This window comes from Methanosarcina sp. UBA411 (genome assembly GCF_002495725.1).
Taxonomy (GTDB): domain Archaea; phylum Halobacteriota; class Methanosarcinia; order Methanosarcinales; family Methanosarcinaceae; genus Methanosarcina.
In genome coordinates this window covers 1-57,671 of the sequence record NZ_DAGK01000004.1, presented here as the reverse complement: position 1 = coordinate 57,671, position 57,671 = coordinate 1, and the positions used below count along the sequence as shown (strand labels likewise).

Here is a 57,671-nt window from a genome sequence, read left to right as displayed (position 1 = left end):
TTTCGTCAGTTCTTCAAGCATCGCTCCTGCCTCTTTAATCCATTCTTGTTTTAGTGCTTCCTCAGACGCCACAAAAATAAACTGGTTACCTTTATATAGATGATACCGAACCCTGAAACCCTCTGGTGTGACACGGATTGCGAAATCAACAAGGTTTTCATGAAGCCTGTGCCTGGGATCTGCAACCATCATATCTTTAAGAAAAGCGGCTTCTTCCTCTGGTTTATCCGTACTTATGGCTACAGTCCAGCGGTCCGGCTGACTGATGTTTGCTTTCCCGTAGCGTTCCCAGAGTTTTCCCAGTAATTCTGGAATATACTGCTCTTTTTTGATCGAAATTATTATCTCACGGGCAACCGGTTTTGCTTCAATATCTGCGACATCAGCTGTTGTAACTCTGGTACCCACATCCCTCAGGAGAATTGTCATCTGAAAGAGAGAATCTTCAGGTCTCAACACTACCTTTATTCTCCCTATTGCCGGGGCAAGCTTGAGACTTACAAGATTGTCCTCGATAATTTTTCTGTAAAATTCTTGCTCCGAAGCAATTGCGGACTCGACATCAAAGATCTCAAGCGAATCCATATTTCCCTCACTCCTCCACAAAGCCCGAAGCAAGCAAAGCTGCTCCTACTGCTCCTATCATATGTGAGTTCTCGGGCACAAGGACATTGATCTTGAGAAGCTCTCCGAGGGCTTTTGGAACTCCTGCAATTAGTGATGACCCACCTACAAGAATCAACGGCTCTTTAACATCCACTTCCTGCAACTGCTGCTCATATATCTGTTCTACCACACTATAACAAGCGGCTGCAGCCACATCTTCAGGAGTAGCTCCTTTTGCAAGAGAATTTACAAGGGATTGAGTTCCAAAGACTATACAGTAGCTGTTCATGGATACATTTTCGTGCATGCCTTTGACTGCCAGGGCTCCCAGTTCGGTAATATCTACACCAAGCCTCTTTGAGATCATCTCAAAGAAACGTCCTGACGCGCCTGCGCAGATTCCCCCCATTGTAAACATACCGGGAATCCCGTCCTGAACTGAGATTGCCTTGTTGTCCATACCGCCTATATCAATTACTGTTGCATTGCCTTTCTGCTTATTAGCAAGATAGACGGCTCCTTTTGAGTTGACAGTTATTTCTTCTTGGATAAGCTGAGCTTTTAAATGGTTCCCTATAAGGAAACGACCATATCCCGTTGTACCTATAGCTTGAATTTCTTCCCTGGCAACCCCGGCCTCTTCTAGGGCAATAGAGTAAGCTTCTTCAGCACTTTCAAGAACTTTTGTTGTGGGTACCCAGCCCTTACCTATTATCTTATTGTCCCTCATTATCACGGCTTTTGTGGTTGTTGACCCTGAATCTATTCCCGCAGTCAGTCCGGTCTGAACTTCTCTTGTAAGAAGGTGCCTGCGTCTGACAATTGTAGTAAGAGCTTCCAGGCGAGTGAGCAGCGTACCTGCACTGGTGCTTTCGGTAAATGAATAACTGATTACCGGAATGTTGGCGTGCTCATGAATGTACCTTCTGACCTCATTTCGTACAATAGCTCCTTCAGCACATCGGAAACAGGTAGTGATAAAAACCCCTTCAGCATTAGTTGTGCCTTCAACAACAGCCTTTGCCCTGGCCATCATAAGCCTAAGGTCTCCGCTCGCAACCTCAAGCCCGAAATCTTTGCCTATAGTATCTATGGATGCAACATCAATTTCAGGATAAATAAATTTTGCATTTACCTTAGCTGCGGCTTCTTCAAATTCGGGCTGAACTCCGGCATACTCAGAGCCGCAGGATACTAGTGCAATTTTGACAAGTGAAGATTCTTCAGCGCTCATTTCTTGTCCTCCTTTTCTGCCGATTCTTTCTCTTCCACCTTTTCGTCTTCAGGCTTTTCTTTAGGCAATGACTCCAGAAATGCTACGATTTCGTTTACGAAGTCGCGGGCTTCCTCGTCGGATTCCGGGTACTTTACCTCGAGTACAGGGACACCTTTTGAGCGGACAAGATACTTCGTCAGCTCATTTGTGCGGTTACAACCCACACAGCCAAAGTCAGTAGGCGGATTTTCAACTATAATTGCAGCTTCTGTTTGCTCTATAAGAGGACCTATCAGCGCCATCCTTCCTCTCACTCCAGCCGGTACTTCAATTGCAGCATATTTAAGACCCAATTTAGGATCTTCAGGAGTAATATTTATAGGAGGAGAATCAAGGCTGAGGCTTGTAACTTTTCCTCGGATCTGGCTCATCATGGTAAGGGGCTTGTGCCCGAAACGTTCAACCAGGTCGGCTAAAATAAGACTGTTAATAGGGTAAATGAAAACCTTTGCCAAGAAATTCACCTCGCAAGCTCTTCTTCAATAACTTTCTCCAGGTCCGAAGTTTTAAGCCTGCATTTTGTTTTGCTTTTTTCCGCTAAACATTTCTTTTCTTCCAGTTCGTCAAGTGCAGCCCCTATGGCAGGAAGCATCTCTACTTCTTCCCTCAAAAAATGGAACCCAGGCCGTGGACCTCCTCCCCTGCTTGCGCGGCAGCGCCTCTCATCTCCTGGAGGGAATCCCCTGTCTTTTACAAAAATATGATTTTTATCCAGCTGCCGGATTTTTTCGACCAGTGTCTCGACATCATCTTTGGCTCCTGATACGATAAGTCCAAAACAGGTCTCCTTTACCGTAACTGGAAACTCTGATTCGTAGATCTTCATAGCTGCGTCTGAAGGCAGCACTTTATCCGAACTGATTACAATGTACTTTGTAATCTCTTCTTTTTTCGTTTCCGTCATCTTTCGTCTCTCCTTAGCCTCGGGAGACTTCACATTTGATAAATTCATGTAAATCCGCTTAAAGATCTGGATTCATTAAAGCGGCCGCATTATTATGAGCTGATTATTATCTAACTTATTTGTTAGTAAGGTTTTAACCCGGCACCACCAAGACGACTTTCAGCTTGAGTAATTTGAGTAATTTATCATCGGGTGCTACACGGATACTTACTTATTACTGTGCACATGTATATTACTTCTTTTATATATTATCTTTCTTATGCGTGCTTCAGTATTTATTCAATTGTTTTCTGTTTATACTTTTAACTTTACTTGCGTACAGTTTCAGTTACGTATACCGTATCTCCTTCTTTGACTCCTAGGAGCTTTTCAGGATTAACTATCCGGCCGACAATATTAGTTGAGGAAAATCTTTCTCCTGTGGGGCCGAAAAGCTCGTCATCTCCAAGTCTCACTCCTATAATCCCCATTCTCTTTGCCGCCTGATTTGTGATCCCTATTTCTCCTCCGAGTACTTTGTCCGTGGGAGTATTTTCTGGAAGGATTTCCTTATACTTCACGACTTCCTTTTCTGTTTTAAAAAGATAAGTGTCGTCATATATCATGTAGACAGGTAGCTTCCCAACGGTTTTTGTCTTAAGTTCAAGGCCATGGCGGAAGAAGTCCACAGATTTCGGGGCTTTTTCAGGGTAAAGTTCAATCTCAATCAGTTTATCTCTGGATACTGCACATGCTGTTACTTTTGCTTCCCCAAGGATCTCCAGGGTTGTTGGCGGATCCTGACTGACGATTACGGCATCCTCTCCAGTGTATCCGTCTTTTATCAATTCAACACCTATGGAAGAAAGTACTGGCTCTACCTCTTCAAAGCTATGCCCCAGAAGCACTATCTGGGGTGGAAGACACTCAACCGAAAGTTTCTGTCCTTCTTCTACAAGCTTGATAAGCTCGATACCTTTCGTTACCTGCCCTACAATTGAATGTACAAGGCTTGAAGGCCGCTCCTCTCTTGAAATATATATTCTGCCCAAACCATACCCAACTGTTCGGACCGAAATTGCACCTTCTCGTCTCGGCTCGAAATTTTCATAAGGGGTAGTTTCTCCCTTTAGGCTATCATCTGAAATAAATGAGCTGGTAGTAACATCTACATTGAGAGTTCCTTCACGGGTCAGGGCATAGAAATTTTCTGCCCCTCTGGGAGCATTCCTGGAAAGCTCAACTTCAAAATAAGTAAATATTTTGTTCCCGTCTTCAAGCAGAATAGAAAGATCAGTTGTACATGTCTTTTCTGAGATTTGTTCCCATTCTATAATTGGCTCAATACCAAGGATTGTATCCTCTCTGGAAAGCCTGGATATGATTTTTCTTCCTGTCACAACTTCTGCAAAAACTCCGTCTTCAGGAGTCCCATATTCTGCAGTATGTCTTTTAAGTGAAAAAATAAGATGAGTATTATGGGGATCAAACCCTCCTGCTCCAAACATTACCTCAAACGCTTCAAAGCTTCCTGTCTCACGCGAAGGTTTAATTTCAGCTTCAAAGGGCCCGAAAGCCAGAGCTTCAGGACTTGCCCAATGGACAGATTTTCCCTCATACTCTTTAAAATGCTCAGTCCATAATTTTCCTGAAGGTGATTCAGGATTTTTTATTTCTATCCTGAATTCTCCCCTAGGAGTATTGATAGCGTATTCGGTGACTGTTTCTGTCTTTTCCTTAGCGGCCTCTTTCAGAATTCCAACCGCTGTACCTGCTATATAAGAGGCTCTGGAAACTTTAAGGGCATCCCCAAGGGTAGAGCCTGCAGATAAGGTATATTTTTCCCCATTCACCTCTACGCTGATCTCATTACTCGTAATCGGCACCTCATTTTAGTATTCTTCCATACTAAGAGGTGGGAGCATATTTATATTTCTTCTGCAGCTTGGATCCTTTCGTCTTCAGTGAGTTGAGATAGTATTTTCTTTGGCTCACCTATATCTACAATCTTCCCGTTACGCATAAGTGCGACACGGTCACAGATTTCATTTACAAAATCGACATCATGAGAAATTACAACAAATGTTTCTCCTATCTCCTCTCTGGCTTTCAGGATAGAGTTCGTCACAGATACTTTGGTAATCGGATCCATAGTCCCTGTTGGTTCGTCCATAATAACTATTCTCGGTTCCTTGATCAAGACCTGTGCAAGTGCAATCCTATGGCGCTCCCCTTCACTCAATTCATCGGTCATTTTCGGTAAAATAGCTTTTGCCTTGTTTTCTTCAAAACCGGCAGCTTTGAGAGTGATTATGGCTTTTCTAACTCCAAGTTCAAAAGGCAGATCAAGGCTAATAGACTCGGTAAGGTTATCTATTACGGAGCTGTGAGTGTAAAGGCCGTATTCCTGGTGCAAGAATCCCATATATTTGGTTGCTCTTCCTTTATTTTCCACTCCTAATTTTGTCATATCAACCCATTCGTCTCCCACACGAACTTCAACCTCTCCGGATGTGGGGGGTAAGATTCCCATTAGAATTTTTGAGGTTGTAGTCTTGCCCGCTCCACTCACTCCAACTAGCCCGAAGATTTCTCCTTCTTTTACATCAAAAGAGATACTGTCTACAGCTCTTACCACGCCTCGATCAACTGATATATAACGCTTTTCAAGGTTTCTTACCCTGATTATAGGTTCCCCTACTATGACATTCTTTTCCTGCTTCACGATGGAGGCACTCTGCATAAAGGTTGCAGAAACCTCAAGAGGATCCCCTTCCTTGACTACCTCCCCGTTTTCAAGCAGGATAGCTTTATTTGCCAGCTGTTCAATAACTTCAGGCCAGTGTGAAGTCAGGACCATGCTCATATTATAGTTCTTGACTGCTCTGATCATGGCATCATGAACCAGTTTCGCAGTCATGGGATCAAGGGTACCTGTGGGCTCGTCAGCTAACAGGAGCAAAGGACTTCTCACAAGCTGTCTTGCAAGCACAACCCTCTGTTTTTCTCCACCTGAAAGTTCTCTTGCAACATGCATCATGCGGTGACTCAGGTTTACTTCTTCCAGCAGTTCGACCGCTTTTCTCATAGAGTCTTTCCCAGTATATCCGATTTCGTTCAGGGAATTTATAACGTTTACAAGAACTCTTTCGTCTCCATAAAGGGCAAAGGTACGCTGAAGCATGATAGCTATACGTTTTGTAAGATCTTTCCTTACGGGGTCATAAAGGGAAAGTTTTACGAAATCAGCTTCGAAAGCTTCCAGCGCTTCTCCACAGACCGGGCACTTCTGGCCTGTTTTACTGGGGCGCTCTATGTATCCACATTTCGGGCAGCGGGCTAGATGATAAATTACTTCACCTGAAATGTTTTGAAAAGATTCTGTGCCGCGCAGTACATGCATTAGAATCGTTTTCCCAGACCCGCTTTTTCCCAAAATTCCAACGATTTCTCCTTCGTTGATATTTAAGTTTACGTTTTTTAGGGCCTTATGACCGTCGAAATCTACGGTTAGGTTTTTGACTTCAATAAATACTGGCATGGATTTTCCTCCGCAATTATGGGCTGCAATACTTTCTGGTGGCTCTTACCTGCCTGGGCATATCGCTCAAGAGTGAAAAGCAGTTACTATAAATGAATAATATAAGTACAAACAACAAATTTCATACATTTAACGAATTTCACACATTTGGGCAACAACTACATAAGAGTAAAGATTACATAAACATAACGCATTATTTTTTCACTGTTAACATTTAAAGCAGATTTAAAGTAAAGCCAACCTCATCTGATGAATCTGCTTAATCAGTACTTTCTCGTTCTGTTATACTGATTCGATTTGTTATATTAATTCGTCTTATTATACTGACCCATCGTGTTATATTGATCCGTTTATATAATAATTCTCTTTATTTCTCGGTTACAGCGCTTTTACCACATCCACCACTTTTATAATATTGTCGATTATCACGTCTGCTGCTTCTTTTAGCTCTTGGGGTCTTTTGTCACCCTGTTGTGTTGTCATTATTCCTATGTCTGCGGCCCTGAATGCCAGTATGTCATTGATCCCATCCCCTACCATAACTACTTTTTCATATTTTTGCTTTAGCTCCAGAACTATTTTTTCTTTCATCAGGGTGTTTGAAAAGGCAAAGACTCTTTCCTGGGGAATATCTATAAACTCAGCCAATTGCACGAGAGCGAATAAACTATCTCCAGACGCTATATACGTATCCACTTTCATGGAATGGAGAGTCTGGACAGTTTGTAATGTGGTACTGAATACATGCCCGCCTGTACTCAGTACGTACGGTACGCTTCTAGCCTCAGAGTCAACTATCAGGCCTGCTGCAAGGTAAAAAACATCTGGACAACGTGCTGTAACCGCTTCCAGCACGTCATGTACGTCGCCCATTCTTGGGGAGGTTCCCCTTATAATCTCACATGCGATCTCCGGGGTAAAAATTCCTTTTGAACAGCTTATACCTATTGAAACTCTGTACTCTCTTATAAACTCAAACAAAGGCATATCTTTTCTTGAGCGCAGGAGTATATCACTTTCGGCATTCAGAACTACAAGCCCACATCCATTCTTTTGTGCGACAATAGCAGTGCTCTCTATGTTTTCAAGGATATTCCCGGTACTTGCTTCCTTAGCAACCCTGTACATATGTAAAAGGGTTCCTGCGCTGTCAAAGACCACTGCAATTCTTTTGGACATATCAAGTGATAAGTTGTTTAATAAAAAAATCTTTGCGAAAATCTGAAAATAAACTATTTATAAAAATATGCGAAGAAATGCTAATTTCACAGGATTGAGGCCCCTGAGATCAGAACCCCAGCAAAGAATCCCAGGATCACTCCGGAATTCAGGAAGGGAAGCCCTGCCTGCGGTTTTCCTCTCATTACCAGGATGGAAAGGACTGCATGTCCTATAAGAGTCCCCAGGATAGCCCCAAGGATTGGATAGAAATTACCTTTCATGAAGACGTTTGCTGAGACTACCAGCAGGGTAGGCATAACCGCATCTCCGAGACCCATGAAAAACGCCTCATGTTTTTCTCCCTGTTTGAAGTCTTCCTTTAAGAATGAATAGTTAAGGTGTTTTGGAATTACAAACAGGATTGGAAGTTTCAGATCCATTATCCCCTCGGCCATAGTTACCATGTGCTTTGTTTTGTATACCGAGATAGCATCGTATATTGCAAGAAGTAGTAAAAGTACTATTACAGGGACAACTGAGAGGGAAATTCCTATCAGGGCACTGACCCCTGCTGCAATACAAACTCCAACAATGTCAACGATGTACCATTCTGGATATTTATAGAGCAACACTGTTACTCCTATTGATAACACAACTGAGGTAATAGCCTCAAACCCTGAAAGAGATGGGATGAGGGTAAATAAGGCGAAGATTACGTAATAGAGAGTGCTTATTATGGCCAGGTAAATAAAGAGGCTGATTACCCATTTCATATTCTTCTTCAGTGCCAGAAGGACAAACAGAGTGAAAACCAGGATCATTACAATATAATATATGGAATTAGACACCTGGGTCGGGTCTTCAAAAGCCTGCATTTCATTAACTTCCATTGGCGTGGACAAAAAAAGTGCAAGAATCTGCACTATAAGGATTAGTCCTCCCATGGAAATAATAGGTAAATAATCTTTAATTGATTGTTCGATGGAACTCAAGTGCTAAACTCCTTAATTCTTAACAGTATGCCTTTTCTATTCCTTTATATACTTGCTGTCTTTTCAGCTCCGATTCTTCTGGATTACTTATATAACTTTACCCGGAGAGAATATTCCTCTTTTGTATTTTTTCAAAGATAAAAATTTTCCTACACATGCTTTTTATATATAATACTGAATTCTTTTTCGTGGGGGCAATAACAAAAAGTAATGAAATGGGCTTATAGATAATAATTTGCGAAAAAAATTATATATTATATCTCTTTAAAAAATAAGCAAAATAGAAAAAAATAAAAATAGGAAATCGTAAAAAATAGAAAAGCAGTAAATATCTTAATGGAATATTCGCTTGACAATTTTGAAACAGGTTATATTACGAAAACTTGTGTATAAGGAGTAATTTTACAGGTATGTTAGAGGTATACGATGGAAACTAGAGATACAGTATTTCTTGTTGTGATGGTTCTGTCATCTTTTCTTCTATCCTTTGAATGGCTTAGAAGATTTGCATACAAATCTACAAATCCCCTGATTATTCTCTCGGTTATGGTCCTAGTTGGAACATTAGCTGTTATGCTTATCTCTATTAATAATAGGCTTCAGGAACTCGAAGACAAAATGGAAGCAAAAGATCGTACCCTCAAGGTCAACATGGAGAGTACGGAAACAAAGATTGAAGAACGAATGAATGAACTCTCAAGTAAAGTTGATAATGCAATATATGAATTTAATCGCAGAAAATATCACTAACTTTTTCTTTATTTTTATATTAAGACTACGTTTTCACTTTCTTATTTTCAATAATATGGATTAAATAATGAAATTCTTCTAATAGCTAAATGTTCTTTCTTTTTAGAAATTCTTGACAGTTTAGCAGTACTTCCTTTATAACTCAGAAATTTTCTATATAATCTGTTAATTAATATGAAATAGCAGTTATAATATTTTTTACCAGATCTTCTGGTCTTATTCGGCTTTAAATATAAATTTATTGGTATTTATCTATATCTTTACCTCAATATATACTATTTTTTCTAATTTTATTCGTGTTTCTTCAGACAATTTCGATTGCAGGTTCTTCAATCTAGTAAAGTATATATATTGGTTCTGCTGTATTAAGGAGGATGTCTGAAGCTTAACCATTATAAAATAATAAATCAGATATTCTGTATCGCAAGTTATTATTACTCAGACGTTAGTATTATTTGATTACTTGTGTAAGTAGGTAAAGAAGGAAAGCTATATGCACCTTAGTCTGGAACCTATTGGCATTATTACAAAGGTTGCAAATAAGTCGGAAATTTTGATTTATTCTGATTTTGAACAGGTCATACGAAATATCATGTCCAAAATAGGAGATGGAGCTGAGAAAGGACAGAAGCTCCTGGTCGTCCATAAAAATAACAACCAGAAGCAGATGGATGGTCATCAGGTTCAGGTCACAAAAGCGACTTTACTGGAAAGAAATGGTAATTTGCTGACAATATCCAAAATAGAAGCAAATGAAGATTCAGTAATTGATGTCCGACTTGATCTTACCGCTTGATTTTCTGAGGTGTCTGTAGAGACTATAAAGTCTATCGGATTCTCGTTTCTTTTTTCTTCTCTTACTGGATAGCTTTGATTGGCTTTCAGAAAGGGCTAATGAAGTTGATCTTAAAAAATTAGACTAAAAATCTACAACTTGGATTGGAATTCCATAAATTGGAATGAAATCATATTATATTTTTTACTTTACTTTTTTCTTCCTGAGTAACTTTATGTTTCAACAGTGTACATTCATCCATAGGTATCTCAGGATAACTCTGAATACGCGGTAAATATAAGACTTCAGTACCTGTGTACCTATAAAGCATATTGAGCAGTAAATAAATGTTAATATAAAGTATCTTTGATATTGACTCGCTGAAGCATTTTTGATATTGAGCTTCAGTAGAGCATTTTGATATCAATTTTCCACGTAACTGTTGAAGAATTTAATCTACAAAAGACTAAAAAGGAAAATAATAAAAGAGAAGGAAGGCAATGAAAGCGCTGAGGCTTTCTGGAAAATTTCAGATACTCGAGGGAAAATATGGGTACAGATATAGGAGACTTGCTCCAGAAAAGAAAAGTTGAACTTTCGGATCTTACAAATCAGGTAGTTGCAATTGATGCGTTTAACACGCTGCACCAGTTTTTGAGCATTATTCGCCAGCGGGATGGAAGTCCTCTGATCGATTCCGCAGGGAGAGTGACCTCCCATCTCTCAGGCCTGCTCTATAGAACAGCGAGCCTTGTAGAAGCCGGTGTCAAGCCTCTTTTTGTTTTTGACGGCAAGCCTCCTGATCTCAAGTCCGAAACCTTGGAACGAAGGAAAGAAATAAGGGAATCCTCTCGAGAAAAATGGGAGAATGCAAAAGCTGTAGGGGACCTTGAATCGGCTTATAAATATGCTCAGGCTTCTTCGAAGGTAAACCAGGAAATTGTTGAAGATTCTAAATATCTTCTCGGCATTATGGGAATTCCCTTTGTTCAGGCCCCCTGTGAAGGTGAAGCCCAGGCTGCACACATGGTTCTCAAAAAAGATGCTAACTGCGTTGCTTCGCAGGATTACGATTCTTTTCTTTTTGGGGCTCCAATTGTTGTCAGAAACCTGGCTATAACAGGAAAACGCAAGCTTCCGGGAAAGAGTATTTACGTTGATGTCGAACCCGAAAAAATCGAGCTAGATGAGACTCTCGAAGCTTTAGAAATAACTAGGGAGCAGCTCATAGATATCGCGATCTGTGTGGGCACGGATTATAACAAAGGTCTGGAAAAAGTAGGCCCTAAAACAGCCCTCAAACTAATTAAAAAGCATGGGGATATTTACGCCGTACTCCGTGAAAAAAAGGTCGAGATCGAAGCTGTGGACCGGATAAGAGATATTTTTCTCCATCCTGAAGTAACGGACGACTATGAAATAAGATGGGGGAAACCTGACTCTGAAAAACTACTCGAATTCCTCTGCGAAAGTCACGACTTCTCGGTTGACAGGGTGGAAAAAGCAGCAGAACGCCTTAAAGCCGCCTCAGGAGCCAGACAGAAGACTCTTGACCAATGGTTTTAAGAATTTAGGTTCAAAATTCTTCTTTCTCAATTTTTCCTTTATTACATCCATAATTTCGGAGACGCCCCAACCGCAGTTCCTCTGGGTTTCGCTTTTTTTCTTTTTTGGAAAAAGCCGAATAAGCGCTTCACTTACGGTTACGGCAGAGCAGAAGATATTGAAGGCTTAATTATCGTATTTTTAATTCTTTTTAGTCCGGCTGTTGCGGCATATGAATCGATTTCCAGGTTTTTCTTCCCACAGCCTTTGGAATTTCTTGAAGGTGTAATTGCAGCTTCTATTGTCGGGTTTATGGGAAAAAAGCTGGTTGTGCAAAGTTCCGAATTAAAGTAGGAACGAAATTCCGAATTAAAGTAGGAACTGAAATAGGAAGTGCAGCTTTTGTGGTTGATGGTTGTCATGCTCAGGCAGGCGGATTTACAAGTCTTGCTTTTTCGGGGCACTTGGTATCTGATTGGGTTATCCGCATGCGGATCCTCTACTCTGGCTTCCTATTACAAGTGTAATTCTCAGAATAGTATGGAGTGCCAGAAAATTAGTATTCCTCCATATGCTTGACGGCGTAGAACCAGATATTGCCGACGAAATCCGTCTATAGTCAATAAAATGGAAAAGGTAGGATGTAACTGAAGTAAGGGTTCGCTGGCTGGAACACAGGCTATATGTGGAAGTAAATATTGCAGTAGACCCGTTGCTCTTAGTTGAAGAAGGGCATGCAATTGCTGTGAGGTATGGCATAGAATGATTCACGACTTGAGCTATCTTTCAAACGTAGTCGTATGTGGCCCACTCGGATCAGCCGGAGAATCATTTCACAGGTTGCCCGAGCATGAACACAACAATTTTCCTTTTCGTTCTCACTGAATATGCAAGGCTTTCAAACTCGGGATATCTCTACACCGTGGTTTCTTGCCTTGGTAAGTATGACAGCCCCGCCAACGGAGTCGTCAAGCATTTTCTGGACCTCCGACTGAAGCTCCCTACCTTCGGATTTATTATCTACAAAAGAATATACTACAGGGCCAAAGGAACTTACACCGGCTCCGTAGCTCCGGCTGCGCAAGAAAGAAGCAATATTTTTCACAAACTGAGGCCAGATAAGGCTCTCCCTTTTGTTAAAACCAACAGTCTGGACATGGTTTACTGCGGCTCCGAAACTCACTATATCTTCTTCAATTACAGCAGGCATCATCTGCATGAGCACGACATGGGAAATTTCCCTGACTTCTTCTACAGGGAGGGGGCAGAATTTCTTGAAGGTCTCCACTTCATCCTGGTCATGCATCCCTTTTTCATTGGGGATTGCTACTACCATATCCCATTGAGGAAAATCCTCTCTGAAGAGCACTGGCCCTGGGGGTACCTGGCAGGCAGCTGATGGCATAAAACCACCTTTATCTTTGAATCGGTGTCCTCCATCAACTATAAATCCGCCTTTCTCAAAAGCAGTTACTCCTATACCCGAAGTTCCTCCTCTTTTTACTGCAAGTGCAAGTTCTCTAACGCTTTTTCCAAGCCCATATAGTTCATTGACAGCTGCTGCCGCAGCCAGGGAGGATTGAGTTCCTGATCCGAAACCTACATGAGCTGGGTACACTTCTTGTACGTTGATCCTTATCCCTTTCCCTTCAGGAAGCAGGGATTCCGCAGCTTTTTTCATCCGATCGGCAAAATCCTGCAGACCTTCGATACTGACTCCGTTGGCTTCTTCAGCCGTAATTTTTATATTGGGAGAGGAAAGGGTTAGTCCTGCTCCTCCATCGACTCTTCCGATTTCCGCATTCATATCAATAAGAGTCATATGAATTCGGCAAGGAGTGGTTATTTTGATCATTCCTGTTAAACTCCGAAACTACACTTAAAGCTTTATGACTTCCTAAATCCTGTGCTCTTTTTATTGTAGCTGCTGGTATTTAATCTTTTTAAAATTATCTTTTACTAAATTATATAAACATGGTATATATATAAAAAGTTAAATATAAAAAGAGTAGGAACAGAAAAAATTATTATATAAAGAAGTATCAGGGTTTCTGAAATTTCAGATCACTTTTTCCTTCTTTAATTATTGTTTTATAATCAACGATTCTCCTGTCATCTCTTCAGGCTTCTGGATCTTGAGGATTTCCAGAAGAGTTGGCGCAAGATCGCATAGTTTTCCATTCTTAAGTGCTTTAACTTCATCGTTTCCTGCATAAATGCATTTTACCGGATTTGAAGTATGTGCGGTATGCGGTTCTCTAGTTAGCGGGTTTTCCATCTGTTCGGCGTTCCCGTGATCCGCAGTTATGATTGCTACACCTCCTATTTCTTTCAGAGCCGCTTGAATTTTTCCCAAGCAGGTATCTACTGCCTCAACCGCTTCTACTGCGGCTTTAAAATCTCCGGTGTGTCCAACCATATCCATGTTTGCAAAATTAAGGATAATCACATCATACTTTCCCGATCGGATTCTCCTTATCAATTCATCCGTAACCTCATATGCACTCATTTCGGGTTTAAGATCATAGGTAGCAATCTTTGGTGATGGGATGAGGCAGCGGTCTTCTCCTTCATAACATTTTTCCTGCCCTCCGTTCAGGAAAAAGGTCACATGGGCATATTTTTCAGTTTCGGCAATCCTAAGCTGGGTCAGTCTCTGCTTGCTCAGGACTTCTCCAAGTACATTTTCCAGCTCTTCGGGAGGGTAAGCGATAGGCAAATCCAGGGTTTCATCGTACTGGGCCATACACACATAGTAAACTTTTGGGTGTTTTTCTCTGTGGAAGTAGTTGAAGTCTTCATCAACAAAAGCCCAGGTAAGCTGCCGTGCCCTATCTGGCCTGAAATTGAAGAAGATTACAGAATCATTATCCTGTATAACTGCCTCAGGCTTTCCTTCTGAATCCATGATCACAGTCGGTTTTACGAACTCATCAGTTTCTCCCCTCTCATAGGCTTCAGAAACTGCAGTCTCTGCATTAGGAGCTTTGTAAGGCGCAACTCCCATATTTAGGGCATCATAGGCAAGTTTTGTTCTATCCCAGCGCTTATCTCTGTCCATTGCATAATAACGCCCTGAGACGGTTGCGATCTTAGCACTCCCATTCTCCTTACAAAAAGCATCAAGCTCCTTTATGTCTTTGAGTGCGGCTTTAGGAGGTACATCTCTGCCGTCCAGAAAAGCATGTATATAAACTTTTTTCAACCCTTCCTGCTGTGCAAGCTTGATAAGAGCATAAATGTGGGTCATATAGCTGTGAACGCCTCCGTAGGAGACAAGTCCCATGAGATGAAGGCTTGAATTATTGGCTTTGGCGTTTGAAATCGCACTCAAAAATGCCGGATTCTTGAAGAAGTCTCCTTTCCTTATAGAGAGATTTATTCGAGTTAGGTCCTGGTACACAATTCGCCCTGCTCCTATATTCAGGTGCCCGACTTCGGAGTTTCCCATCTGGCCTTCCGGAAGGCCAACAGCTTCCCCTGAGGCTTCTAAGAAACACCAGGGATATTTTTCCTTAAGGTGGTCAAGGTTTGGAGTTCTGGCTGCAAGGATAGCGTTTCCTTCTCTTGCTTCTCTGTAGCCCCAGCCATCAAGAATAACGAGCATAAGAGGTCTTTTTGCCTGAGTCATATGAAGCAAATTCCACACCTGTTCATAAATAGCTTATTATGAAAATTCTTAATAGCCTGTGTAAAAATTTTATATTATATATTTATAGTGTATTGAAAATATATTAACTGTCCTTAATTATAAGTATTAACAATTACATATTCCCGAAATGTGAAAAATGGACTCTAAAAAAGATTGATTATCTTGATGTAATTCTTATTGGAAGTTCAGGCTAAATTTCCGGATAACGGGAAGGAGGATTTAATTTTATGAGTCAAAATATTAAAGATGTAATGAGCATTCGTGATATAAAAATAACGGATTTATCCGCAAACCCTGCTCCTCTGGGTTTGATGGGCTTCGGGATGACGACCGTGCTTTTGAATATACACAATGCGGGCTTCTTTCCGATGAACGCGATGATCCTTTCGATGGGTATCTTTTACGGTGGGTTAGCTCAGGTCATTGCCGGAATCGAAGAATGGAAGAAGGGAAATACTTTCGGAGCTACGGCCTTCACTTCATTCGGGTTTTTCTGGCTCTCCTTGGTAGGGAATATTCTGATTCCTAAGTCTCCAGACTATGCAGGGCTGGCTACAAGTTCAGTCGCTTTTGCTGCATACCTTTTCATGTGGGGAGTTTTCACCACTTTCATGTTTATAGCTACGCTCAAAGGCTCAAAGGCTCTTTCCGTTGTTTTCCTAGCTCTTGCAGTTCTGTTCTTCTTGCTTGCAGCAGGAAACTATCTGGGCAGTACCGGAATCCTTACGATAGCTGGCTATGAGGGAATCTTTACAGGACTTGCCGCGATATATACAGCTCTTGGTCAGGTACTAAACGAGGCGTATGGAAAGAAAATGGTTCCTTTGTAATAACGTTTTCTTTGTGATATTTGTAATTTTTTGGGCTTTATTGTCCCCATTTTTTTTAATCTTTTTTGCTTACCAAGACCTTCCTGAAAATCTTTTATTTACTTTACTTCACAAATTTTCCATAAATTTGTCCTTTTTCCTTAGGATCTGGTCTTTATTTTATAATTTGCCTCTTCATTTTTTCATTAGTAAACTTATATTACGTTTCTAACTACCTAACTATTGTATATAAGATTGGAAAATGTTTGTTATTAACATCACATTCAAGTTCACTATTTTCACCTTGGCCAAAAAAATGTCTAAATGAACAATCATTTTCAAAAAACGATAAATAACAAAGAATATTAATATTTATTTTTTAATATCCGTATATATTAAGGTTATCCCTATTATATATGCCAACAACTTTTTATGCATAACAGAAACATGATTTCCTCTCGGAAAAGTTGTTAGTTTAATCAGCTAGTATTCGTTCATTTCTTTAATACATAGACAACTCCTCATATCTTATATACATTATAAAATCTTATACTGGGTAAATAATATTTAAAAGTGCTCCAATATTATTTTTATGAGCTCCAATGTATTTTTCGGAAGTTTTGAACGTTTTCTCAGGTACAGACGAAAGAATGCCTTAAAATTTGGGAGAAAGAATGCTACACTAGAACTCTTAAAAAGTTCCGTGTTAGTTGCGTTTTCAGGCGCACTACGAATCCATATTGCTTTCCTTCTGCTTCAAATTCATTCGAATTTATTCACCTGCATTGCGGGAGGATTAGTAATTTACAGCGTATATACACTTGATAGGGCTCTTGGCTCTGAAGAGGATATTGTAAACAGGAAAGAATTAAATGGATCAAGAAAGGAAATAGGGCTTGCAGCCTCTATGCTTACCTTCGTGATAGGTAGCTATGTACTGGCAAAAGGAGGAATGCTTGCACTTGCATTCTTACCTTTGATAACCGGTTTCCTTTATAGTAAAGGGATTAAAATCGGAAAATTCACTTTGAAACTCAAAGGTGGACTTGGAGTTAAAAACTTTGTTGTAGGTCTAACCTGGGGAGCCTTCATTTCAGGGCTAGCAGGCAACACCTGCAGAAGCATGCTCCCTATATTTTTAGTTTTCACTTTCTTTGGAGTTAAGCTCTTTATCAATTCTGCTATCTATGACTTCAAAGATATTAAAGGAGATACTCTCGCAGGTCTCAAAACTCTTCCTGTGAGCCTTGGAGAACGAAATACACGTAATTTCCTTCTAGGACTGCACCTGTTCTCCCACCTGATTCTTGGTATTGCTCTAATTAACGGAATCTTAGCTTTTGAACCTTTAATCATTCTTTATAGTTTTATATGTGGGCTGGTCTGCATCCAGAATTATACCAGATATAATGGTGATGAGCCTCCTTTCCGGAAGCTCGAAAGAACAATTCTTGTGGATGGAGAATCAGCCTCAATTATCGGGTTGAGAGCAATTGCATGTGCTTTCCTGGCATAAATGTATACTTAGAAGGAAATTGTGCTGAAGTGCGAAGGCAATAATGCAGGAAAAATACTCAGAGAAAACGGTTTAATTCCCCAAAAATTTATCGGGAAAAACCCAAATCTCTGAATTCTCATTTCTCGGTATAATCTTAAGATTTATAAAAGAAATTCTTCAACGGGCTTTACAGATTCTTTATTTCAATTGAGTTTTCTCTATAATTCTTAAAAAGATCCTCCCCCCACTTGATTGAGGACGAATCCAAACCTATAAGGTCATTTCGAGGATCATAGGTTCCATTTTTGAAAAAGAGTGAAAGAGATAGGAAACGGTCTGTTACCACAAAGGCTATCTTTGCGTTGTCGTATACGTGGAGACTCGTTTGCTTGAGTTTAAGGAATTCTTCAATCTCAACACTGTACTCACTTTTTATTTTGAAAAACACATTGGGTGTAACAATGATGGAAATCGGAATATTCCTGCGGGCTAATTCCAGAAACATTAGGGGATGGTTTGGAAGAAAAATGGATGAAAACCCCACGAAGTGAGCAGAAGATTGAACATATTGCATAAATGCCTTATGTGTGTCGTAAATATGTTCCTGTTCATCCCTTACGACTCTGCACTCTTTAAGCTCCTGAATTCTATTTAATAATGCCTCAGGAATTGCAGAAAGGTCATGGTCTCTCCAGAAGATTTCGTTTGTTTCTATAGCTGTGAGGGTATCTAGTAAGGGCTTGTAATATATGGCTGAAACTTTTCCGAGGGGTGTCAACCGATACATTCCCTCTTGTCTGATTATCAAATTTGCATCTTCCATTTCTTTAAGGCGAGGCAGGATTTCAGGTGACCTTACATCAAAATAATCTTTAATTTCGGAAAGAGTTCTTGGATTCTCCTGAAGTAAAAATAGAATATCCTTCCTTTTTTCAGAAAAGGTAAGAATGCTTAAGAGTCCGCTAGATTTCACTTCTATCAACCCATTATTTTTCCGTATGTTTATGAAGTTAATCGAGGTTTAATGCCTGTAAACGTATCCTTTGATTTTGATGCACAATAGCTAAAATTTAAGTTTTAATTCTTCTTATTTTTTAGATTTATTTAGAGAAGTAATTATATCCAGATGATATAACATTGCTAGAATGCTATACGAATTCAATATATATTATCTTTTTCGAAAGTGTACTTATTTCTGCTAATTTTTCTCTCCTATTTCAAAATATACGTATCATTCTACCGAAAATGCAAATTGTCTTCTTAAATAATTTTTCTTAATATCAAAAGAAAATACATATGTCAATAGTATCAGATTATTTTACTAATATAAGCTCAGTATTTATCTCCGGGAAATTGGATAAAGTCGACAATTAAAAAAAACTTAATATTTATACTTAAAAATACAATAATTAATTTAAAAAAGTACTTAAGAATCAAAGGGTAAATGTATTCATATAATAAATAAATAAATAAATAAATAAATAAATAAATAAATAAATAAATAAATAAATAAATTTGACGTGTATCCTGGTTTTTACACATTCCCACTCATTAATATTAGCATTTATATCTAGATAGACAGTTAATTTTAATTTCGTGATCTGATTTGACAATTAATCAAAAATAGCTCAAGAAACCCCTGAGCTAATGACTCAGGGGTAATTCAATTGTTATTTGTCAATACCTGAAAATGGTTCTTAATGAAGGAAGTGACGCATACCTGTAAAAATCATGGCCACTCCTAGTCGATTTGCAGCAGCAATAACTTCGCCATCTCGAATTGATCCCCCTGGAGAGACTATGTAACGGATATTATTTTCTGCGGCATAAATTATACTATCATCAAAGGGGAAAAAGGCATCTGAAACCATTACACACTCTGACATAATTTTCTGGCAATAATCTTCAAAAGAAGTTGCAGGGTGTTCCCTTTCATAAATTATCTTTAGATTTTCAACAGCTTTTGTGGCTGCCAGTTTGCGAATCGAGTCGACCCTATTTGGCTGTCCTGCTCCCATAGCAAGTACCATGAAGAATCCTGGCTCGTATTCATGAGCAAGAATAACTGAATTGGATTTGGTTGCCTTACAGGCTTTAAGACAGAATTCCGAAAGAGAACGCTTTTCTTCAGGATAGAGAATGTCAGTAACTGACTCCCATTTTTCGTAGAGACCGATATCTCGACTTTGCTTGAGCATGCCTCCGATTACATACTTATATGTATAGTCTGTTCCGAAAGCTTCTTTGAGATCCGGCAATCTAAGGAGTCTAAGGTTCTCACTTTTGTTTTTCAGGTATTCAAGGGCATCAAGTTTGAAGTCAGGAGCGAGAATAATTTCTACAAACTTTCCATTCAGAAAAGTCGCAGCTTCAAGGTCAAAAATTTCATTAGTGCATATTATGCTTCCGTAAGCTGAAATAGGGTCTCCATCCCAGGCAGCCTGAAGAGCCTGCAGGAGTGTGCTTCCGGTTGCAAGTCCGCATGGATTATTGTGTTTTACAATTGCCACGGCAGGAGAAGCATTTCCGAGTTCTTTTACCGTCTGAAGGGCATTGTCGGCATCCACATAGTTGTTATATGAAAGTTCTTTTCCGTGCAGTTGGACGGCTTTTGCCAGAGTAGGGCCTTCTATTTTGGAATCTTTATAAAAATAGGCTTTCTGGTGCCAGTTTTCTCCATAGCGGAGTTTTATGCCGTCGGTAAAGTTCATGCGAAGCACGTTTTCTCCGAGCAGGGTTCTGCTCATGTAGGTGTCAATGGCTGCATCATAATCCGCAGTATGCCTGAAAGCTTTAACTGCAAGGGCAGCCCGGGTTGCCTCTGAAACTACCCCGCTTGAACGAAGTTCTTTGAGGACACGCCCGTAGTCTGATGGATCGGAGAGAACTGTAACAGAACGATAGTTTTTAGCTGCCGAACGAAGAAGGGTTGGGCCTCCGATATCTATGTTCTCAATGGCTTCTTCGAGTTCCACACCTTCCTTTGAGATCGTTACCTCAAAAGGATAGAGGTTTACAGCCACCATGTCAATAAGCGAGATGTCTTCTCTTTCAGCCTCAGCCATCTGTTCCTTGCTCTCTCGCAGGCATAAGAGTCCGCCGTGAATTCTTGGGTGGAGAGTTTTGACCCTTCCTCCCATCATTTCCGGAAAGCCCGTAACTTCCGAGACATCGGTAACTTCTACGCCGGCGTCGCGAAGAATTTTCGCTGTTCCGCCTGTTGAAATAATCTTCACGCCAAGTAATTCAAGCCCGCGTGCGAATTCTGCAATTCCTGTCTTGTCTGAGACGCTGAGCAGTGCCCTTTTTACCAAAAAATCACCAATATACTTGCTTTAAAAATTATTAGCTATAAAACTTATGGTCTACCTATTATTATATTAAAAAGAAGACTTTTTCCTGAAAAACTGGACTTCAGTTCTACAAACACAGTATTTCCATCAAGGTGATGCAGGAACTCTTCTGGGGATATAGTTCTTTAAGTTTTTGGTACTCTTTTTGCATAAATCTTGAAATGTATACTGTTATTTGCTTCTTTCGGGAAAATATCAGGTGAAATACTTATTTCTCTGGAGTCAAGATTCAGGTGAAATACTTATTCTTTGAGACTAAAATGGATAAATTGCATATAATATAGCATTTAAAATATCTTATTGCTTTATTTCAAAAAGTATTCTCGTAGGGTGGGGGAGTTCAATGGAAAGGAATTATGATATTATAGTTATCGGGACTGGTACTGCGGGCAGAACCTTTGCGGGTAAAGTTGCACATTCTGGATTAAGAATCGCTATTGTTGACTCAAGGGAATATGGAGGCACCTGTCCTCTAAGGGGATGTGATCCGAAAGAGGTGCTCACTGATCTTACTGAGGTCATTGACTCAAACAACCGGCTAATAGGAAAAGGTGTAGAGATAAACACTCCTTTAAAGCTCGACTGGACTTCACTGATCGAGTTTAAAAAGACATTTACGGAAGGATATTCCAGCAAAGCAGAGAAACTCCTGGTTGATATGGGAATTGATACCTATCATGGGAGGGCATATTTCGAAAATCAAAACACAGTCGTTGTCGGAGCGGACAAACTTAAAGGAGAGTATATTTTCCTTGCTACAGGTGCAAAACCCAGAAAACTCAATATTCCCGGTGAAGAGTATGTCACCACAAGTGAGGAATTAATGGAAACCAGAAAGCTTCCTGGAAGAATCATTTTCATTGGAGGAGGTTATATATCCATAGAGTTCGCACATGTTGTGCGGAGGACTGGAGCTGAAGTACTAATCCTGCAACGGAGTGAAAGGGTTTTGGGAGCTTTTGATTCTGATATGGTAAATATGCTTGTGAAAGCATCCGAAGCCGCAGGAATAAAGATCCTCACAAATAAACCGGTGATTTCTGTAGAAAAAGAAGACAATGGTTTTCTTGTAAGGGTTAAATCTAAATCCGGAACTGAATCTGAAACTCAGAGTTTCCGTGCGGATATGGTAGTACATGGAGCAGGTCGTGTAGCAGATACAGAGGATTTACGTCTTGAAAATGCCGGGGTTAAAACTGAAAAGGGAGCTATTGTGGTTGATAAGCACATGAAAACCTCAAACCCTCGGATCTACGCGGGTGGGGACTGTGCATTGGAGGGTGTACAGCTAACTCCTGTAGCAACCCTTCAGGGAGAAGTTGCTGCAATCAATGTCCTTGAGGAAGATAGTGTTGAGGCAGACTATACAGGCATTCCAAGTGCGGTTTTTACAATTCCTGTTCTGGCTTCTGTAGGAGTCAGTGTGGCTAGAGATAGTGATAAGTATAGAAAGTATAGAGTAATTTACCAGGACAGAAGCAACTGGAGCACTACCCGGAGAGCAGGAATCGAGTTTGCGGCTTCAAAAATAATTATCGATGAAACAAACGACCGCATAATGGGAGCGCATATTTTGGGGCCTAATGCCGGAGAAGCTATCAACATCTTCGCTGCAATAATGCGGCTTGGGCTTAAGGCATCGGATATAAAAAAACTGGTTTTCTCGTATCCTACTACATGTTCGGATATTCCTTATATGCTGTAACCTGGAGAAAGATGCAGAACTCAAACTTCTCAGGTACCTTAAAAAGAGAATATATTTCCTCAAGCTATTTCCCGATAAAACCGGGAAACAACAACTCAAACATGGAGTTATCATGCCTGAAAGAAAGCCAAAAAAACTTGACACACAGGATTTTGTTTCTGAATACAACATCCCAGACAATACGCACAATTTCGACAAGATCTGGGCTCTTCTAAAGAAAGAGTATCCTGATGTGAAGCCCTCTCTTAATTACAGCAATCCTCTTGAGTTGCTTGTGGCGACTGTTCTTTCAGCCCAGTCGACCGATATCCAGATTAATAGAGTGACTGAAAAACTGTTCAAAAAGTACAGGACCGCAGAAGACTATGCTAGTGCAGATCTCCGGGAACTTGAGAATGATTTATATTCTACAGGTTTTTACAAAGCCAAGGCAAAGAACATCAAAGCTGCTGCGCAGATGATTGCTGAGAAATACAATGGAGAAGTTCCAAAAACTATGGAAGAGCTGATCAGTTTGCCAGGTGTCGGGAGGAAGACGGCTAATATAGTCCTTGCCAGAGCATTTGGGATAATAGAGGGAATTGCTGTGGATACTCATGTAATGAGGGTTTCAAGAAGGCTGGGACTTACTAAGAACTCCGATCCTGATAAAATTGAAAAGGATCTTATTTCACTTGCTCGAAAGGAAGACCTTGATTCAATTTCTATGACCCTGATTTATCATGGAAGGAAGGTCTGCCAGGCAAGGAGACCAAAGTGCAAAATCTGTATTGTGAAGGACTTATGCCCTTCTAGTCTTATATTTATTGGCAGTAACTGAGATGTTTTTCCAAAAGTATGCAAGTCGTTTCTGCTTTTTACTTTTTGGAAGAAAAATGGTTTTAAGGGGGGAGAAATAGGCTTTATGTTCAGGCTTTTTTGTTGAATACTTTGCCCAGCCCTAAACTGATTATCAGTACTGCAAGTGTTCCAACAGCTATAGCTACTACTTCTCCACTCTTTCCCAGTCCTTCGATTGAATAGTCAGGCATTGGAGAACCTACTACAGGATCACTTTCTTCCAGTTCGGACATTTTTGATTCCTCAATTACACCTGCAGCAGCACTTTCCAGTCCGTCTGGGTCGGGGGATGCAAGGAAAGGAGCTAGAATCGAGAGCAGAAGTGCAATCACAATTCCTACGTATAAGAATTTTATGTTTGATTTTCCGCTCATGCATGGGCCTCCTTATGCTTCTCTGGTCTGGCAGTGAAATCATCCTCAAGGAGGTCGGGACGGGATCTTGCAATTGCTGTTATTACAACTGAAGTAATCAGGCCTTCGCCGATAAAACCAATTATCAGATGATATGTACCCATGGCAGCCAAGCCGGAAACCAGCGGGAAAGTACCTGCAATCCACATCTCAACTGCACAGGCTATTGCCGAAATAAAGAGTCCGAGCCAGGCGCCTCCGAAGGCTGCAATACTTGTACCTATGCTCTTACGAAGGGCAGCATAGGTATAATATCCGACAAACCCGGAGATAACACCCATATTCAGAATATTCGCTCCCATGGTAGTAACTCCCCCATCACCGAAGGCGAACCCCTGCACAAGCAGGACTAACGTAAGCACAAGAACCCCAGCCCACGGGCTTCCGAAGACTATGGCAACAAGGGCTGCTCCTACCATATGCCCGCTTGTTCCCATCCCTATGGGGATATTCATGGCCTGAATTGCAAAGATTCCTGCTGCAAGGGCGGCAAGAATCGGTACTTTCATCTCATTAAGCTCGTTTTTTGCCCATTTCATTGACATTATAATAAACGGAAGAGCAATAACCCAGTAGATTATTGCTTGGTCAAGCGGTATGAACGAATCAGGTATATGCATTTCATATTTCCCTCTTTTTACCCCGATCTCTTATTTCCTATTAATTCAAACAGGAATTCTTTTTATGTTGAAGAACATTCCTTAAATGAGGTACAGACCTACTTAATATGAAGCCCGAAAATTCTTTTTCAGGAATAACCTTAATTTCTTTATATCTCTTACAATGTTTCAGGTAACCGTTTTCAAAGAATTCTTTTGATAATATCACATTGTCTAGTATTACATATATACGTTTTGGTATTACTTTTTTCGACAATTTTTTTATTGGAACCTTCTCCAGTATCTGTATTTTTATTTTTTAGTCAAATTAAGTATCATCATATCTTCCATTAAGTCGAATCTCTTTTCACATCATTTTTTGACTGCATACCCTACTTATCTCGCTTTCAATTTTGTCACTACGAGATGGTAAATTCTCCAAAAAATTAACGTCCCAATTATGTAAGAATATCTTCTCAAAAATTAATAATTCGTAATAAAAAAATAACCAAAAATCTTAAATACTCATTGGTAATATCGATAAAGGGTCTCTGGCGAACAGACACAAAACTAAATTACCTCCTAATTCGCCTAAGTCACCTGAACTCCTTTTTTCCCCTGCCTGTGGTAACAAAGCAGGCAGGGGCTGGTGCAAAGTTTCAAATTCTAGGTTAAATTGAGGATTTTTACATAGGCATTTATTATCTAAATTAATCAAACTTTAACTAAACATTGAGATGGAATATTCTGATTTTACACATATTAGTGAAAGAATCAAGTATAATCAACGCGGCGTGAAAGAATCGAATCGATCAAACTTAAATAAATATTAAAGTAGCTTTGAGCTTTAGGCTCTGGTCTGTTATTTCAATCAAGTAACCTGGTTTGAGTTAAATAAACTAATTCGGCTCCGAGATTTTTTTTATTACATCCAGCATTCCATCCGGTTTAAAAGGCTTTACTATAAAACCCATGGCGCCTATCTTTATTGATTCGGTTATGAGGGCTTGTTGCCCAAGCGAGGAGCACATTACTACTTTTGCTTCAGGATCCACAGCAAGAAGTTTTTGCAATACCTCTTTTCCATCTATCTCTGGCATAATAATATCCATTAACACGATATCGGGCTTTATTTCTAGATATGTCTGAATTGCCTCTTCTCCATCACTTACTTCTGCAACCACCTCATGCCCGTGTTTTAAGAGAGTGTCTTTAATTACCATTCGCATAAATTCGGCATCGTCCACGATCATAACTCTGGCCATGCATTTCCCTCAATTTTTATTAGTAAACCTTTATACTTTTATTCGGAACTGTATTGTTGTTAATTTTCACTCACATTTCTCACGCTTCGTCGTCCTTCTTTCTGACATTTTTCAAGCGCTAATGTTCAAGCCTTTCAAAGAAATTTTCAATTTATCCCACTATCAGAGCTTTCGTTACAATCAATTCTGTCATACAGCTTTTCCAGATCTTTCTGCAACCTGTTAAGTTCTTTCTTCCAGATTTTCTTATTAAGTTCCATACAGGGGCCAATTTTCAAAGCTGCTAGTTTCACATAATTCAAGGAAATTTTTCTGTTGCTGCAGGGAAGGCCGAAAGCCAGATCAGTTTTTTTGATGCTGTATTTTTCGTGTATCAGGAATTCGTAAAGTTCATTAACCTTATCCGGCTTTTGTTCGGAACTTTCGGAAATGTTTGGGCCAAGATCAGTCAGAGTTCGAAGGTGGGACTGGACGCTACGACTTTCAGGACACAGTTTCTCTGAATTTACAAACTTGAGCAGTTCTCTGAACTCAAGGAAAACATTCGTCTGCTCAAAACCTGAGGGTAGAGTTTTTCCAAGGAAGATAAGGATATGGATGCACTCGTGAAAGAGGATTTTTGCTATTAAAAATTCAATCCTATCCTGAAGATTCCATAACCTTTCGACCAGTCTCCTTTCCCACAACTCATATGGATTTACCAGGACAAGGGATCTGTATATTATTTTCCTGCTTTCCCTGGAAACTATCTTTATCGGCTCGAAGGCTAACCCCGGCATCATCCCAAAAAATTGCACTCGAACCGCCAGATCCCAGCAGTGTTTCCATTCTCCGAAACGCAAGCATTTTACCCGATAATATTTTCCGTCAAAGTTGACCCTTTCGATTAGCCGATACAGATCCTCACTTTGTTCTTTGATAAGAGCTTTTATCACGGATTCCCGGTAAATGTTCAGATCAAGGTAGAGAAACCCTGGAGAAAAAAACGAGCAATCAGGAGCGGGATAAGAAACAGGATAAGTAAAAGGAGAAAAGTATTGAGCAATAGGAGGGGCTTGTGAAGATGTAGGGAATAATTTGTTCCATTCTCCATTTACCAGTAAGGTATTTTTTTCCTTTGGCGAAACCTTTTTTGTTCTTATTCTCTGCATCGTGAATCTGCCCCTCTTGCCCCTGTTTCCCCCAGAATCGAGAGTTCGGTTGTATTACTAAATTTGAATTTGGTAATACTTTGTATTGAAATATCTTATATAATAAATACTTTGTCCCATAAAATCAAAAATTAGTGTTACTTGTCTCCCGAAGTACAAAGTAACTCAAATTGCCTTAGTTCTTTTAGAATCCTCTGATTTTCGAGAATAGAGGAGCTTAAAGTTTTTAATTTTCAAACTAACCTTCTGCAGCTCTATTGGACTCAGATTTATTGGAAGTCTTATTTTCTTTTGAACAACTTTTTACCTGACTTGATGCCATTAAATTCCGTTTTGGTGTTATTTTTATGAATAAATTTATTAACTAGTATGCAGATTAATAAAAGATAGAAATTAATTTATCTTAACTAAATTATTCAAAGTATGAGCCAGAAGTTGGGAAAATCCTGTCTGGCCAGAAAGGAGTAAAATATGTCTGAGGAAATTGCGAGAACACCGGTTATTAGATTGAAAAATACACGCGTAAAATGCCTGAAGATTCGACGCCTGAAGTCAAAAACTGTTTGTCATAAAGAATCTAGCACTGAAGGATGAAACAACCAATAGAACCAAATTATGAAAATTTCTAAAGTTGGCTTTAAATCGATATCAAATTTTCAACATTTCCAAAAAAGTATCTAATACTCTAACTCTGGAAATTGAAGGGGTTCCTAAACCCACTGAAAATGGATGCAGGTTGAAGCCTTCCAAATCTTTAACTGTAAAAATCAGAAAAAATTTATTTAAAAGAAGGGTAGTCAAAGGCCTCTATATTATAATTGCGTGGGGTATTTTTATAGACTGCAAGAAAGTTATTGCAAGTTATTGGAATATCAGATCTTCCACATATACAAACGGGATAAATGGCTTTGATGAAGAGGAACGTGCTGTCTGGAAACAAATATTTGAAAATTCCTTTTCTTTGAGTGAGCGTTTAAACATACTGGATGTGGGTACAGGCGCTGGGTTTCTCGCCCTTCTCTTTGCTGAGATGGGGCATAAAGTAACAGGTATAGATCTCTCAACCAATATGCTCAAGAAAGCGAAGCATAATGCAGACAATATGGGACTTAAAATTGACTTTTTTCATGGAGATGCGGAAAACCTACCTTTTGAGGATAGTTCTTTCGATCTGGTCACGAATAAGTTCCTGCTGTGGACTCTTCAGAAGCCTTCCTGCGCTGTTACGGAATGGAAGCGAGTCCTTAAACCCGGAGGGATGGTTTTTGCCATAGATGGAGACTGGTTTGATCCCAGACCAGGCAGACGCGTTAATAGAATGATTTCTGAGTGGGCAGATAAGTTTTTAAAAAAGAACCAGCACAATTCGGTCTTCAAGGATTATTACGGACCAATCCGGAGCTCTCTGCCTCTCTATGAGAAAATAAGTCCTGAGAATGCCTCCCTTCTCTTTTCAGAAACTGGACTTGTAAATACCTCAGTCAATTCTCTTCTGGAGGTACAGGAATTTAAAAAAAGCAGGCAATCATTCCTACAAAGAGTCCTTGGGAATAACTCAATTTTTCTGGCCTCGGGACAGAAAACCTTAGAATAAGTTCTTCTTATCTAGATAACCTAAATCCCAAGACATCTTCATATCTTCTCTTCTCTCTGTCATCTGTAAGCCTGTTAATAACAATTTGAAGAGTTAATAAAGCGTGGAAGCAGTCCTTTCAGACATAAAGTTGGATATACAGGATGCAGCCTGCACTCAGGAGTAGAAAAAAGATATCCTGGGTTTGGATTTTTGTTCTGTAATACGCTTTTTCATGCCCGCTTCCATAGCCTCTGCAGAGCATGCTTATATAGGTCCTCTCTCCCTGCTCGTAGGAACGTATGAAGATTGAGCTAATGCTATTTCCCACCTGCTCGATGACCCATCTTCTTGGCGCATCTTTGCTCCATATATCAAAGAGTCTTGTTTGCTGTGCGATCCTTATCCTTTTCAGAACGGCCCAGAAAAGGAAGAGGTAACGCACCATCATGCTCAAAAGCAGGGTGAATTCTTTTGGGATGCCTATTCTATCTGCGGCTGCAACCATATCTCTGAGCCGTGTCGTTGAAGAAAACAGGACGACAGTTGTTATGCATACCAGAAATTTCGCAAGCAGTGTACTCCCAAAGGTAAGTCCCTCATAAGTTATACTGAGCCCGAAAGGCAGGTCAAGAGGGTATGGAGTATAAGTTTCCATAAAGGAAGGTCTGAGGAATGGCTGGATAAGGGCGATTGCGAGTCCGAATGGTAAAATCGCAAGAATTCGAAGGAAAAAGTATCTTAGGTCAAGTCCTGCAACAAGCACCAGTAGCAGCAAATAAATCTCTATGGCAAAAAGGCGGACAATATTTTTTTCATGAATCCGGGGGAGACTAACTACATAAATGATTATTACAAGTGTAAAAAGTAACTTTATCCGGGGATCAAGCCTGTGTATTGGACTGTTTTTATATGATTCTCGTTCGATATCCGTAAGCGTTACCATTAAAACTTCTCCTCTGAGACTCTTTCCGGATTTCACTCAATCCTAGCCTTTGGTTGTCCCACGCTTACGAGCCGCAGTATTTCATCTCTGGCTGCTTCGGCTGTTATTTGTATGTTTACATCGAGTCCTTTTTGCTGGAGCATTTCGAATACTTCAGCCACTCTCGGAAGTCTGAGGTGAGCTTTCCTCAGGAGTTCGGGATCGCTGAAGATCTCGTCTGGGCTCCCATCGGCTTCGAGTCTTCCGTGATGGAGAACAAAAACTCTTTCCGCAAAATAAGGGACAACATCCACATCATGGGTAGAAAGGAGCAGGGTGATTCCAAGTTCCCTGTTCATCTTCATAATTAGCTCAAGCACGCGAGCCGAACTGAGGGGATCGAGGCCGGCTGTGGGCTCATCAAGGACTATAACCTCAGGGCGCATTGCAAGGATGCCTGCAATTGCCACAAGTTTCTTCTGCCCTCCGCTCAGATGGTGTGGGGCTCTTTCCTCAAAGCCTGTTAGTCCGACCATCTCAAGTGCTTCTTTGACTCTCGTTTCAACCTCACTTCTGGCTAAACCCATATTAATCGGCCCGAAAGCGATATCTTCTTCAACACTCGGAGCAAGCACCTGGTCATCAGGGTCCTGGAAGACGATCCCTACGGTTTCCCTGCATGCCCGGACATTCTTTTTAGTTATTTTTTCCCCCTTTATTAGAATTTCTCCTGAAAGAGGGCGCAGGATTCCGTTAAGGTGCTTGAATAAAGTCGATTTTCCTGCTCCATTGGCCCCAAGAACTGCAACTCTCTCCCCTTTGAACACTTTGAGGTTGATTTTATCCAGGGCATTTGAATCAAGATGAGGATATCTATGGCAGAGATCTCTAACTTCCAGTATAGGAACACAGCTTCTTCTGGGTACCTGACCCGATTCAGAACCTGTTTCGGATTTCTGGCTCTTTTTGCCTGTTATTTCTTGCGGGAAAGTTGCTGTTTCCTCGGAGTTATGTGGGGAATTCAGAGTGCTCATACTGAAAACGTCCTGTATGAAAATCGTGTCTGCTGCTGAAAACTAACTTTTTTAAAAACAGTGTTACAACTAACGAAGTTATCTTTCTTATGTGTTATGGTTTGTACTTTTCTGCTTCTGAAATTATGAGAGATAATTATACAAATCTTCCCACCCTCTTTTACTGCAATGCAGCGTGTTGTTCTCCATGTGGATATGGACTATTTTTTTGCAGCCATTGAAGAGCGGGAAAACCCTGAGCTTCAGGGAAAAGCCGTTGTGGTCTGCATGCTGTCCGGAAGAAGTGAGCTCAGTGGAGCTGTAAGTACCTGCAATTATATCGCGCGGGAATCCGGGATCAGGGCAGGAATGTCGTGTTCAAAGGCAAAGAAACTGAACCCTGAAGCGGTTTTCCTGCCTGTCCGAAAGGATTTCTATACTTCGGTCTCGGATCGGGTTATGGAAATTCTCAGGAGTTATGCGGATGCTAGGGAAACAGGGGAGGCATTTGAACAGATAAGCATAGACGAAGCCTTCCTGGAAATTACCGAAAAAACAGGTGGAGATTTTAACCTTGCCTTTGAGATTGGAATCCAGATTAAGAATGAAATTAAGGATAAAGAGAAGCTGACCTGTTCGGTGGGGATAGGCCCAAATAAGCTTATTGCCAAGATGGCATCCTCTGTCCAGAAACCCTATGGGATTACGGTTATAAGTCCGGAAAAAGTCGAGAGCTTTCTCTGGCCCCTTAAAGTGTCCAAACTCTGGGGAATAGGGGACGTAACCGCAGGAAAACTGCAGGAATTGGGCATAGTCACAATAAAAGATCTTGCTGAACACAATGTTCTCGACTTGATCTCTACTTTCGGAAAAATGCGGGGTGTCTGGCTTAAACAAGCTGCATCAGGTATCGATAATTCTCCCCTAAAAGAAAGGGATGGCTCTGAACAGATAGGGAGGATCGCAACCCTTCCTGAGGATACCCTTGATATCAATCTTATTTCTCAATTACTTGACAGGCTGGCAGGAGATGTAATTTCAAAACTCGATTCAAGGGAGCTTTCCTTCAGGACTGTAACCGTTACGGTCATAAACTCAAAGTTCAGGATGTATACAAAAAGTCGTACATTAAACCACCCTGTCTATTCAAAAGAAGCTCTTCTCGAGGTGACTCGCGAAATCCTGGGCGAGTTCCTTTCGGAAAGCCGGAATGAGTTCAGACGTGTAGGGGTAAGGGTAGGAGAACTTCAAAAAAGGATGGGTCAGAAAAGCCTTTTTGATTATTGAGTTTTGCCTCTTTTGAAATTTCATGTTTACTTCTATTTGATCCCTTATTTTCTTTCTGCAAAGCACTCCCATTCTAACTCGCGTCAGCTGTAAAAGTTTAAATAAATTTTACAAGCGGGCAGACTTCGATACATGCTCCGCAGTGAATGCAGTTTTCTTTAATCCTTACCTTCTTTTCTTTCATCTCAATCGCGTTATGCTCACAATGGCCCACGCAAATTCCGCACCCCTGGCAGAGTAAAGCCCGTCTTACCGAGAACTCAACAATTCTCATAAGCTTTTTTAGTTCTTTTTCATTCTCGCTTCTTCCGTTAACATTCCCCGAGGCAAAAACCTGTGCTCGGGATTCTCTGAAAGTGACCGAGGCAGCCCCTTCTATAAAAGAAACCTTTCCGATAGGGGAAAGCATTCCGCATTCTTTCAGGGTTTCCATATCAATTGCCTGTCCGAAGCTTCCATCTGCAGACATTCCTCCTGCCTTGCAGGGCCTGTATCCTGTAGCCACTTCAAAATGAAGTTCTTTTGGAGCCTCCTGGGAGGGAAGAAGAGAAATTCCTTTTTTCTCAGCAAGTTCTTGGAGAATCCGAGGATATCGCTTGTAGCGCCATAAACCGTACTTTACCCACTCAGAAGAGAGTCCCATTTTCTCGGCATAGGCAAGGAGATGGGAGTTCAGCTTTTTTGCAAGTTCGGGGTGGCTTTCTTCGAGCTGGAAGAAGTCGGCAAGAGAGGAAGATGGGCAGAGCCAGCATCCCATTCTATCGTATCCTTTCTCATAAGCTGGATTATAGGGGGCTTTTGCCCTGAAAAGGTAAAGCCAGACATGAAGGGCTGTCCAGTCCTGTATTGGGGATGCTCCTACCTGGTTTCCTACCCAGGGATTTTTCCAGATTTTCTTGCTGATTGAACGGGCGTGAGATTCGTACTGCCGCTGCCCTATGAAACTCAGGCATCCGCCTTCGTAGTTTTCATCAATTAACCGGGTAATTGGTCCGAGCTTGCAGATTTTGCAGCACCAGCGGGTATCCATGGTAGGAGGGCCAAAAACACTTATCGAATCCCAGAAAGCGTCTCCTGCACTTGAGGTCCTGAGTTTTTTCCCGTAGTGCTCAACAACCTGTTTGACGTTCTCAAGGGTTTCAGGAAACTCAAGTCCTGTATCTGCAAACATAATTTCGTAATCATCAAGACTTTCACTAACTAGCTGGAGCACAGCAAGGCTATCCTTACCCCCGGAATATGATACGCTTACTTTAAGATTCATGCTCCCTACGACATTTTTAATGAAGGCGTGGGATTTTTCTATCATACCGTCCAGGATTTTTTCGTTGGCTTTTACGGCATCTTCCCAGGTCTGCCCTCCAGATTTCGTTTTTTGTGGCTCTGGCTCCCTGCTCCAGCGTGGTTTTACGGCATGCCCGCGTTTTTCCTCACACATTTCTTTCCCTGACATTCGAGCCCGTCCGCAGCAGATTACTTCCCCCGTAGGGTTCAGCACAACTACCTCATCTTCTTTTTTGATTTCGGGATCGGCATCAAGAACTCCAGGTGCCAGAACACTTGCACCCTTTTCCAGAATAAAAGGTACAACGGCTTGCTCAATAACAACCCATTTTTTCAGGGCTTTTCTATCCCTGCCCTGGAAAAGCCTTCTTGCCCCTTCGAGCCTGGGAAGCAGAACCCATTCACAGCTCTCTATCTCAAATCTAAGAGACGCGATCACTTTCCCGTCAACAATAATTTCGTCCATACGATCTTCATATGGAGCTTTATTTAGTACTACAAGGTGTCCGTCGGGTATAAGGGGCGCATTGAATTGTTTTTCAGAAACCGAATTTATGCGCTTTATATCATAATCAAAAGCCGGGCGGATATCCCCTGGAGGGGTGACCTCAACTTTTTTTGTACTTTTGCCGCATCCGCACTTTTTACCTAGCACAGGCACATTACAGGCCTCACACCAGTGCAGAAGCATTTTTCCAAGATATGCTGGTCTGGACATGTTATGCAGACTGAGAGAGGTTCACCTTTAAAAGGCTTTGGCTCAAGCTTTTTAAAAAAAGCTTGACCAAAAATTCATTTAAAGTCTTCTTCTTTTTCTCAGACTTTCGATATTTTTCCTGGTGAATTTTTGTGTAACGGCGCTTTTGTTAGTGTTGACTTCTCTCTTGGATGTAAATCGAATTTCAAAAAATTATTGAAAGGACATTATTAAAATAAGGTCTTTTAAAGTAGTTTATTCCTTTCGAAAAGTTGCTCAAAAACCTGGATAACTATAAAAAATTTCATGTCATTTAAGAAAAATTTATCTAAATTCTCATCTATGTAATAAAATACACACAGTTACTTCATTGATGTTCCTTAAAACTTCGACCTTTGTGTCAAAGTTAAGCAGGTTAATTGAATATTTTGTACTTCTAGTATTGAGTCAACAGCAAAATGTTGTACAAAATCGATTACAATTATTCGGAATCATTGAATCTTTGATAATTGACTCAACACTAGATATATAGAATTCTAATACCTATTATTATAAGGGGAGATTTTTATAATTAAATCAAAAGCAGATTACGATTTTTATGTTAAAGCGGATAAGTTAGCTTGTGGAAAAAATTATCGGAAGCCTAAATTAGTTGGCGATGATATATGGAAATTTCAGAGAATCCTAAGAAAGGCTGAGTATTACACTAATTGTAAAAAATCCTTAATTTCCAAATTATATTTAAAATATATACAGTACAGATATCACAAGATAAGTATTTGTCTAGGGTTTACTATCCCCCTAAATGTTTTTGGTCCAGGGTTATGCATAGCTCATAGAGGAACTATAGTTATAAACAAGAACGTCAGGGTCGGAGAAAATTGCAGGATACATGCCTGCACCAATATAGGATCTAACAGAGACGAGACTTCGGCTCCACAAATAGGAAATAATGTATACATCGGACCGGGCGCTAAAATTTTTGGAAATATTACAATTGCAGACGATATTGCAATTGGAGCAAATTCCGTTGTAAATAAATCATTTTACGAAAAAGGTATTTCAATTGCAGGCGTTCCTGCTAAAAAAATAAATAACAAAGGAACAAATGGAATCTTACTTTCAAATAAAGAGTCATTCAATTCCAATAATTCTAAAATTGCTACAAAGATGGAACAATCTCCATTGATCGTTCTCAAATAATTAATTTTCGTGATAGAAGTGTAGGTTTCATACACATTTATTCAATAGGTGTATATTTATTTTTTAAAAATTTTCAGTCATAGGTGAAATAAAACAAATTCATGTGCAACTCTGATGCGCTTCGTTCAATTAGCCCATATTATATGTCCACTCTCCCCAAAATTTCTTTTTTAAGATATATCTTAGTTATTTTTATTAAGGCTTTAAAGACGGTGAAGAAAGGAAAATCTGTATCTTTTTTAAATTTCAGAGATGAAATCTCATGTTAAATATAATATTATCTCCGTTTATTCATTGTTCATGGGGATTAAAATGAACCTCAAGCCAAATACTGAAAACCTAAAAATGAGCTGAATAGAGGACAAAATGCTAGAAGAGGCCACCAAAAAGATTAAAATTCTTTTAAATGTTTCAAAATGGACCATTATCCCAGTTTCATAAAAATTTCGACATCAGGGACGGGCTCGGTGTGCATTGCTCTAGAAAGTTACATTCCTTACAGAATTTCTCTTCCTTTCTCTCAGGCATGAATCCGGCCTTAATTTTCTCAACTTCCCTGCAGATTTTGAGGACTTCCCGCCTATCCGAGCTTCGAACAACTACCCTTCGGAGCAGGCCGAAACTTACATACTCCACAAAGGCAAAGGGAACTTCTTTTCCACTTTCGGCTTCAAGAAGAAGGACAAAAGCTGCGGCATGTATCCGGTCAGAAGCCCAGACTCCCTGTTCAGGGCAGCTTCCTGGCTTTAAGATTGACGGAACCTGCGCACCTTCAAAGTAAACCAATTTGGAGGGGACACCTTTAAGGTTGAGTCTTTCCGAGGAAAGAAACGGCTCGGTTTTAATAGGCGTGAGTGCCGCAAGAATAGGCTCTTTACCATATTCTTCAATTGCTCTTAGAAGGTTGGCTGCAATTTCGGGAATTTTAGCCCTTGCCCGCGCTTTTCCTTCCTCAAAAGTTTCTCTCGTAACCTCTGAAAGTTCTCTCGGAAACAAGAGCGGAAGGTCTGTACATATCCTTGTAAGGGAAATTTCAAGCTCTTTATGGAGGTTATCGTCATTTAACGAACACCCCTTCACAATTTCGGGATAAGTCAGGGAAAGTTCTTTCAGGATCATTCTTTCGAGCCTGGAGGTGTTTATTTCTGGAAATAATTCAAAGCCTCGGCTGGCAAAGTACACTCTTCTAGGGCAGTTGATATATAAAAGAAGATCTGAGACGTTTATCTCTTGATTCTGTAGCTCGGCTGACATCATATGTTATTTCTTTTACAAGTGTTATAAATTTTTGTGAGAATTTTCGCACTAGATTGTACAGAAGTCTTGCGACAATTGCCGAACTAATATTCGTTAGATATATATGGTACTGTTTCCTCTTAGAGTACGTAATTCATGACATCTAATGAATCCTCAGAAAATCTGCGCAACCGTCTTGCGGAAAAAATGGCTGGAGATATAACCCTTTCGGAAAAGCCGGGAGAGTCACTCAAAAAGTGGAGATCGAATTTCGAGATATCCCAGACCGATATTGCAAATTACCTTAAGGTTTCTCCCTCCGTTATCAGTGACTATGAAAGTGGAAGGCGAAAGTCTCCAGGGACACTAATTGTAAAAAAAATTGTAGAATCTCTTCTTGAGATTGACATAGATAGGGGAAGCAAAAAAATTCACGCTTACGAGTCAATACTTAATTCCGAAAGCAGTACGAAATCCATCTACTCAACATATGAGTATACGTTCCCGATACAGCTTGCAAAGCTTGTCAACCTTATAGAAGGAGACATCGTCTACAAAGGAGTGGAAAGGCCTCTTTACGGTTTCTCTGTGATTGACAGCCAGAGAGCAATCTTGGAACTTTCTTCCCATGAATTTCAGAAGCTCTACGGCTGGAGTACGGACAGAGCCATGATCTTTACGAAGGTCAGTACTGGGAAATCCCCTTTGGTGGCCATCAGGGTTACCAACCTTAAGCCTGGCGCCGTGGTACTTCATGGGCTTCGAAAAGAAGAGGTAGAACCTGTTGCGGTCAAGATGGCTGAAGTCGACCGTATTCCCCTGGTCGCAACTACGATGGATCTTGACCAGATTGTACAGTTAATGAGAAAATACAGTCAATACTATGCTAAGGAATGAACTCCCTTTATTCTGATACCCTGAAAAACTCAAAAACAGGTGGAAATAATGACTATTGGAATTGTATCTTACGGTGCTTACGTCCCCAGATACCGTATAAAAATTGAAGAAATCGCCCAGCTCTGGGGTGATAATGCAGAGTCTCTTAAAAATGGCCTTATGGTATATGAAAAATCCGTGCCTGATATCGATGAAGACGCAGCAACTATAGCTGTGGAAGCTGCAAGATATGCGATGGCTAGAAGCGGGGTTGATCCAAGCAGGATCGGGGCGGTATATACTGGCTCAGAGAGTCATCCCTATGCCGTAAAGCCAACAAGCACAATTGTCGCTCAGGCTATAGGAGCGACTCCAAACATGACTGCAGCAGACTTCGAATTCGCATGTAAGGCAGGGACAGCCGCAATTCAGGCCTGTATGGGACTGGTAGGTTCAGGGATGATCGACCTAGGTATGGCTATAGGAGCAGATGTTTCCCAGGGAGCCCCAGGTGATGCCCTTGAATATACTGCAGCTGCAGGTGGAGTTGCCTGTCTAATTGGGAGAAAAGAATCCGAGCTTGCCGCGATCATTGAAGACACTTATTCCTTTACAACTGACACCCCTGATTTCTGGAGAAGGGAAGGAATGCCCTATCCTGAGCACGGAGGTCGTTTTACAGGAGAGCCGGGCTACTTCAAGCACGTAACTAACGGCGCAAAAGGTCTTCTGGAAAAACTCGGGACAAAGCCTGAAGATTATGATTATGTGGTTTTCCATCAGCCAAACGGAAAATTCCCTACCAAAGCTGCAAAAACTTTGGGTTTCACCAAGGCCCAGATTGCTCCAGGGCTTGTAGTTCCAAAAATCGGGAACACATATTCAGGTTCCTGTCTAATGGGAATTGCTGCTACTCTGGACCAGGCAAAACCAGGGGACAGGATTTTTGCGACCGCTTTCGGTTCAGGCGCAGGGTCTGATGCTTTTAGCATAACAGTTACAGACAGGATCGAGGAAATCCGGAACAGGGCTCCGACGGTTTCCGAACTGATTAAAGATCCTATATATATTGACTATGCAAGATACGCCAAGCATAAAGGTAAGATCCGCCGGGCATGAAAACGGAGTGAACAATATGAGAGATGTAGCAATTATTGGAGTAAAGAATACCAAGTTCGGAGAACTCTGGGGACGGTCCCTGAGGGATATAGTAGTAGAAGCCGGGACAGGAGCAATCGAAGACGCAGGCGTTGGCGGAAAAGAAATCGATTCCCTTTACGTAGGAAACATGAGCGGAGGCCGATTTATTGATCAGGAACATATAGGGGCTCTTATCGCAGATTATTCTGGACTTTCCAAGAACCTGCATGTTCCGGCTACGCGAGTTGAAGCCGCCTGTGCATCGGGCGGGCTTGCCCTGCGACAGGCCATCATGGCTGTAGCTTCCGGTTATAACGATATCGTTGTTGCGGCAGGAGCAGAAAAAATGACTGATGTCGGCTCTGAGGAGGCGTCTTCAGCTCTTGCAGCAGCGGCTGATCGAGAATGGGAAGGAATGGCAGGGGCAACTTTTCCTGGGATTTATGCAATGATTGCAAGGTTGCACATGCACATGTATGGTACAACCGGCGAACAGCTTGCCGAGGTTGCCGTAAAGAACCATAAAAATGGCTCTTTTAATCCTATTGCTCAGTATAAAAACAGAATTACTGTAGACGATGTATTGAACTCTATAATGGTAGCCGATCCCTTACATATTTTTGACTGTTCCCCAATAACTGATGGTGCTTCAGCTCTTGTGCTTGCCCCAGCGGATATTGCGCACAAGTATACGGATACTCCCATTTATATCAGGGCAACCGCTCAGGCAAGTGACACAATTGCGCTTCATGACCGGCGGGATATTACAACCCTCGATGCAACCGTAATGGCTGGAAAACGGGCGTATTCAATGGCAAAATTGACGCCTAAAGACATCGATCTTGTAGAAGTGCATGACTGCTTCACCATTGCCGAGATTTGCGCAATTGAGGATCTCGGGTTTGCAGAAAAAGGAAAAGGCGGAATTGTCACAGCAAACGGTGAAACTGCAATAGGAGGCAGGATTCCTGTCAATACATCTGGCGGCCTCAAAGCTTGCGGACATCCGGTAGGAGCAACAGGCATAAAGCAGGCTGTAGAAATCGTAACCCAGTTGCGCGGGGAAGCAGGCCAGCGTCAGGTAGAAGGAGCAGAGTACGGTATGACCCACAATGTAGGAGGGTCAGGTGCTACGGCAGTAGTGCATATTTTCTCGAGGGAGAGGTGATATCCGATGTCTTCAGTTCCAAGATTCTGGAGAAGTCTCGGCAGCAGGTATAACCTTGAAGGTACCCACTGTAAAGAATGCGGGGAGTATTTCTATCCCCCACGTAATTTTTGCGTAAATTGCAGACGTGTAGGCCATATTGAGTCTTACAAGTTCAAAGGTACTGGCGAAATAATATCCTACACATTAATTCATACATCTGCGGAAGGTTTTGAAGACCAGGCTCCTTACACCCTTGCAATAATTCAGCTTGATGAAGGCCCCCGTCTGACTTCGCAGGTAATTGGTGACCCAGAAAAGATTCATATTGGAATGAGGGTAAGATCCGTATTCCGTAGACTCGGGGAAGACGGTGAACACGGTATGATCTACTATGGTACCAAATTCGTTCCTGCAGATGAATAAAAGATCCGAATCTTCCGGGTCCTATTTTTCAGACTATTTTTATGGGCTTTTAGCAAGGTAAGGATCTAGCATAATTTAGCCAAATTTAACCAGAATTAACTGGAGATGCCTGAAAACTATGATTGAAATTGAGGTCAAGGTCAGAGCAGACCATTCAAAAGCTTTTCCTATTCTCAAGAAGATAGGGGCAGTAAAACTCGGAGTTGAGGACCAGTCAGATATTTATTTTGCAGCTCCTCATAGGGATTTTGCAAAAACTGATGAGGCACTCAGGATCCGTTCCCTTGATGGTCAGGCTGTGCTGACATATAAAGGCCCCAAACTTGATGGCATCTCCAAAACTAGGGAAGAATTCGAAACTCCTGTAAACGAGGCCGTTATAATACAAATACTACATTCTCTTGGTTTCTCAGAGGCTGGGTTAGTCCGCAAAAAAAGGGAAGTTTTCAGAACGGGAGAAATTACTGTCTGCCTCGATGCTGTCGAAGGGCTCGGGGAATTCCTTGAAGTCGAAATCGTGGCTGAAAGCGAAAAAGAGCTCGAAACTTCAAGGGCAAAGTTATTTGAGTTGCTAAAACAGTTTGGCGTTGGGGAAAAGGATTCTATTCGGACTTCTTACCTTGAGATGGTACTGGAAAAGAATATGGGTTAATATATTGGTAGATGTATTAACCAATCTTCCAACACTTTTCCTTCTATCTTTTATATAAAGTTCGCATAAACTCTTCTTCCACAGTTTTTGTTATTTCCTTCTTATGTATACGATTGCCCCAAGAATTACTGCAATCGCACTGACAGGACTCATGAAAGGAGTAGTGTTTGATTTCTGGGTTTGATTGGAACTTTCTTCCTGCTCGTCTGTTGTTCCTGCGTTATCTGTCATTCCGGTGTCATTTGTCTTATTTTCGGTTTGATTTTCTTCTTGCTCTACTGTTCCAGCATTTTCTACTACTTCGGTTTTGTTTGTTTTATTTTCGGTTTGGTTTTCTTCCGGCCACTTACTCAAAGATTTCAGCTCCTTGACTACTGCGTCTCTATCAGAAACAGGGCGTTTTCCTGGCTCTCCTATAGCAACATGGAAAAGCTGTTGATCTAGATTTATATCCTTTAGCATCAAGAGTACTGATTCGTTCTGAATGAAGTTAGGCTCGGTTGACATCGCTATATTAGTCCCGATTCCACTTCTTACTTTTATGGTTTCTGTGGGCAGAGAGTTATAGAGCCACTCATTAACTTTAACTGTAGCAATCATGTGGTCACGAAACATATCAATCTTACTCACTGTACCAATAACTATGCGGTCAGAGTTGTTTATCTGGTACGGTATTTCGCCGGCTTCTGCAGTAAATGAAGCCGCTGTGAGATTTGGAATCAAAAGAAGTAGTATAAGTGTAAAGAGTATCGAAAACAAGTTTAGGTGTTTCATCAAAATTCTCCTATTCTTTATTTCAATTTGGTAAAGAGTAGGTCATTGAAATTCCTAGCTGGATTTTTTTACAATTTATTGTAGCAGCTGCTTGCTTTTCATTTACTGAAGCAGATTGATCTAACTCCGCTGATACTTAAAAATAAACAGAGAAAAAATAGAAGATTCATTTAGATAACTTACTTCATACTTATCAAACTTCTACAACTATATAAAAATGTTCTCCACATAAAAAAATGTTTTTGTCGAGGACTACATTGTTGTGCTTGAGCAAAAAGAAATATGGATAATCCTTAACTATTTTCTAGCCCGTCACCGAAATTGGTCGGTTCACCTGTACTGTCATTTTTTGACTGGTGAAAAGATTCCAGGTTTACAGGTTTATTATCTGATACAAAAAGCAAACGCTTTAATAGTTTTGGAGTTATTCTTTATATCTGTACATATGAACAGATACTCATATTTAGTATTACTTAAAAGTTGTTCCAATTAGAGGGTTAACTGTGGTTGAACTGGACAAGTGTGATATTCACTGTATACATGACAAGGCGGTACAAGCAGTGCGACAGGCTTTATTTAGTGAAGATGTAGCTGTGTCGCTGGCCGAACTGTTCAAGGCCCTAGGAGATCCGACAAGAGTGAAAATCTTGTTTTCCTTAATGACCAGAGAGCTTTGTGTTTGTGACCTTACCGCTGTAATAGGAGTTTCTGAATCAGCAGTATCTCATCAGCTTAAAATTCTCAGGACTTTACGTCTTGTCAAGTTCAGGAGGGAAGGTAAAATCCTTTATTACTCACTGGCTGATGATCATATTGAGAAATTATTCGCTCAAGGGCTAGAGCATGTTACCGAATAAAAACCGTAAATGATAAGGAAGAAATTATGACCGATACGGCAGAAAAAATGGAATCGACAGTCTCATCCAAACTGCTCGTGACCGGTATAGACTGTCCCGATTGTGCAGCAAAAGTAGAAAAAGCCATTAAACGTATGCTGGGGGTAGTTAACGCAACATTCGTTTTCCCAGCAGGAAACCTCAACATAGAGTATGATCCACAACAAATCGGTGTTAATCAGGTAGTAGACAAGATTAAAAAGTTAGGTTATGAGGCAAGAGAAGACGACCGGAAAATCTCAGAAATTTCTCAAACCACTGATTTTTGCATCACAGGTATGGATTGTGCAGACTGCGCGACTAAATTGGAAAAATATATCTCCAAAGTCCCTGGAGTAGAGACTGCCCACGTCAATTTCGGCGCTTCTAAAATGACGGTAAGTCATAGTGTACCAGCGGCAGAAATTCTGTCAACCATTGAAAAAATGGGTTATTCGGGAAAAGTAGATGAGGGCAATCGGATAAAGAATAAACCGGCTAGTTTCTGGAAATCAAATCAGTATGTCAAGCCCACAGCTATCTCTTTTATTATGCTGATCTCTGGGCTTATTGCTGGAATGCTGGAAACATCGGAATTAATAGTCAATGGGCTGTTCCTTACTGGGATCTTTCTGGGCGGCTTTCTACCAGCCAAGAACGGCATCTCCGTGCTAGTTAATGCCCGAGAATTTGACATGAATTTTCTGATGATCATAGCAGTAATCGGCGCGTCGGCACTTGGTTCTTTTGAGGAAGCCGCAACGGTTGTATTTCTTTTCTCTTTCGGAAACACCTTGCAGAGTTATACTCTCGATAAAACAAGGAATTCTATTCGGGCTTTAATTAAATTAACACCAGATGAGGCTCTGGTCAGGCGAGGAGAAACTGAAATAACGTTACCAGTACAAAAAATTGTAATCGGAGACACAATTATCGTTCGTCCAGGTGAAAGAATTGCTATGGATGGTAAAGTCTCTGCTGGTTACTCTACAGTGAATCAGGCTCCAATCACAGGAGAGTCCATCCCGGTGGAGAAACAACCTGGAGATGAAATATATGCGGGAACTATCAACGAACGCGGTTCGCTTGAGGTCAAAGTTACAAAGCTAGCCAGGGACAATACAATATCCAGAATTATTCATTTGGTTGAAGAAGCTCAGGGATATCGAGCTCCATCTCAACAGTTTGTCGATAAGTTCGCGAAATATTATACTCCTGCTGTTATATTCTTGGCTGCTCTGGTTGCTACGGTACCCCCTTTGGCTTTGGGACAACCATTCGAGAAGTGGTTTTACGAGGCTATGGCTATGCTACTGGTAGCGTGCCCTTGTGCACTGGTGATATCTACACCCGTATCTATCGTATCTGCAATTGGCAACGCTGCTAAAAACGGTATACTCATTAAAGGAGGTAGGTACCTCGAAGAAGCCGGGGCTTTATCAGTAGTTGCCTTTGACAAAACCGGCACTCTTACTGAAGGAAAGCCTCAGGTAACCGATATCATTCCGACTGATGGAATCCCAGATAAGGAGTTCTTATCAATAGCCTCGGCAATTGAAAGCCGGTCGGAACATCCTTTAGCCGAAGCGATTGTCAAATCCGCTAAAGAACATGGAGCTGAAATCTCAAATATATCAGCATTTGAGGCAATTCCCGGAAAAGGAGCCAGAGCAATGGTTAAGGGCAAGACTTACCAGATCGGGAATTCCAGGTTATTTACAGAGCAGGCAATAGATCTTAAAAATATAGAAAGTGAAGTTTCCCGTCTGCAGAATGAAGGAAAAACAGTAATGATGCTAGGAGACGAGGAACGCGTTTTGGGCCTCATCGCTGTGGCGGATGTGTTGCGGGAAAATTCTGGACAGGCTATCAATAAATTAAAAAAAGCCGGTGTTAAAAAAGTCATCATGCTCACTGGAGATAATGAAAGCACTGCCCGTGCTATTGCCACAAAATCGGGAGTTGATGATTTCCGAGCAGACTTATTGCCAGAAGACAAAGTAGATGCGATTAAGAGACTCCTTGCTGAGCATGGCACGGTAGCTATGGTTGGAGATGGCGTCAATGATGCTCCGGCAATGGCAATGTCCACAGTCGGTATTGCAATGGGAGCTGCAGGCACTGATACAGCACTGGAAACTGCGGATATCGCCTTGATGGCTGACGACCTTACAAAACTGACCTACACTATCAGACTGAGCAGAAAAACACTGAGCATCATCAAACAAAATATCTTTTTTGCCTTAATAATTAAAGGATTAATTCTTCTGATGGTCGTCCCAGGTTGGCTGACTCTGTGGCTGGCTGTGGCAGGGGATATGGGAAGTTCGCTTCTAGTTACTCTGAATGGTATGAGATTATTGAGAGTGAAACATGAGGATTAAATTAATCCATGAATGAGGAGGACGAAAGATGGAGAATTTAAAAGTTTTAGGTGTGGACTGCAACAACTGTGCGGCAAACGTGCGTAAAGCCCTAGAAGGTGTAAATGGTATTGAAAATCTTGATATAAGACTTTCAGAAAAGATAGCTATAGTAACCTTTGATCCTGAAAAGGTTAGCAAGCAGGAAATCACTGAAAAAGTAGAAGACTTCGGCTATGATGTCGAATAAATAAAGTATGTATTTCACTCCAGATTAATGCCTATAATTTGAGATGTTTTCTCAACATTTAGGAAAGGAAACTTTCAGGCTATTAAAGCCATTAAATTACTGAGCTTCTCCAAAAGCAATTTATTCTTAGCAAAAATCTAAAATTATTCATGCCCGCACTCTTACGGGCATGAAAACAGGTAACTTTTGATTTATTCCTAATCACTCTAAATCCTGAATTTTATCTTATTCTTGAACCCGGCTTTATCTCTTTGTCTGGCATGAGCGCTGCTACAATTTCCCCTCCATCGTCGGCTGCGAGCATCATACCGTTTGATTCAACTCCGCAGAGTTTGGCAGGTTTCAAGTTGGCGAGTACGATTACAGATTTTCCGATCAGATCTTCAGGCGTGTAATACGAAGCAAGGCCTGCAACAAGCTGCCTTGGCTTTTCTTCGCCGATGTCCACTTCAACCCTGATGAGCTTTTTTGACTTTTTTACAGGTTCGGCGAGAAGAACCTTTCCTACGCGGATGTCGAGTTTTGAAAAGTCTTCATACTCGATAGTGGGAAGAGTTTCTTTTTCCTCTTGCTCGGGTTTTGCTGCGTTTTCAGCTTTTTTGGCTGATTTTGCTTCTTCGGCGGGCCCCATCCCTTCGGATTTAGCGGGTTCTTTACCGTTACCTTTTCCTGCGACTTTCTTTGCATCTGCGGCTCTTACCCTCTGATTTGCGATCTCTTCCATTTCCCCTATCCTGTCATCCTCGAGTTTGGTGAAAAGGATCTTGGGTTTTGCAAGTTTTGTACCTGCTTTTAGAGGTACGAGAGCTTCATCATACAGGGCGGCGTGCAGGTCTTCTTCCTGCCTAAGCTCTTTCCATGCAGTTTCCATACTTTCCGGGACCACTGGCTCGAAAATAAGGCATAGAGCTTTTGCTAGGTGGAGACAGTTGTAAATCACCTTTCCACAGGCTACCTTATCCTGCTTTATCAGACTCCAGGGTTCATGGGACTGGAAGTAGGTGTTTCCGAAAGATGCAAGGGACATTGCGGAATCAACGGCTTTTTTGAACTCGTATTCGGCCATTGAGTCTTTTACTCCCTTCAGAGCCTTTTCTATCTCTTCCCTTACCTCAGGTTCAAGCTCTCCTGCGGGAACTTCTCCATAGTTCTTGAAAGCGAAGAGCATTGTCCGATATAGGAAATTCCCGAGCACGGCAACAAGCTCGGTGTTTATCTTTTCCTGAAGCACGCGCCAGGAGAAATTCAGCTCCTTTGTGTGGGAGGTATAGCTTGCCAGATAATATCTCAATAAGTCCGGATGGAAACCATGGTCTAGGTAATCTTCTCCTACCCAGACCACATTACCTCTGCTCTTGGAAAACTTTTTATCTTCAATTTTGACCATGCCTGAAGCTACAACAGCTGAAGGCACCGAGTAATCTGCGCCTTTAAGCATAGCCGGCCAGAAGATGCAGTGGTGATAGGTAATGTCCCCTCCTATAAAATGGACAATTTCCCCGTTATTTTTCCAGTATTTTTCCCAGGAGTCCCCTGCTTTTGCAGCCCATTCCTCGGTAAAAGCGATATACCCTATGGGAGCATCTACCCAGACATAGACCACAAGATCATCATGTCCAGGGAATTTTACTCCCCATTCTAGATTCCGGGTAATGCACCAGTCTGTAAGTCCCTGCTTTACCCAGCCCAGTGCATAGTTCCTGGCATTGCTGGTTCCGCCAAGATCATTTGAGAGATAATCCATCAGGTAGTCACTGAAATCAGAAAGTTTGAAAAAGAAATGTTCCTGCTGTCTGTACTCGGCAGGTCCTCCGCAAATAGTGCAGACAGGATTCTGAAGTTCTCCAGGCTCAAGGTGTTTTCCACATCCTTGATCGCACTCGTCTCCTCTTGCTATTTCGCCGCAGTGAGGACAGGAGCCTTCTACGTAGCGGTCAGGGAGAAAACGATTACATTTCGGGCAATAGGCAATTTCGATAGTTTTCGGGTATACATAGCCTTTTTCAATCAGCCTGTTGACAATATCCAGGGTTCGGTTGTGGTTTTCAGGATCATCAGTTGTCCCAAAAGCATCAAAGTAAACTCCTAGCTGCTTGAAAGTCTCGTCAAAATGTTTGTGATAGACCTCTACAAGCTCTTTAGGGGTGATCCCGAGCTCTTCTGCATTTACGACAATGGGGGTGCCGTGAGTGTCCGAGCCGCAGACAAAAGTAACGTCCCTTCCTTCCTTTCTTAGGGAACGGGCAAAAATATCAGCGGGCACATAAGTCCGGAGATGCCCGATATGAGCCTTGCCGTTTGCATAAGGCAGGCCACAAGTGACAAGTACGGGTTTACTAGATGATTCTGGCATTCTTATCTCCACATATTTTTTATGAATATATTCCTCTTCGAATATTGCAATTCAGAAATATATTTCGCTCATACTTTTTGATCAAACTTTTTTCGAAAAAGTTTGTTGCAATTCAGAAATATATTTCGCTCATATTTCTTGATCAAACTTTTTTGAAAAAATACTGTAATTCTAAATATTTTGCTACTAGGTTTTACAAGGTAACTTATTTGAGGGATAGTTAATAATTCTATATAAAGAAGGATGAGATATAGACACAGGTTAATAATAGCTCCGACAACTTAAGCTCTTAAACAAATTATATTGCCTGTAGATTTCTGTAAGTTCTCCTTCTTGCATCGCCTGCTATAATAATATATGTACTTGTGTAATTAAACATGTAAATGATTTTTAAGACCACAGACTAAAGCAACAAATCTAAAATATACGGTCCTAAAATATACGGGTTCTATCAGATATGAACGATAAAAACATAAACCCTGAAGGCACCAACTCAAAAGATCTATCTGGAGATGACAACTTAGAAAGCAGTCCTCACAACGGAAGAGAAAACTCCGTGCCTGATAATGGAACTTACGGTACGAGTGATAACTCCTTCAACGGGTCTGCCCCTGATGATTCGGAAAAAACGGTTAATCAGAGAACCCAGGTTGAGACTTCTGAAAATAAAGAAATAAATAAGAGTTTAAACATGAATCCCAATCCGTATCCTCAGAACAAAAAGCGTAGATGGATGCCCTACCTGCTGGTCGTCCTTGCTCTTGTTTCTGTCATAATGGTGAGTCTTGCGGTAATTTCTTCCAATCTCGGTATTGGGGAAAGCTTGGGAAGTCCGGAGAAGGTAGCTGTTATCTACGTCCAGGGCACCATATTTTCCGGAAACGTTGCTGAAGGGCTTGGTTATGCTACTTCCGAAGAAATTACAGGAAATATACACAGGGCTGCCGCAGACGACGGGGTCAAGGCAATTGTGCTTAGAATTGACAGTCCTGGAGGGTCTCCGGCAGCAGCCCAGGAAGTCGTGGAAGAAATTAAAAAAGTTCAGGCAAAAGGAATTCCTGTGGTTGTGTCCATGGGAGATCTTGCAGCCAGTGCAGCATATTATATCTCTGCGCCGACCGATTACATTATTGCAAACCCCTCTACGAATACCGGATCTATTGGAGTGATCTGGATCTTCCAGAACATGTCTGCCTCTTATAATGAAACAGGTGTAGATTATTATGTTGCAAAATCAGGAGAAATGAAAGATATGGGAAGCACCTGGAGAGGGCTTACTGATGAGGAAAAAGAGTATGCTGATTCCGTGGTTATGGAATGCTACGAAAATTTCGTAACCGAAGTTTCCGAGGGGCGCAACATGTCCAGAAGTGAAGTAAAAACCCTTGCCGATGGTCGCATATATACCGGAACCAAGGCAAAGGAACTTGGGCTTGTGGACGATTTTGGAAATCTTTATGATGCAATTGACAAGGCTGCGAAACTTGGAGGAATTTCAGGAGAACCCAAAGTTGAATATATGAACAAGGCAAGTCTTTCAAAGCTGATTCTAGGTTCGGGATCCGGAGGATCAAATGAGACAGCCGAACAATTTGTCAGTTACTTTGAAGACAGTCCATATGGAAGAATCCTTGCCTGAATTATTTTTAACTCTCTTTTTTTCAATTTATTTATTTATTTATTTATTTATTTATTTATTTTTAATTCCTTTTTCCTTTAACCTTCCTTTGTGTTATCGACTTTTCTCCTGCAAATTTTGTCCAGAAGCAGAATGTTATTAAGTATAAGAGACCCGCTCCAGCCTAGAGGAATTGCCCAGGCAGGATTGCCTGTAGACTGATCTACCTGTTCAGGAAGAAGTCCTGTACTGGTTGCTCCGGCAAGAGCCCATTTAAGGTATTCAATTCCTTCATCGGTCAGCCTTTTCATGTTTTCATCATACCCTTCTTCCTTTTTATAGGGAATCTTATTCGTGGGAGTAAGTATTGCTTTTTCATATGGGAGGTCAAGGGCAAGAGAAAACATTGCTTCCGAAAGCCAGAGTGTAGTTACTATCCACGGATTTCCGTTTATGTAACTGTCATTTTCATACCTTTTGATGCCGTAACCGAGATTGACGGATATTGAAAGCTTTTCCTGAATGTTTTCTATCATAAACTGGATCATATCTCTCTCGACAGGATTTTTTGGAGAGAGCATTCCAAAAGGAACATAAGTGCCGAGAATACTTGCATCCACGATTTTATCCAGTTTCTCGTTAATAACTCCTTTTGCAAAATAACCTTCCTGAAGCCAGAAACGGTCAATTGTAGCCTGCTTGATGAACTCTGCCCTCTTTTTCCAGCGTCTTGCCATACCAGCCTCCCCGTTTTCTTCAGCCAGGTGGGAAGCTCCCATGAGCCCGGCATAAATTGAGGCATTCGTATAGGTGAAAATTCCATAGTAAGTCTCCCAGAGATCCATACAGCTTTCGTGAATTCCTGACTTGGTCCGCTTCATTAGGTATTCGGCAGCCCTGAGTATAGAGACCCAGACTTCTTCAAGAAACTCAGCTTTTTTCAGGCCTTCGAGAATCCTATAATAAACGTCCATAGCATAGAGCGTGGATCCGGTTTCGTCGATCTGAGTCGAGTAGTCAAAATTGCCCCAGGAGGGAGCTATATCTCCGTTAAGCCAGTAGCGTTGAAACCAGGAACCATCAGAAAGCTGAGTCTGGATGCACCATTTGAAAAATATATCGCAATACTCCGGATAGCCTGAGTGCTTTAATGCGAGCACGATTTCTGCGGCATCTCTATTCCAGCAGAATCCATATCCTCCGCATTTCTCGAAGTTTGAGTCAAATTCCGGAGCAGCCACGAAAGATCCATATTCGTGGTCATTAAGGAGGTAAAGCATGAGAAGAGCCCGGTTGTAGGCGTTGAACAGTTCCTGACGCAGGTTATTGTATTCCTCAAGCCCAGGAATTTTGATTACCTGCTTTCTGGAAAGCCACATAACCCAGTGTTCTCGCGTTTTTTCAAAAATATATTCAAGAGGCATTTTTGAGACCTCTTGTATCCTTTTATGCAGGAGGCGTCTGGAAGAAGCAGCTCCTATAAGGATAACAAACTCGTTTGCTCCGTCAGCTTCCAGCTCAAGGTCCCAGCCAGCCACGTTATTGATATTTCCTATGTCTTCTTTGTTCCCCTGGAGTTTTCCGTCTTCCATATCATATTTGGAATTCGTCCACCATATGGTATCCATTGCCTTTCCGATTTGCCACTCCGTAAATTCTGGCTGGGAGTATATCCCTATATGATAATTTTGCCAGTACTGTACGAGCAAATGAGTCTCGGTATCACAAAAACCGGAGTTTTTCTTGGAGGTTTCCCCTACATCGAAATTTGAATAATAAAAGAATTTTCCTGAAATTTTTTTCTGAGACTGGATCTTAAACCTGCGGATAAGTACGGGCACTTCAGGGTGTACAAGATCAAGAATAGAAATTCGGATTCCCGACTCATGATACAGTTTTGTGGACACGATATTTGTGTCCTCTATATAGTTCTGGACGCTATGCCACTCGTTATCGTTGGTCCAGAGAAGCCTTTCTCCTGTATGGATACAGGCAACGGACTCTTCAACGTGCTGAGCATGGTCTCGCCGAGGATAAAAAAAACCTAAAATTTCCCCCTTTTTACCCATTGTTACAAGCAGCTCGTCATTTCCGAGAATGACATTGGGTTGCTTTATCACCGCTTCTCCCCTCTCAGCTGGTATTCCTGACTTGTACCGCCCGATGGTGCCAGCGAGATTATGTGCTCGCAGACCTTCTTTCCTGTAGCTTTACAGCTTACTTCCCTAACACTTATATTTTTCCCGAAGTATTCGGTCAGGTAACCTGCAAAATAGCCACTCATAAAGGCACAAACTGGTTGGTCAGACCCTCCATAAACATCAGCTATAAACGAGTCTTTCACAATGATTTTTCCTTCATACGTCTTTGGATCACATTCGATTTCCAGAATTCCCCACCCTACACCTTTGTAGAGTTCTGCAAGCACGCTTGCAAAATTACTGTCATTAAGGTTCAGAATACTCTTGAAATACTTGGCTGCGTGAATCCCTCCCTTAAGTCCTGAAATTGTAAGAAGTCCCTCTGCATGCGGTGCACTCTGGTTGAGAGTTTTTATAATATCAACAATTGTAAGTGCCCTTGCCATAACTCCCCTTACCCCTATAACATTTAGAGGAAAGTCCACGGAATAAACCATCCCGTATTCTGAAATTCCATACTCTACCTCGCTTACAACCTCAAGTTCCTTTATTTTTCGGGCAAAATTGTCCGGATCAACATCTTTGTTAAGTTCGGTAAATACCGAGTATTCTCCGGTTTTCTGTGTGATATTATCCAGATGACCAAACATTATGAACGCGTTCTCTTTTTCGAGAAAATCGGTTATTAAAGACAGAGCTCCTGGTTCTTTCGAATAAATTATTTTATACCATACAATCTGCGAGCTTTCATTGAAGCCTGCAAACATGAATAAATCCCTTACCATGTGACCTGACTCCCATGAATTAGTATGTATTCATTTAGTTAAGCTATTGCGCTAAGTTTCCTGAATACCTGTGCTTTAAAATCCATAAGTACAGCCATGAAATTGACCGCTGCATCGAAAGGTGTCGAGTGGACACTAAAATATGAATGTACATCCCCATCTCCGAGCCATTTGGTACACATATAGTAGTAATGATCCGAAGTCAGCATGTGCTTCCATATACGCAAGATTTCAGGGTCTCCTGTCTTCCTTACAAAGGGCTCAAGCAGCTTTATTTCTTCAAAACAACGCCTTTGCATATCGTTACCAAGCCATGCGCTGGTATCACGTTCCATATCAGCCCAGGAAATTGTGGAGAAATCCCCAATATCGATCTCGGCTACAGGGGAGTATTTCTCGACAAGCTCAGTAGGAGTGCTGAAATCCAGGTTAGTCTTGAGCACTTCCCCGGGGAGCTCTTTCAGGAAGGAAAATATTCCTGTTTCTTCCCACTGATGCTCTCCGAATGTCTCATAATCCATAAATATATTAACACAGTCTTCTTTATTTCCTGAAGCCCATGAGGCCCATTTCTCTGCAGTCAGGGGATATCCATCCCACCACCTTGCCGAAAACCTGTATCCGATATCGTCACTTAGCTTGTAGTTCCTGAAGATTATGGGAAGTCCCGAACCTTTTGCCCTGTAAAGCACATTGGGAGACCTTCCGTCAAGCATATGGTCCGCACCTTCGGTAAGGATTGCCCTGTACCCTAGATCCGATACAAGTTTTGCTATCGTGTTATTGTAAAGCAGTTCGGTGTTCCGGAAGACCTGAGGTTTAACTCCCAGAAGGTCAAACATAAGTTCTCTGTGTTCCTTTATCTCCTCAACAAATTCGGTTTTGTCTTCAAAAAGGCTTGAAAGGGAATGATAAAAGGTTTCGTCCAGGAATTCCACTGCTCCGGTTTCAGCCATCTGTCGGAAGCTTTCTAGGACATCTTTTCCCCAGAGTTCGCTTTGTTCGAGCAGGGTTCCTGTAACCGAAAGAGAAAACCTGAATTCTCCTTTATGTTCGTCAAGAGCGTCAAGGAGGAGCCTGTTTGTAGGAATGTAGCATTTCTGGGCTACTCTTTCAAAGATCTCCCTGTTGCTTCTCTCGTCAAAATAACGGAAAAAACCTGATCGGTCATCAGGCCAGAACCTGCGCAATCTAAATGGTTGATGTGCCTGGAAGTATATGCAAACCGAGGTCATGCTCCCTCCTCCAGCACAGCTCTCCTGAAATCGGAAAGGATGGAGAAATAATTGACAGCCTTTTCATACCCTTCTCTGATATTCCCAGAATTCATGGAAAAAAAGATTTCACTCTGCTGAAGGTAACCGAATATCTGTTTAAGTTCGTGATAGTTCTTGTTTTCCTTAATTCCTGAAAGTTCTTCTCCAATTCTCACCAGTTCTCGCAGGTAAAGCTGCTGAGCGTGGTTTCCTAATGCATTATGCATCCCATAACGGATTGTCTGTTCGGTTCCCAGGGTAGGAAGTTTGAAGGGCTCAAACCGCTTGACAGCCTCAGATGGTGTTAGCATCTCGATACTTCTTGATTCGAGGGCTTCTGGTAACTTACGGATAAACTCAGCTATCATACTTTCATTTCTGTAATGACAGCAGAGATTTGCGTAATTAAAATAGAGGGTCAGGACGTCACCTTCCATACTGGCAATCCAGTCCACGAATTTTTCAGGAATAAGAGGATAACCTTGCCAGTTTTTTTCCGAAAAGCGCAGTTCAAGGTCTTCGCTAAGGTTTATGTGCCTCAGCAAAGTCAGAAGACGGTTCTCAAAGACATGTACAGGATCATATCCATTCATAAGGTTCCTGGATCCCTCGGCGATAAGACCCTTAAAACCCAGGTCGGAAAGAATTTTTCCTACTCTTTCAGTGTACAGAAGTTCGGTATTTACGAAAACCTTGGGTGTGATACTCAGTAATTCCTTAAGAATTTCCCTGTACATGAGCACTTCCTCCTTAAACCAGGAAAGGTCAGGATACACTGAACTCAGGGAGTGATAATTACAACTCCCTGTAAATTCTACGCTCCTGCTTTCCCCAAGTTCGCGGAATGATTCGAGAAGTTCGGGATCCCACCGACACTGTTCAAGAAAAGGCCCGGACAAATCAAAGGAATATTTTCCTCCCCTTTCAACAGATTCCAGAATCAAATCATTGAGACGCAGAAACTGCTGACTTGTTTTTAAAAATTTTGAAAAAATATTATTCCGGTCAAAATACCGGTCCATTTCAGGCATCCCGCAAAACCCTTCTACAGGCCAGTACCACTTGGGACTGTAAGGTAGATGCACTCCCATACAAATACATACAGCTTTCATAACAAAATAATCTAGTGCGGAAACCTACTAAAAACTATTGTTTTGGTTAACTCATAACTATCTTTATGCCAAATTTTAACTTGCAGCAGGATTAGAAATACTGAGGATAAGATCAAAAAGCAAATTTTTTAATTTTCAGAATGAACTATTGTAAAAAAAGAGTTGTAAAAATAAAAAAAATGGGATGAAATCTAAAAACAAAAGGGACTTTATCCTATCATAAACCTTGTAAGGCTGCCGTATGCATCGGAGATTTCTTTGAGGGACAGGGAAATCTCGAAATCTTTTCCTTTAACCTCAAGGGAATTTCCTCCTACATTGCCGATTATCTTATGAGGCACGTCTTTGAGAATTTCCAGTACAGCCTCAGGTTCGCCTGTTGCAAGTAGAGCTCTTGCTGGAGTTTCTGAGAATAACAGTTCCTCAGTTTTCAATTCTGCAATTTCACTCAGGTCTATCTTTGCACCGGAATTCCTGCACATCCTTGCAAGTCCGGCAGCAATTCCTCCAAGGGATAGATCATGTGCCGAACTGAGTTTCCCACTCCTTGCAGCTTCGATTACGGCTTTTATTATCTCAGGAGTATTTTCCGGGACATGGGGGATTTTTCCGGCATTCTGGGCTCCTAAACAGGTGTAATATTCGGAACCTCCCATATCTGCAGTTGTTTCTCCTACCAAGAAGATGGTATCTCCGGATTTTGCAAAGAAGCCTGAAGGGAGAGGAGTTTCAAGGTTAACTTTTCCTATCATTCCTATTGAAGGGGTTGGGAGAATTGCAGTCTTTAACTCATCACTTTCATTATATAGCGAAACATTTCCTCCAACTACCGGGATTGAAAGTTCCCGTGCCTGGTCTCCAAGCCCAAGTACGGCATTTTTGAATTGCCAGTAGATCTCCGGGCGATCTGGATTTCCAAAGTTCAGACAGTTTACAATGGCAAGCCCTTCAGCGCCTTTTACTGCAAGGTTCATGACGTTTTCGATTACTGCAGTCTTTCCTCCGTTATAGGGGTCAAGAAGAGTGGCTCTTGGCTGGCAGCCGCAGGAAAGTGCAATTCCTCTTTTATCGGTAATTCTTAGAACGCCAGAGTCTTCTCCAGGTTTGACAACTGTTCTCAACTGGACTTCATGGTCGTATTGCCTGTAAATCCATTCTTTTGAGGCGATATTATAGGAAGACAGGACTTTCAGGAAAGCTGCTTTTAGATCTTCCGGAGTTTCGGGGGCTTTACTTTCTTCAATCTTGGGAATAGGAGTTACTGAGGGTTTTTCACAGGTCGGAGCTCCGCCTGTTAGAAGATCTATTGGAATATCCGCAACAATTTCCCCTTTGAATTCAACCGTATAATTTGGCTTCTCTGTCAAGTATCCCACTACAGCTCCATTAAGGTCGTATTTTGCTACCAGAGCAAGTACTGCATCAACGTCTTCAGGAGCTACTTCAAAGACCATGCGTTCCTGAGACTCTGCAAGCAGGATTTCATACGCGTTCATGTTTGGTTCGCGCTGGGGCACTGCATCTGCAATAATGTGGGCTCCAAGTCCTCCCTTTGCAGCCAGTTCTGAGCTTGCTCCTCCAAGACCCGCCGCTCCGAGATCTTTGCAGGATTTTATATAGCCTTTCTCCATTGCTTCCAGCGTCATTTCGATTACAAGTTTTTCGGTATATGGGTCTCCCACCTGGACGCTTGGACGGTCTTCGGCTTCGGCTGATTCTGAAAGGTCTCTGGAAGCAAAGGAAGCTCCTCCAAGGCCATCTCTTCCTGTGTTGGAACCTGCAAGCACAAGCTTGTTTCCGGCTTTCTGGGAACGAGCAGTTATGACCTCATCTTCCCGGCAGAGCCCTACTGCAACCACATTTACAAGAGGGTTTCCACTATATTTTCTGTCAAAGAAAGTCTCACCATTGACCACAGGCACTCCTATGCAGTTTCCATATCCTGCGATTCCCTTAATTATCTGCTCAAAAAGGAACATATTTTTTGGAGTGTCCAGAGGCCCAAAATAGAGTGGATCCATAAGGGCTATTGGGCGGGCTCCCATTGATATTATATCCCTTACGATGCCTCCTACTCCGGTAGCAGATCCATTATAGGGGTCAACATATGAAGGGTGATTATGGCTTTCCATACCTATAGCAAGCACGTATTCATCTTCGAATTTTATAATTGCAGCATCGTCTCCGGGGCCGATAATTACGTTTTCCCCCGTGCTGGTAAAAGTTTTTAGGAGAGGAGCACTTGAGCGGTAGGAACAGTGTTCGCTCCATAAGTTTAAAAAGCAGCCCTGTTCTACTAGGGTGGGCTCTCGCCCGAGTTCTTTTTTAATGATCTTAAGGTCTTCTTCAGGTAACATTGCCTTGCCTCTGATGCTTAATCCTTTTTTGGATACCGAAGCTTCGGTTTCTCTAATAGATTATTCCCTAATTCCGGATTTTTCAGTATTAGTATTAACAGCTTATGCCGACATAAAGGAATAAGGATTAAATAAATATTTCTAACATCCGTACTGCGCTTCCCGATTTCCGCTTCCCGATTTCCGTCTCGGGAGGACGGTGCCCTTTTCGCTTCGCTCAAGAGGGCTGAATTTGGGGTAAGAAGAGGTGTTTTTCAACTTGCTAAATAAAGCTGATTTACCTGCAATCTTTTTCAATAAACTGCTTGCCTGCAAGCCTTTTTAAAAAAGGCTTGAGCGAAAAACCCCTATGAGCGGCGTGATCACAACCCTTTTTTGAAAAAGGCTTGACCGAAAATCCCAGCTTAATCTAAAACGACGTGACGGCGTGATCAACCGGCGTCACACTTGCAGGTAAACATTTGTACTCAAGAGGACTAAATAATAATGAAGATACTTGCTGAATCAAGAGGACTGAATTTCGGTTATGAAAAATCGTCTTGGAATTTTTACTGGTTAAGAATTAAATTGGTTTTGGAAAGATATATGGATAAAAAGTATTTGAAATAAAGTGGATTAAAGAAATTTAAGGTTAGATCTGCTGGATCATTTTTTCCACTTTTACTCCGGATTCAGTAAGAGCATACATTTCATCTTTTTTTGTAATTAATTCTTTCTGTTCAAGTTCTTCAAGAGTTTTTGCGATGGTAGGGTGTGCAACTCTCAGGGTTTTCGATACTCTTTTCCCTTCCATTTCTCCTTTTGAAGAAAGTAAGGAGAGCACTTTTTGTCTTATATTGTTTCCGTTTACAAAACCTATTAAATCGTTCAATTCGTTCATCAGGTGCCCCCGAATTTTATTTATATAATTAACACTTTTATACTGCTATATTTATATAATAGAAGTGCATATATATGCACTGCAGGTTAGTAGAAAGAGATGGGATTCAAGATATATCTAACTTATTGCTGGATAAGAGAAGCTCTTTCCGGCAAAATCGGGGATTTTAAGCTTTTTTGACTTTTTGGCTTAGGCACTTTTCCGGAGTGGCAATTTCTTGAATTTTTTAGACGTTTTCTCCATCTTTCTCACTTGTAGTCTTTATTAGTCTATACTCTTCACCAAATTATATTATTATATAGTTTACAAACGAATATTATATAAAAAATTGAAAAATAATAAGCTCTGGCTGGCTTTTTATATTGTTGAGAATTTCTGATTATTAACTGAAATTCAATATAAAGTGCCTGAAAAATACCATTAGGCTTTAATATCATCATTGATAAGTACTTTATATCTATTTAGTTATTTTTAGATGTAAATTACATATGCAATGATTACAAATTCGGAGGATATACCAACAAATGAGCAGCGGAATGTGCCCAGTATGCGGGCTTCCAAAAGAACTTTGCATTTGCGAAGAAGTTGCCAAAGAGCAACAGAGAATTACCGTAAAAGTTAACAGAAGAAGATA

The 57,671-nt window shown here is 41.2% G+C and carries 49 protein-coding genes and 1 pseudogene (1 of these 50 running past the window's edge); 22 read left to right on the top strand and 28 right to left on the bottom strand.

Features of this window, described 5'->3' with window-relative positions:
- From BP861_RS02280 to BP861_RS02245, 8 genes are all read right to left on the bottom strand, one after another.
- Positions 1-585 carry the 5' portion of a methanogenesis marker 17 protein gene (locus tag BP861_RS02280; RefSeq protein ID WP_292372176.1) on the bottom strand. The gene continues 15 nt to the left of window position 1, outside the view, so the window shows 585 of its 600 coding nt (coding positions 1-585); it begins with the start codon at positions 583-585; its stop codon lies off the left edge, out of view.
- 7 nt (positions 586-592) lie between these two features.
- A complete protein-coding gene (locus BP861_RS02275; protein ID WP_292372174.1) occupies positions 593-1,840 on the bottom strand; it encodes a methanogenesis marker 15 protein in 1,248 nt (415 codons plus the stop codon).
- Complete coding sequence (locus BP861_RS02270; protein WP_292372172.1) at positions 1,837-2,346, bottom strand: methanogenesis marker 5 protein; 510 nt, start codon at positions 2,344-2,346, stop codon at positions 1,837-1,839. Before BP861_RS02270 ends, BP861_RS02275 begins: the two co-directional genes overlap by 4 nt.
- Positions 2,343-2,786: a methanogenesis marker 6 protein gene (locus BP861_RS02265; protein ID WP_292372170.1), complete on the bottom strand. Its 444-nt coding sequence runs from the start codon at positions 2,784-2,786 to the stop codon at positions 2,343-2,345. Before BP861_RS02265 ends, BP861_RS02270 begins: the two co-directional genes overlap by 4 nt.
- A 308-nt stretch (positions 2,787-3,094) precedes the next feature.
- Entirely contained in the window at positions 3,095-4,651 is a 1,557-nt protein-coding gene (gene mmp3 / locus BP861_RS02260) for a methyl-coenzyme M reductase-associated protein Mmp3 (RefSeq protein ID WP_292372168.1), read from the bottom strand.
- A 41-nt stretch (positions 4,652-4,692) separates the two neighbouring features.
- Entirely contained in the window at positions 4,693-6,306 is a 1,614-nt protein-coding gene (gene atwA, locus BP861_RS02255; RefSeq protein ID WP_292372166.1) for a methyl coenzyme M reductase system, component A2, read from the bottom strand.
- Positions 6,307-6,684: 378 nt separating this feature from the next.
- Positions 6,685-7,485, bottom strand: a complete 801-nt coding sequence (locus tag BP861_RS02250) for an HAD family hydrolase (RefSeq protein ID WP_292372164.1) — start codon at positions 7,483-7,485, stop codon at positions 6,685-6,687.
- An 86-nt stretch (positions 7,486-7,571) separates the two neighbouring features.
- Positions 7,572-8,459, bottom strand: coding sequence for a presenilin family intramembrane aspartyl protease PSH (locus BP861_RS02245; protein ID WP_292372162.1), 888 nt, complete (start codon positions 8,457-8,459; stop codon positions 7,572-7,574).
- Positions 8,460-8,885: 426 nt separating this feature from the next.
- Between BP861_RS02245 and BP861_RS02240 the strand changes: the two genes are divergently transcribed.
- From BP861_RS02240 to BP861_RS02220, 5 genes are all read left to right on the top strand, one after another.
- Positions 8,886-9,209, top strand: a complete 324-nt coding sequence (locus BP861_RS02240) for a hypothetical protein (protein WP_292372160.1) — start codon at positions 8,886-8,888, stop codon at positions 9,207-9,209.
- Between the two features lie 493 nt (positions 9,210-9,702).
- Positions 9,703-10,005: a hypothetical protein gene (locus BP861_RS02235; protein ID WP_292372158.1), complete on the top strand. Its 303-nt coding sequence runs from the start codon at positions 9,703-9,705 to the stop codon at positions 10,003-10,005.
- Positions 10,006-10,533: 528 nt separating this feature from the next.
- Entirely contained in the window at positions 10,534-11,550 is a 1,017-nt protein-coding gene (fen, locus tag BP861_RS02230) for a flap endonuclease-1 (RefSeq protein ID WP_292372156.1), read from the top strand.
- Positions 11,551-11,565: 15 nt separating this feature from the next.
- Positions 11,566-11,883 carry a cation transporter gene (locus BP861_RS16075; RefSeq protein ID WP_394339155.1) on the top strand — a complete coding sequence of 106 codons (318 nt, stop codon included), beginning with the start codon at positions 11,566-11,568 and terminating at the stop codon, positions 11,881-11,883.
- 121 nt (positions 11,884-12,004) lie between these two features.
- The gene (locus tag BP861_RS02220; RefSeq protein WP_292372152.1) at positions 12,005-12,148 is read left to right on the top strand and encodes a hypothetical protein; all 144 of its coding nucleotides are present in this window, start codon (positions 12,005-12,007) and stop codon (positions 12,146-12,148) included.
- A 279-nt stretch (positions 12,149-12,427) separates the two neighbouring features.
- On the opposite strand, the gene BP861_RS02215 is transcribed toward BP861_RS02220, so the two are convergent.
- Both BP861_RS02215 and gpmI read right to left on the bottom strand, forming a co-directional pair.
- A complete protein-coding gene (locus BP861_RS02215) occupies positions 12,428-13,384 on the bottom strand; it encodes a beta-ribofuranosylaminobenzene 5'-phosphate synthase (RefSeq protein ID WP_292372150.1) in 957 nt (318 codons plus the stop codon).
- 228 nt (positions 13,385-13,612) lie between these two features.
- Entirely contained in the window at positions 13,613-15,160 is a 1,548-nt protein-coding gene (gene gpmI, locus BP861_RS02210) for a 2,3-bisphosphoglycerate-independent phosphoglycerate mutase (RefSeq protein ID WP_292372224.1), read from the bottom strand.
- A gap of 248 nt (positions 15,161-15,408) precedes the next feature.
- Between gpmI and BP861_RS02205 the strand changes: the two genes are divergently transcribed.
- Positions 15,409-16,011: an acetate uptake transporter gene (locus BP861_RS02205; RefSeq protein ID WP_292372148.1), complete on the top strand. Its 603-nt coding sequence runs from the start codon at positions 15,409-15,411 to the stop codon at positions 16,009-16,011.
- A 571-nt stretch (positions 16,012-16,582) separates the two neighbouring features.
- Entirely contained in the window at positions 16,583-17,506 is a 924-nt protein-coding gene (locus tag BP861_RS02200) for a UbiA family prenyltransferase (protein WP_292372146.1), read from the top strand.
- A gap of 169 nt (positions 17,507-17,675) precedes the next feature.
- Here the strand turns inward: BP861_RS02200 and BP861_RS02195 are convergent, their stop codons facing one another.
- Positions 17,676-18,461, bottom strand: a complete 786-nt coding sequence (locus tag BP861_RS02195; RefSeq protein WP_292372144.1) for a helix-turn-helix transcriptional regulator — start codon at positions 18,459-18,461, stop codon at positions 17,676-17,678.
- A 724-nt stretch (positions 18,462-19,185) separates the two neighbouring features.
- The gene (gene purH, locus BP861_RS02190) at positions 19,186-20,802 is read right to left on the bottom strand and encodes a bifunctional phosphoribosylaminoimidazolecarboxamide formyltransferase/IMP cyclohydrolase (protein ID WP_292372142.1); all 1,617 of its coding nucleotides are present in this window, start codon (positions 20,800-20,802) and stop codon (positions 19,186-19,188) included.
- A gap of 382 nt (positions 20,803-21,184) precedes the next feature.
- Here purH and BP861_RS02185 point away from each other — a divergent pair, with 382 nt between their 5' ends.
- A complete protein-coding gene (locus BP861_RS02185; RefSeq protein ID WP_292372140.1) occupies positions 21,185-22,546 on the top strand; it encodes a dihydrolipoyl dehydrogenase family protein in 1,362 nt (453 codons plus the stop codon).
- Positions 22,547-22,658: 112 nt separating this feature from the next.
- Positions 22,659-23,366, top strand: a complete 708-nt coding sequence (gene nth, locus BP861_RS02180) for an endonuclease III (RefSeq protein ID WP_292372138.1) — start codon at positions 22,659-22,661, stop codon at positions 23,364-23,366.
- An 88-nt stretch (positions 23,367-23,454) separates the two neighbouring features.
- On the opposite strand, the gene BP861_RS02175 is transcribed toward nth, so the two are convergent.
- The 4 genes from BP861_RS02175 to BP861_RS02160 all read right to left on the bottom strand — a co-directional run bounded on the left by BP861_RS02175 (position 23,455) and on the right by BP861_RS02160 (position 26,814).
- Positions 23,455-23,760, bottom strand: coding sequence for a PDGLE domain-containing protein (locus tag BP861_RS02175; protein WP_292372137.1), 306 nt, complete (start codon positions 23,758-23,760; stop codon positions 23,455-23,457).
- A complete protein-coding gene (gene cbiM, locus BP861_RS02170) occupies positions 23,757-24,419 on the bottom strand; it encodes a cobalt transporter CbiM (RefSeq protein WP_292372135.1) in 663 nt (220 codons plus the stop codon). The genes BP861_RS02175 and cbiM overlap by 4 nt, the downstream gene beginning before the upstream one ends.
- 878 nt (positions 24,420-25,297) lie before the next feature.
- Positions 25,298-25,663, bottom strand: a complete 366-nt coding sequence (locus tag BP861_RS02165; protein WP_292372133.1) for a response regulator — start codon at positions 25,661-25,663, stop codon at positions 25,298-25,300.
- A gap of 146 nt (positions 25,664-25,809) precedes the next feature.
- On the bottom strand, positions 25,810-26,814 hold the full coding sequence (locus tag BP861_RS02160; protein ID WP_292372131.1) for a hypothetical protein: 1,005 nt from the start codon (positions 26,812-26,814) through the stop codon (positions 25,810-25,812).
- Positions 26,815-27,445: 631 nt separating this feature from the next.
- On the opposite strand from BP861_RS02160, the gene BP861_RS02155 reads away from it, so the two are divergent.
- A complete protein-coding gene (locus BP861_RS02155) occupies positions 27,446-28,408 on the top strand; it encodes a class I SAM-dependent methyltransferase (RefSeq protein ID WP_292372129.1) in 963 nt (320 codons plus the stop codon).
- A 118-nt stretch (positions 28,409-28,526) separates the two neighbouring features.
- On the opposite strand, the gene cbiQ is transcribed toward BP861_RS02155, so the two are convergent.
- Positions 28,527-29,333 carry a cobalt ECF transporter T component CbiQ gene (gene cbiQ, locus BP861_RS02150; RefSeq protein ID WP_292372127.1) on the bottom strand — a complete coding sequence of 269 codons (807 nt, stop codon included), beginning with the start codon at positions 29,331-29,333 and terminating at the stop codon, positions 28,527-28,529.
- Between the two features lie 32 nt (positions 29,334-29,365).
- The gene (locus BP861_RS02145; RefSeq protein ID WP_292372125.1) at positions 29,366-30,346 is read right to left on the bottom strand and encodes an ATP-binding cassette domain-containing protein; all 981 of its coding nucleotides are present in this window, start codon (positions 30,344-30,346) and stop codon (positions 29,366-29,368) included.
- A gap of 168 nt (positions 30,347-30,514) precedes the next feature.
- Here BP861_RS02145 and dinB point away from each other — a divergent pair, with 168 nt between their 5' ends.
- Positions 30,515-31,612: a DNA polymerase IV gene (gene dinB / locus BP861_RS02140; RefSeq protein WP_292372122.1), complete on the top strand. Its 1,098-nt coding sequence runs from the start codon at positions 30,515-30,517 to the stop codon at positions 31,610-31,612.
- Positions 31,613-31,709: 97 nt separating this feature from the next.
- On the opposite strand, the gene BP861_RS02135 is transcribed toward dinB, so the two are convergent.
- Positions 31,710-33,614: a phosphoadenosine phosphosulfate reductase family protein gene (locus BP861_RS02135; protein WP_292372120.1), complete on the bottom strand. Its 1,905-nt coding sequence runs from the start codon at positions 33,612-33,614 to the stop codon at positions 31,710-31,712.
- A 540-nt stretch (positions 33,615-34,154) separates the two neighbouring features.
- Here BP861_RS02135 and BP861_RS15965 point away from each other — a divergent pair.
- Positions 34,155-34,796 carry a serine O-acetyltransferase gene (locus BP861_RS15965; protein ID WP_349680987.1) on the top strand — a complete coding sequence of 214 codons (642 nt, stop codon included), beginning with the start codon at positions 34,155-34,157 and terminating at the stop codon, positions 34,794-34,796.
- A 435-nt stretch (positions 34,797-35,231) separates the two neighbouring features.
- Here BP861_RS15965 and BP861_RS02125 read toward each other — a convergent pair whose 3' ends face one another.
- Entirely contained in the window at positions 35,232-36,053 is an 822-nt protein-coding gene (locus BP861_RS02125; RefSeq protein WP_292372118.1) for a CRISPR-associated protein Cas4, read from the bottom strand.
- 135 nt (positions 36,054-36,188) lie between these two features.
- Between BP861_RS02125 and BP861_RS02120 the strand changes: the two genes are divergently transcribed.
- From BP861_RS02120 to cyaB, 5 genes are all read left to right on the top strand, one after another.
- Positions 36,189-36,929 (top strand): helix-turn-helix domain-containing protein, encoded by a 741-nt coding sequence (locus BP861_RS02120; protein ID WP_292372116.1) that lies wholly within the window; start codon positions 36,189-36,191, stop codon positions 36,927-36,929.
- Between the two features lie 48 nt (positions 36,930-36,977).
- Positions 36,978-38,027: a hydroxymethylglutaryl-CoA synthase gene (locus tag BP861_RS02115; protein WP_292372114.1), complete on the top strand. Its 1,050-nt coding sequence runs from the start codon at positions 36,978-36,980 to the stop codon at positions 38,025-38,027.
- A gap of 16 nt (positions 38,028-38,043) precedes the next feature.
- On the top strand, positions 38,044-39,216 hold the full coding sequence (locus BP861_RS02110) for a thiolase domain-containing protein (protein ID WP_292372112.1): 1,173 nt from the start codon (positions 38,044-38,046) through the stop codon (positions 39,214-39,216).
- 6 nt (positions 39,217-39,222) lie between these two features.
- Positions 39,223-39,621 (top strand): Zn-ribbon domain-containing OB-fold protein, encoded by a 399-nt coding sequence (locus BP861_RS02105; protein ID WP_292372111.1) that lies wholly within the window; start codon positions 39,223-39,225, stop codon positions 39,619-39,621.
- 118 nt (positions 39,622-39,739) lie between these two features.
- Positions 39,740-40,273, top strand: coding sequence for a class IV adenylate cyclase (gene cyaB, locus BP861_RS02100; protein WP_292372109.1), 534 nt, complete (start codon positions 39,740-39,742; stop codon positions 40,271-40,273).
- 90 nt (positions 40,274-40,363) lie between these two features.
- On the opposite strand, the gene BP861_RS02095 is transcribed toward cyaB, so the two are convergent.
- Complete coding sequence (locus tag BP861_RS02095; protein ID WP_292372106.1) at positions 40,364-41,047, bottom strand: hypothetical protein; 684 nt, start codon at positions 41,045-41,047, stop codon at positions 40,364-40,366.
- A gap of 503 nt (positions 41,048-41,550) precedes the next feature.
- On the opposite strand from BP861_RS02095, the gene BP861_RS02090 reads away from it, so the two are divergent.
- Genes BP861_RS02090 through BP861_RS02080 form a run of 3 tightly spaced genes read left to right on the top strand, consistent with a single transcriptional unit; the run spans position 41,551 to position 44,535 of the window.
- Entirely contained in the window at positions 41,551-41,904 is a 354-nt protein-coding gene (locus BP861_RS02090) for an ArsR/SmtB family transcription factor (protein ID WP_292372104.1), read from the top strand.
- 26 nt (positions 41,905-41,930) lie between these two features.
- Positions 41,931-44,306: a heavy metal translocating P-type ATPase gene (locus BP861_RS02085; RefSeq protein WP_292372102.1), complete on the top strand. Its 2,376-nt coding sequence runs from the start codon at positions 41,931-41,933 to the stop codon at positions 44,304-44,306.
- A 28-nt stretch (positions 44,307-44,334) separates the two neighbouring features.
- Positions 44,335-44,535 (top strand): heavy-metal-associated domain-containing protein, encoded by a 201-nt coding sequence (locus tag BP861_RS02080; protein WP_292372100.1) that lies wholly within the window; start codon positions 44,335-44,337, stop codon positions 44,533-44,535.
- Between the two features lie 220 nt (positions 44,536-44,755).
- On the opposite strand, the gene metG is transcribed toward BP861_RS02080, so the two are convergent.
- A complete protein-coding gene (gene metG, locus BP861_RS02075) occupies positions 44,756-46,888 on the bottom strand; it encodes a methionine--tRNA ligase (protein WP_292372098.1) in 2,133 nt (710 codons plus the stop codon).
- A 457-nt stretch (positions 46,889-47,345) separates the two neighbouring features.
- On the opposite strand from metG, the gene sppA reads away from it, so the two are divergent.
- Complete coding sequence (gene sppA, locus BP861_RS02070; protein ID WP_292372096.1) at positions 47,346-48,527, top strand: signal peptide peptidase SppA; 1,182 nt, start codon at positions 47,346-47,348, stop codon at positions 48,525-48,527.
- 77 nt (positions 48,528-48,604) lie between these two features.
- On the opposite strand, the gene BP861_RS02065 is transcribed toward sppA, so the two are convergent.
- From BP861_RS02065 to BP861_RS02040, 6 genes are all read right to left on the bottom strand, one after another.
- Entirely contained in the window at positions 48,605-50,626 is a 2,022-nt protein-coding gene (locus tag BP861_RS02065; protein ID WP_292372094.1) for a glycoside hydrolase family 15 protein, read from the bottom strand.
- A complete protein-coding gene (locus tag BP861_RS02060) occupies positions 50,623-51,432 on the bottom strand; it encodes a V4R domain-containing protein (RefSeq protein WP_292372092.1) in 810 nt (269 codons plus the stop codon). Before BP861_RS02060 ends, BP861_RS02065 begins: the two co-directional genes overlap by 4 nt.
- 38 nt (positions 51,433-51,470) lie before the next feature.
- Positions 51,471-52,667 (bottom strand): glycoside hydrolase family 57 protein, encoded by a 1,197-nt coding sequence (locus BP861_RS02055; RefSeq protein ID WP_292372090.1) that lies wholly within the window; start codon positions 52,665-52,667, stop codon positions 51,471-51,473.
- Complete coding sequence (locus tag BP861_RS02050; RefSeq protein ID WP_292372088.1) at positions 52,664-53,800, bottom strand: glycoside hydrolase family 57 protein; 1,137 nt, start codon at positions 53,798-53,800, stop codon at positions 52,664-52,666. Before BP861_RS02050 ends, BP861_RS02055 begins: the two co-directional genes overlap by 4 nt.
- A gap of 209 nt (positions 53,801-54,009) precedes the next feature.
- Positions 54,010-56,157 (bottom strand): phosphoribosylformylglycinamidine synthase subunit PurL, encoded by a 2,148-nt coding sequence (gene purL / locus BP861_RS02045; RefSeq protein ID WP_292372086.1) that lies wholly within the window; start codon positions 56,155-56,157, stop codon positions 54,010-54,012.
- Between the two features lie 631 nt (positions 56,158-56,788).
- On the bottom strand, positions 56,789-57,037 hold the full coding sequence (locus BP861_RS02040) for a transcriptional regulator (protein WP_292372084.1): 249 nt from the start codon (positions 57,035-57,037) through the stop codon (positions 56,789-56,791).
- Between the two features lie 524 nt (positions 57,038-57,561).
- Between BP861_RS02040 and BP861_RS15960 the strand changes: the two are divergent.
- Positions 57,562-57,671, top strand: a pseudogene (locus BP861_RS15960) (stress response translation initiation inhibitor YciH); the annotation flags it as partial.

Excerpts from the sequence above, each read along its gene's own strand:
- BP861_RS02275 (WP_292372174.1), bottom strand. The coding sequence starts at position 1,840 with ATGAGCGCTGAAGAATCTTCACTTGTCAAAATTGCACTAGTATCCTGC.
- BP861_RS02265 (WP_292372170.1), bottom strand. The coding sequence starts at position 2,786 with ATGACGGAAACGAAAAAAGAAGAGATTACAAAGTACATTGTAATCAGT.
- atwA (WP_292372166.1), bottom strand. The coding sequence starts at position 6,306 with ATGCCAGTATTTATTGAAGTCAAAAACCTAACCGTAGATTTCGACGGT.
- BP861_RS02250 (WP_292372164.1), bottom strand. The coding sequence starts at position 7,485 with ATGTCCAAAAGAATTGCAGTGGTCTTTGACAGCGCAGGAACCCTTTTA.
- BP861_RS02240 (WP_292372160.1), top strand. The coding sequence starts at position 8,886 with ATGGAAACTAGAGATACAGTATTTCTTGTTGTGATGGTTCTGTCATCT.
- BP861_RS02235 (WP_292372158.1), top strand. The coding sequence starts at position 9,703 with ATGCACCTTAGTCTGGAACCTATTGGCATTATTACAAAGGTTGCAAAT.
- fen (WP_292372156.1), top strand. The coding sequence starts at position 10,534 with ATGGGTACAGATATAGGAGACTTGCTCCAGAAAAGAAAAGTTGAACTT.
- BP861_RS02215 (WP_292372150.1), bottom strand. The coding sequence starts at position 13,384 with ATGATCAAAATAACCACTCCTTGCCGAATTCATATGACTCTTATTGAT.
- gpmI (WP_292372224.1), bottom strand. The coding sequence starts at position 15,160 with ATGACTCAGGCAAAAAGACCTCTTATGCTCGTTATTCTTGATGGCTGG.
- BP861_RS02205 (WP_292372148.1), top strand. The coding sequence starts at position 15,409 with ATGAGTCAAAATATTAAAGATGTAATGAGCATTCGTGATATAAAAATA.
- BP861_RS02200 (WP_292372146.1), top strand. The coding sequence starts at position 16,583 with ATGAGCTCCAATGTATTTTTCGGAAGTTTTGAACGTTTTCTCAGGTAC.
- BP861_RS02185 (WP_292372140.1), top strand. The coding sequence starts at position 21,185 with ATGGAAAGGAATTATGATATTATAGTTATCGGGACTGGTACTGCGGGC.
- nth (WP_292372138.1), top strand. The coding sequence starts at position 22,659 with ATGCCTGAAAGAAAGCCAAAAAAACTTGACACACAGGATTTTGTTTCT.
- BP861_RS02175 (WP_292372137.1), bottom strand. The coding sequence starts at position 23,760 with ATGAGCGGAAAATCAAACATAAAATTCTTATACGTAGGAATTGTGATT.
- cbiM (WP_292372135.1), bottom strand. The coding sequence starts at position 24,419 with ATGCATATACCTGATTCGTTCATACCGCTTGACCAAGCAATAATCTAC.
- BP861_RS02165 (WP_292372133.1), bottom strand. The coding sequence starts at position 25,663 with ATGGCCAGAGTTATGATCGTGGACGATGCCGAATTTATGCGAATGGTA.
- BP861_RS02160 (WP_292372131.1), bottom strand. The coding sequence starts at position 26,814 with ATGCAGAGAATAAGAACAAAAAAGGTTTCGCCAAAGGAAAAAAATACC.
- cbiQ (WP_292372127.1), bottom strand. The coding sequence starts at position 29,333 with ATGGTAACGCTTACGGATATCGAACGAGAATCATATAAAAACAGTCCA.
- BP861_RS02145 (WP_292372125.1), bottom strand. The coding sequence starts at position 30,346 with ATGAGCACTCTGAATTCCCCACATAACTCCGAGGAAACAGCAACTTTC.
- dinB (WP_292372122.1), top strand. The coding sequence starts at position 30,515 with ATGCAGCGTGTTGTTCTCCATGTGGATATGGACTATTTTTTTGCAGCC.
- BP861_RS02135 (WP_292372120.1), bottom strand. The coding sequence starts at position 33,614 with ATGTCCAGACCAGCATATCTTGGAAAAATGCTTCTGCACTGGTGTGAG.
- BP861_RS02125 (WP_292372118.1), bottom strand. The coding sequence starts at position 36,053 with ATGATGTCAGCCGAGCTACAGAATCAAGAGATAAACGTCTCAGATCTT.
- BP861_RS02120 (WP_292372116.1), top strand. The coding sequence starts at position 36,189 with ATGACATCTAATGAATCCTCAGAAAATCTGCGCAACCGTCTTGCGGAA.
- BP861_RS02115 (WP_292372114.1), top strand. The coding sequence starts at position 36,978 with ATGACTATTGGAATTGTATCTTACGGTGCTTACGTCCCCAGATACCGT.
- BP861_RS02110 (WP_292372112.1), top strand. The coding sequence starts at position 38,044 with ATGAGAGATGTAGCAATTATTGGAGTAAAGAATACCAAGTTCGGAGAA.
- BP861_RS02105 (WP_292372111.1), top strand. The coding sequence starts at position 39,223 with ATGTCTTCAGTTCCAAGATTCTGGAGAAGTCTCGGCAGCAGGTATAAC.
- cyaB (WP_292372109.1), top strand. The coding sequence starts at position 39,740 with ATGATTGAAATTGAGGTCAAGGTCAGAGCAGACCATTCAAAAGCTTTT.
- BP861_RS02095 (WP_292372106.1), bottom strand. The coding sequence starts at position 41,047 with ATGAAACACCTAAACTTGTTTTCGATACTCTTTACACTTATACTACTT.
- BP861_RS02085 (WP_292372102.1), top strand. The coding sequence starts at position 41,931 with ATGACCGATACGGCAGAAAAAATGGAATCGACAGTCTCATCCAAACTG.
- BP861_RS02080 (WP_292372100.1), top strand. The coding sequence starts at position 44,335 with ATGGAGAATTTAAAAGTTTTAGGTGTGGACTGCAACAACTGTGCGGCA.
- metG (WP_292372098.1), bottom strand. The coding sequence starts at position 46,888 with ATGCCAGAATCATCTAGTAAACCCGTACTTGTCACTTGTGGCCTGCCT.
- sppA (WP_292372096.1), top strand. The coding sequence starts at position 47,346 with ATGAACGATAAAAACATAAACCCTGAAGGCACCAACTCAAAAGATCTA.
- BP861_RS02060 (WP_292372092.1), bottom strand. The coding sequence starts at position 51,432 with ATGGTAAGGGATTTATTCATGTTTGCAGGCTTCAATGAAAGCTCGCAG.
- BP861_RS02055 (WP_292372090.1), bottom strand. The coding sequence starts at position 52,667 with ATGACCTCGGTTTGCATATACTTCCAGGCACATCAACCATTTAGATTG.
- BP861_RS02050 (WP_292372088.1), bottom strand. The coding sequence starts at position 53,800 with ATGAAAGCTGTATGTATTTGTATGGGAGTGCATCTACCTTACAGTCCC.
- purL (WP_292372086.1), bottom strand. The coding sequence starts at position 56,157 with ATGTTACCTGAAGAAGACCTTAAGATCATTAAAAAAGAACTCGGGCGA.
- BP861_RS02040 (WP_292372084.1), bottom strand. The coding sequence starts at position 57,037 with ATGAACGAATTGAACGATTTAATAGGTTTTGTAAACGGAAACAATATA.